The sequence below is a fragment of the Paracoccus sp. (in: a-proteobacteria) genome, assembly GCF_035556475.1.
In the GTDB taxonomy this organism is placed as follows: Bacteria; Pseudomonadota; Alphaproteobacteria; order Rhodobacterales; family Rhodobacteraceae; genus Paracoccus.
This window is the reverse complement of sequence record NZ_DATMFA010000100.1, coordinates 55146-110169: the sequence shown is the minus strand read 5'-3', so window position 1 is coordinate 110169 and position 55024 is coordinate 55146. Positions and strand designations below refer to the sequence as shown.

Here is a 55024-nt window from a genome sequence, read left to right as displayed (position 1 = left end):
GGTGTCCAGCCGGACTGCAACCGATCGATCACCGCCGCACGCAACTTCGGATGCTGGATCAGCTTGCGCTGGTTGGCGCGGCGCTCGGCCGCCAGGTTCTGCGCATTCAGCGCGTAATAGCCGGACAGATAGCGCAGTTCGGCATCGACGAAGCGATTACGGCTGAGCTCACGGAAGATTGTTGAGCGATGCCGGCCGAGACGGGCCGCGATCTCGGTTGCCGGGACTTTCGCCTCATGCCAGCGCGCGATCTTGCGCCGTTCTTCGAGGTCGAGATGCAGATAAGGCTTGGACATCGACAGTGCTCCTTGATGCAATCTACTGATTTTACATCAAAGTCGCAGTTCCAACTTGAATCCACCCTTCTACAAGAAGATTTATGGATAATCAGATTTATGTTAATAATTAATTCATAAATCTCACGAACACCGTCGCAGAGCGTACTGGTCTTGAAGAACCGTCCCACACAGCAGCGCCGATCGCGCAGCCAACCCTATCCGCCCGAAAATCCGATCAACTCATATGCTTAGCCCCCCGTGGGACAAGAGCGCACATGACCAGTCCGCTGCGCCCCGGGGATCCGGGGCGCAGGCTGTTCTCAGTTCGCGCCCGCGATATCGCGCGCAACGAGATATGCCATCGCGAGTCCGCGGCCGAGGGCGATGCCGCTGTTATATCCCGTGCCCGTCACGGTCTGGGCGGTGCAGGAACCTACCGCGTGCAGCCGGGGGATTACCGCGCCTGCCTCGTCCAGCACGCGTCCCTCGCCATCGACATGGACGCCGCTGTTCCCCACCGCCGCCGCAACGAAGCGCAACTGCATGCCGTGGAATGGCGCCTCGGCGACCGAGCCGAGCACCGGATTGGGCTGGTTGGCCGGGTCGCCATAGAAGCGGCGGACGAAATCGCGGGTGCCGCGACCGAAATCCTCGTCTTCCCCGGCGGCGGCAAACTGGTTGAACCGCGCGGCTGTCGTCTCCAGGCCGTCCGGGTCAATTCCCAGCTTCCCGGCCAGTTCACGCAGCGTCGATGCGGATGTCACCAGCCCTTCGGGGTAGTCCGCGCCGGGCGGTGTCATGCCGAGGCCGTATTTGCGGTGATGTTGTTCGTCGAAGATCAGGAAGAAGGGAAGGTTCTCTGCCGCATCATCCATGGTTCTCTGAGCGATATCCACCCAATAGGAATCGTCGCAGTAGCGCTGGCCGTGGCGATTGACGATCATCGTGTGGGGCATGGCCGTGTCCGGCCCGTAGGAAAAGCCTTCATTGTAGTCGGATTTCCAGCCGGGCTGCATGGTCTGTGCGCTGGCAGGCAGCTTGATGACCGCGCCGCCAACGGATCGGGCCAGTTTGATGGCGTCGCCGCGCAGGGTTTTCGGCCCGACACTGCCCCATTGATCGGGGTCCAGTCCGACGATCTCGCGCACGAGGTCGGGATCGTTGTCGAAGGTGCTGGTGGCGAGGATCACAATGCCCTCGAACTCCACCTGTCCCTCGCCGGTCCCCGCGATCACGCCGGTGACATGGCCATCGGGGTCGCGCTTCAGTTCAGTGACGCGGTGATCGGTCAGGATCGTGATCTTCGGATCGCGAAGCGCCCTCGCAAGGAAACTGCCCACCACGCCGGGACCGAAGGTCAGGGTCTCGGGCCCATTAGCCGCTCCGTCGCGCCGTTCGGATTGGCCAAATCCCTGCACCTGGGCGCCTTCCTCTTCCTCGCCATCCTCGACCACGCTTTGGCGGCGCCCCCGCTGGAACAGCTCGTCATAGGTGGTTCCGACCGGAAAATACGGGCTGATCAGCAACCTGTCGCGCCAGTCACCCAGTTCCTCGCGCGCAATCGGAACATTGGTCAGGTAACGGCCGGCGGGCATCGCGCCATCCGCTTCGTTGTGGTAATCGGCAAGTCCCGGGATAACGGTCCAGCGGATCGCGCCGATCTCCTCCCAATAGCGCATCGCGTCGGGGGCGGTATCAATCCATCGCTCCATCGCGGCCTCGTCGAGATATTCGGGGGACCGATGTGCGATGGCACGGATGTATCGCGCCGCACGCTCCTTGCTGTCGCCCTCGATGCCTTCACGCGTCGCGACGTGGTTTGCCCCGACCCAGACTTGTCCGCCGGAATAGGCCGCGGCGCCCCCAACCTTTGTCCCCGCCTCGAGGACCGTTACGTGTCGGCCGCGATCGGCCAGTGCAATCGCGCTGGCAAGGCCGCTGAGCCCGCCCCCGACCACAACGATTTGTTCCGCGCTGACAGATTTCGAGTTGATCATCTGCTCCTCCCCTTTCGTTCATGTTGTCGCCGGTATCCGCTACCCCTCCCGATACGCGGCGCACTGTTTCTCAGGCTGCTTACAAAAATATACAAAGATTATTCGAGACCTACACGTCGCCCCGGTCAAAGACCGGGCTTCCGTCTAGAATAGGCCCGTTTCCCGAAGATTTGTGGCAAAACAGGCAGAATAGCTTCCTCTTTTGTATATTTACGTAGACAATATTAGTAATAAATTATACCCAGAATCAAATAATAAATACAATGATGCGTTTTCCGGTGCTCGACAGCACCATCTCTGGGAGGAGAGAATGAGAACAGTCAGACCATGGACGGCAGCGATGCTGCTGTCGGCGATCCTTGCGTCGCCGATCTCGGCGCAGGAACAGACCGTCGTGGCGCTTCAATCCCTGACCGGAGGCGCGGCCTTCGTGGGTGTCCCGATCGTGGAGGGCATGAAGCAGGCAGTTCGGGAATCGAACGCCGCCCACGAACTCGGCAAGGACAGGAGCATCAACCTCGTCGTTGCCGATGACACGACGGACAGGACGCAGACCACCACGCTTGTGACGCGCTACGGCCGGGATCCGTCCGTGCTTGCCATTCTTGGTCCGACCAGCGGGTCTGTGGCGCAGCTTGGGGCGCAGGTCGGCAACGAACTCGAGGTGCCGATCCTCACCACCTCCAACAACCCCAAGATCCTCGATTACGGCCCATGGTCATTCATCATGACCCAGACGCCCGGCGACACGATCACCCATCTTGCCGAACACGCGGCAGACCAGTTGAAGCTGAAGAACTGCGCCCTGATCGGCATCCAGAATATCGAAGTCTACGTGCAATTGCTGCGGGAATTCGAACAGGGTGTGACGGCGCGGGGCGTCAAGATCGCGGCAACCGAGATGGTGCAGAGCACCGATACCGACTTCAACTCGATTTCCACCAAGATCGCCTATTCCGATGTGGACTGCGTCTTTATCGCGTCCTACGCGGCGCAGGGCGCGGGGATCGTGACGCAGCTTCGGCAGGCGGGGCTTGACCCCAGTGTCACGGTGATGGGCCTGAATATCTTTTCCTCGCCCGAATTCGTCACCATCGCCGGGGCCGCTGCCGAAGGCGTGCGTTTCTATGGTGAGTGGGTTCCCGGCGGGTTCGATGAGCAAAGCCGCGCCTTCATCGACCGATACAAGTCCGAGACGGGCGACGTGCCTGACAGCTGGGCGGCGGTGGGCTATTCGATCATGCGCGTGCTGATCGAAGGATTGAAGAAGGCCGGTCCAGAGGCCACCCGCGACAGTCTGCGCCTCGCGCTGACCGAGACGAAGGATGTCCCCGTCCCGATCGGTTTCGGCAGTTTCTCATTCACCGATGACAGGCGGCCGTCCTATGGCACCTATGTGCTGAAGATCGAGGATGGAAGTTACGTCGCCGTGACGAACTGATCCCTTTCAACCGGGCCGCTGCGGCGAGGCAAGATAGCGCCGAAGCGGCCTTTCGCCTCCCCTGCTCGGGGCAAGGATCTGCCTGCCGCGCCTAGGCTTGCAGGAACTCATGCCAGCGCCGGACCAGGTAATTGTGTTCGGGCATGATCGTGCTCCAGACGGTGACATTGGAAAGGCGCTGCCGATAGTCACCGCCAGCGCGGCGTTCGCCCTTCTGGACGACGATCGTTCCGGTCATGTCAGGCAGATCGGTCGCCGCCGGAAGGCCGCCATACCAATAGTCCCATTCCTGATCCGTCAGGGTGCCCGACAGCGGCCCCGGAACCGAGATGTAATATCCCTGCCGCGCCATGATCGCGCCCGGCGCGCCCCCGAGCCACCAGTTCAGATAGCGATAGGCCATCTCGAGCCGCCTGCCCTTCACGGCGGCCGAAATGCACATGCCGGAATGCCAGCCGCGATAGCCTTCGATCGGGGCGGCATAGGTCAGGTCGTGGCCCAGCCTGCGCATCCCGTAATAGGCAGGCGACCACAGCGAAGAAACGACACAGCCCGAGGTGGAGAGAAGCCGGATCGAATCCTCGGCCGAACTCCAGAAGCGGCTGAAATGTCCGCTGCGCTTGCGCGCCATGAGATGCCCGAACATTTCGTCGATCTCTTCGACGGTCAGATCGCCGGGATCGCCTATCCGCATCAGACCCGCAGCCTGAATGGCCATCGCAAGCTCGACCGCACTCGCCGCCGGGTCGAGGCTCAGCGCACAGCGGCCATGCCAGCGTCCGTCCAGAAGCCAGGCCCAACTTTCCACCTCGTCCCGCTGCTGTCGCGCGGCCAGCTCCGGCGTATAGGCAAAGCTGTCCACGTTATAGGAGGTCGGCAGCATCGAGATGAGCGGCGTGGCAGAAGCCGGCGTGGCCGCGAGCGAACGGTCGGCCTGCACGTAAAGCACATCCGCCGGGCGCGTCCCAAAGCCCTTCCCGGCGCCGGCAAAGACATCCGATGCGCGGACATGGTCCCAATGCGTGATCCGCCCGGTGTCGATCGGCTGTATCGAGCCCGCCGTCCAGAGCAGGTCGACCGAATGGAACCACTGGTCATAGACGTCATAGCTTTCCGGCGACAGCACGCCGCGGCTTTGGCAGGACAACCCGTCCAGCACCTCGAACTCGACCGGAAAATCCAGATCCGCATGGGCGCGGCGACGCAGCGCCTCGGTCAGCGTGGCCGATGTGCCTATGACCTTCAGCGCCTCAGCCATCATGCCCCCGGTAAACCGGTGTCATATAGGGCGTCATGCCGGGCGCTTCGAGCAGCGACAGGACACGCAGCCGCGCAAGGGCCAGCGCCTCGATCCGGCTCAGATGATCGCGTAGCACGTCCTGCGCCTGCCGGACCTGCCCTTGCTGCAGATGCCGCAGGATTTCGGCATATTCCTTCAGGGCCTGCAGGTCGTCGATGATCGGAAAATGCCGCCTGAAGAGACGCGGGACCAGAAGGAACAGCTGATTGCGGCGGATCGAACCCAGCAGGCGGGAATTGCGCACGCCCGCGAACATGTCCACGAACATCGCGTCATCCAGCCGGTCCAAGACCGCGGCACCGCAGGCAGGGAAGCCCTCGATTACCGCCTCGATCTTCGCCAGCAGCGGGCCCAGCTCTCTGTGGCTGCGATCGGCCGCGACCAGCGCAAGCGCCTCGGGTTCCAGAAGGCGGCGCATCTGCAAGGTGTCCCGCAGGTCGCGGGCCGTCATCTGCCCGACGATCCAATGGGATTTCCGGTTCTTTTCGATCAGCCGCCGGTCCATCAGGCGCCACAGCACCTCGCGCGCGACGGTGCGGCTGACGCTGTAGTAATCGCCCAGCTCGGCTTCCTGAATGCGGAAGGTTCCGAAAGGCATGCAGCCCGTGACCACATCGGCCACCTGCGTAAAGATCCGCTCCCATGAGGCGGTGCGCTCGATGCCCTGGGTTTCGGAGGTCAGGATTTCCTGCAAGCGTCTGGAGGACAGGCGCAGGGGGGCGCCGGATCGCCCGGCGACATAGCCCTGCCCCGAGGCGGGCGTGACAAGCCCCTCCGCCGCCAGCATGGCCAGCGCCCGGCGCACGGGCGCCCTGCTCATCCCGAGCTGGCTGGAAATCGGCGCTTCCTTCAGCACCGCGCCTTCGGGAAGCTGGCCTGCCCGGATCTTGGCCGCAAGCAGGTCGCGGACCGAGGCATAGAGGAATGCGTTGCCCGCATCCCTTTCCCGCCCCTCCTGCCCGTCGCTGTCCGAAGCCATGCCGAAATTCGCCCAATGCCCAAAAATCGCGCAGGCTCCGGGGCAAGTCGCACAAGCTTTCCCAGAAACCCCGCATTGGTTTCATTCTATACATTCCTGAGCCTTGGATGGAAATGTGCATTGCATCCTAAAGACAGTTTGCTACCGTATCCCCATCGCCGCCGAGTCTGAGAAGGTCGTAAAAACTGGCCCGGACCCGGCATCATCCGTGGCGCGGGCCACGGGAACCCACAGGGAGAGGTGGCATGACTCAATCTAACGGCAAGGATTGCGCGGGGCTGACGCGTCGCGGCTTTCTCAAGACCTCGGCTGCGACGGCCGGGGTGACGGTCGGCTCGGGGATCATCGGCGCTCCGATGATCTGGGCGCAGAACATCAAGGACGTGACCCTCAATCAGGTCGGGCCGTCCTATTCGGTCATCGCCGATATCGCCGAAAAGGCCAGCGCCGATCTGGGCTTCAAGATCGTGCCGCAAACCGCCGACAGCACCGCCCTGATGGCCAAGGTCGTCAACCAGCCCGAGACCATCGACATCGCCGACCTCGAATTCTGGGCGATGCAGAAGGTCTGGCGTTCGGGTAAGCTGCAGCCGGTCGAAGTGGCCAAGATCGCGAACTGGTCCAAGATGACGCCGCTGATGAAGGACGGCAAGAATTTCGACGGCTCCGAGCTTTCGCGCCAGGGCACCATGCCGTTCGAGGTGATGTTCACCGGCGGCCCCGGCGATACCAGCTTTGCGGCCGAGGCGACCGACTACGCCACCACCATGCCCACGATCTTCAATGCCGACACGGTCGGCATCCGCTCGGACCTGATCGGGCGGCCGGTCGAAAGCTGGGCCGAGCTGTTCAACCCCGAGTTCAAGGGAAAGACCGCGCTGGTGAACATCCCGCAGATCGGGATCATGGATGCGGCCATGGCGCTCGAGGCGATGGGCGAACTGACCTATGGCGACAAGGGCAACATGACCCGCGAGGAGATCGACCACACCATCAACCGGTTGATCGAACTGAAGAAGGCCGGCCAGTTCCGTGCCTTCTGGAGCACATTCGACGAATCCGTGAACCTGATGGCCGGGGGCGAGGTGGTGATCCAGTCGATGTGGTCGCCCGCCGTCACCGCCGTCAAGTCGCGGGGCATCGGCTGCGTCTATCAGGGGCTGAAGGAAGGCTATCGCGGCTGGGGCCTCGGGATGGGGCTGATGGGCCATCTGGAAGGGCTGAAGCTGGAAGCCGCCTATGAATACATGAACTGGTATCTGACGGGCTGGCAGGGCGCGTTCATCGCGCGGCAGGGCTATTACTCCTCGGTCCCCGAGACCGCCAAGGCCAACCTGACCCCGAATGAAATCGGCTATTGGTATGAGGGCAAGCCGGCGAGCGAGGATATCCTCGACCCCTATGGGGCGGTGATGGACAAGGCCGGTGCCGTGCGCGACGGCGGCTCGTTCGAGGATCGCATGGGCAATGTCGCCTGCTGGAACACGGTGATGGACGAAGAACGCTATATGGTCCAGCGCTGGAACGAGTTCATCTCGGCCTGATCGCGCGGGGCAGGCCCGCCGCCTGCCCTGGCATTTCCTTCGGAACGGCATCCGCCCGGAGAATTCCTGACATGTCCGCAAGATCGCCCGGCAGCGGGTCGCAACTGACCCCGTATCTACAGGTCGCCCCGCTTGCCCTTCTCATTCTGGCGCTGGTCGGCATCCCGATCGGCACCGTCTTCATGCTGAGTTTCTGGGAATCGGACGGGATTTCTGTCTATCCCGCCTTCACATGGCAGAATTACCATGACGTGCTGACCGCCAGCGTCACGCTGTCCCTGTTTGCCAACACATTGAAATATGCGGCGATCGTGCTGGTGGCGACGGTGCTGATCGGCTTCACCTGCTCGTATTTTCTGGTCTTTCATGTGCGCAATCTGAAATGGCAGATCGGGCTTTTCCTGCTCTGCACGATTCCGTTCTGGACCTCGAACGTCATTCGCATGGTCAGCTGGATCCCCTTTCTGGGCCGCGAGGGGCTGTTCAACCAGATGCTGATGCAGGCCGGACTGATCAACCAGCCATTGGACATCCTGCTTTATTCCGATTTCGCGGTGGTGCTGACCTATATCCATCTGTTCACGCTGTTCATGATCGTCCCGATCTTCAACAGCATGGCCAAGATCAACCCCAACCTGATCGAGGCTGCGCGCGACGCCGGCGCCAATCCCTTCCAGATCCTGACGGGCATCATCATTCCGCTGTCGAAGACCGGGATCGCGCTTGGCTCCATCTTTGTCGTGACGCTGGTGATGGGGGATTTCTTCGTCGTCCGGGTCATGAGCGGGGGGCAAAGCGCCTCGGTCGTGTCGGCGATGAAGAACGAGATCGACCAGCTTTTCTATCCGCAGGCCTCGGCGATGGCGGTGCTGCTGGTTCTGGTGGTCGTCCTGATGGTCTCGGCCATCCTGCGCGTGGTGGATATCCGCGCCGAGCTTGCAAGGTAGGGGGCGGTCATGTCGCAAAGCACATCCGCGCGCCGGGGCGTCTCTTTCTATATCCTCGCCGCCTTCTTCGGCCTTTTCGTGCTGTTCCTCTATGGGCCGATGCTGATGATCTTCATCCTCAGCTTTCAGGGGCCGACGGGCGGGCTGACCTTTCCGATGCGGGGCGTCTCGACGCATTGGTTCCATGACCTCTGGTCGTCGAGCCGCTATGGCGACCTTGGCGGAGCCCTCCGCCGCTCGCTGATCCTTGGCGTCATGGCCATGCTGATCACGGCGACGGTGTGCCTGTTTGCGGCGCTCGGCTTTCGCCGCAGGTTCTGGGGCGCCGGCCCGATCTTCTATCTGTCGATCATCAGCCTGATCGTTCCCGGCATCCTGCTGGGGCTGGGTATCAGCCAGCTTTTCCAGCTGCTCGGCCTTCGGCTGAGCTGGTGGCTTTCGGGCCTGGGCGCGCATCTCAGCTGGACGCTGCCCTTCGGGCTTCTGATCATGTTCGCCGTGCTGAACCGCTTCGACGGCTCGTGGGAGGAAGCCGCCCGCGATGCCGGCGCGCGCCCCTGGCAGGTCTTGCGTCTTGTCACCGTGCCGATCCTGTTCCCCGGCCTGATCGCGGTCGCCCTGTTCGGCTTCACCCTCTCCTATGACGAGATGCCGCGCTCGCTTCTGACCGTCGGGGGCAAGAACACCCTTCCCATCGAAATCTCGAACATGACAACCAATGTCACGACGCCGGCGCTTTACGCGATCGGGACCGTGACCTCAGCCGTCAGCTTTCTGGTGATCGCGCTCGCCTTCGCGGGCATTGCCGTCATCCAGAGGCAGCGGTCGCGCGCCAAGCGGGGAAAGAACTGAATGACCGAACAAAGCCGCATCGACATCCGCAACGTCACCAAGCTTTACGGGCGAGCGAAGGCTGTCAACAATGTCGACCTGACCATCGACGGCGGGGCCTATTGCTGCATGATCGGCCCGTCGGGTTGTGGCAAGACCACGCTGCTCAGGATGATCGCCGGGCATGAGACGCCGACCTCTGGCACCATCTCGATCGGCGGGACCGATGTGACGACGACCCGCACCGGCAGCCGTGGAACGGCGCTGATGTTTCAGAACTACGCGCTGTTTCCGCATCTGTCGCTGACCGACAACGTGGCCTTCAGCCTGCGCGTCAAGGGCGTTCGCGGCGATGAGCGACGGCAGGCGGCGCGCGAGATGCTGGAGCGGGTGCAGCTTCTGCATCTGGCGGACCGGGTGCCGTCGGAACTGTCCGGTGGCCAGCAACAGCGGGTCGCGCTGGCCCGCGCCTTGATCAACAAGCCCAAGGTTCTGCTTCTGGACGAGCCGCTATCGGCACTGGACGAGTTCCTGCGTCTGAAGATGCGGGTCGAATTGAAGCGGCTTCAGAACGATCTGGGCATCACCTTCATCCATGTCACCCATACCCAGCCCGAGGCGATCGCTCTGGCGGATCAGGTCGTGGTGATGGATCACGGGTTGATCGAGCAGGCCGCCAGCCCGCGCGAGATCTACAACCGCCCGCACAGCCCCTATGTCGCGCGGTTCATGGGCGGTCAGAACGTGCTGAGCGGCCGGGTCGAAAGCACCGATGGCGCCATGGCGGTCGTGACGGGGCCGAACGGCCTGACCTATGACCTTTCGGTCGGCCCCGAGATCCAGAGCGGGCAGGAATTGCGTTTTTCGGTGCGGCGGGACCGGATCGGGACGACGACCGGGGCCGTCCCGCGCAACGGCCTTTCAGGAACGGTCACGAATATCGAGTATCAGGGGACATTCGTGAAAGTCGCCCTCGACACCGGGCTGGGCGAGGAGTTCATCATCTACATGGATGACGACGCCTATTTCGCCCATCCCCGCGACGTGGGCGAGGTCGTTCATGCCGAGTGGAACCCGGTACTGAACCATCACCTGCCCGGCGCAAACAACTCGGCCGGCACGCCGCACGAGGATTAGGATGAAACCCGCGGTCCAGATCATCGCCCTTGGCGGCACGATCGCCTGCATGCCCGATACCGGCGTCTGCGGCGTGACGCCCGGCCTGACCGGAGCCGATCTGGTGGCGGCGGTTCCGCAGCTTGCCGGTCTGGCCGAGGTCTCGGCCCGCAATCTTTCGAACCTGCCCTCGACCGAGATCGGCGTTCCGCTGGTGATCGAACTGGCCCGCGCGATACGGGCGCATGAGGCAGAGGGCGTCGCCGGCATCGTGGTGACGCAGGGCACCGATACGATCGAGGAGACGGCGTTCCTGCTGAACCTGCTGCATCGGGGTCCGGTCCCCGTCGTGGTCACGGGCGCCATGCGCAACCCGTCGCTTCCGGGGGCCGACGGGGCGGCGAACCTGTTCAATGCCGTCGCCTGCGCGGCGGACCCGCAATGCCGGGATCTGGGGGTGATGGTCGCCTTCGACGACATGATCCATTCGGCCGCCTGGGTGCAGAAGCGCGATACCTCGTCGACGGGCGCCTTCTGGTCGCCGGCCCCGCTGGGCTGGATGGCCGAGGGGCGGCCTGCCCTTTATGCGCGGCCCCGGCGAGGCGCGGCCTTCGACCCGCCCCGCGATGCGACCCTGCCCTTCGTGCCGATCCTGAAGCCGGGCCTCTCCGATCCGCCGCTGCTGGTCGAGGCCTGTGTTGCCGCCGGCGCGAAGGGAATCGTCCTCGATCTTGCGGGCGGAGGGCATGTGCATTCCGCATGGCTCGATCCCCTGACAAGGGCCGCGCGGGATATTCCCGTCGTCTTTTCCAGCCGCACCCGCGGCGGGCGCGTGCTGTCAAAAACCTATGGCCAGATCGGGGGCGAGATTGACCTGCTGGCCCGCGGGCTGCATGGCAGCGGCGATCTGGACGTGCTGAAGGCGCGGCTGGTCCTGATGCTGACCCTGATGACGGGCGCATTCGAACGCTTCCACGAATTTACTGATCTGGGGTGGCGTAAGGACTGAGATCCGGCGCCGTTTCTGCCGGAAGACCCATGAAACATTCAACTGGGAGACCACTATGGCAAAGAAGATATACTGCGCGTTCGGCACCGACATCGACTCGGTCGCGGGCTGGATCGGCTCCTATGGGGGTGGTGACAGCCCCTCCGATATCCAGCGGGGCATCTTTGCGACCGAGGTGGGCATTCCGCGCCTTTTGCGCCTGTTCAAGAAATACGACCTGCGCACCAGCTTCTTCATTCCCGGCCATTCGCTGGAGACCTTTCCCGACCAGATGCGGATGATCGTCGATGCCGGCCACGAAGTCGGCGCGCATGGCTATCTGCACGAGAACCCGATCGCGATGACCCCCCAGCAGGAGGAGGACGTCCTGGTCAGGTCCATCGAGCTGATCGAGGGCCTGACCGGACGCGCGCCGCGCGGCTATGTCGCGCCCTGGTGGGAGATGTCGAACTCGACCGCCGCGCTGCTGCAGAAATACAATTTCAGCTATGACCACTCGCAGGGCTATCGCGACTTCCAGCCGTTCTATGCCCGTGTCGGCGATCAATGGAATGTCATCGACTATACCAAGCAGGCCAAGGACTGGATGCATCCGCTGAAGCACGGCAACGAGATCGACCTGGTCGATATCGCGGCCAACTGGTATGTGGATGACCTGCCGCCGATGATGTTCATGAAGAAGTCGCCGAACAGCCACGGCTTCGTCAATCCGCGCGATATCGAGGAGCTGTGGCGCGACCAGTTCGATTGGGTCTATCGCGAGATGGACTATGCCGTCTTCGCCTTTACCATCCACCCCGATGTTTCCGGTCGCCCGCAGGTGCTTTTGATGCTGGAGCGCCTGATCGAATACATCAATGGCCATGATGGCGTCGAATGGGCAACCTTCGAGGAGATTGCCGACGACTTCCGCCAGCGCTATCCCTTTGCCTCGGCCAAGCGGCCCGAAGTGATCTGAACGAAGAAAGGACGCGTCATGTGCAGTGCTTGCGGTTATCCCGCCGCGCCGGGTCACTGGACGGATGCGGGCGCACAGACGCCCGGAGACAGGCTGCGTCTGCGCTTTGCCAGGCTGGAGGCGGTTAACCGCCTTCTCGCCGCCTATGGGCTGAAGGCCTGGGATGATGGCGTGACCCCCGGCCTTCAGCTTTTCGCGCCGGGCGGACAGCGCGAGCTGGTGCCGGATCTGGCATCGCTGTGGAGCGTGGCCGAGCGGATGGCGGGCCAGCCCGTCGACCCGCTCTCGGACCGTGCCCTTGCAGTTGGCTGAGGCCACGCGGTCGGATGGCTGCCTGCCCGTAATCATCCTTGGTGGCTTTCTCGGGGCCGGGAAAAGCACCTGGCTGCGCCACCAGCTGCATGAAGGCCGCTTCGCCGGGTATCATGTCCTCGTGAACGAGGCTGCCGAAACCCCGGTCGACAACCTGCTGCTGGCCGGAGCGCGCAAGATCAGCGTTCTGGCCGGCGGCTGCGCCTGTTGCGCCGGGCTGCCGCATCTGCTGGCGGCCCTGCGCGCGCTTTGTGACGCCGCAAGCGGCAAGGAGGCGGGGCGCATCGCGGGTGTTCTGCTGGAAACCAGCGGCCTTGCCGATCCCGGCCGTATCGCGGCGGCCATGGCCGAGGACCCGGTCCTGTCGCGCCGCCTCGTCCTCGATCAGACGCTGGTTCTGGTCGACAGCCTGCACGGGGCACAGCAATTGACCGCCGAGGATCTGGCGCGCATGCAGATTGAGGCCGCGGATGAGCTGATCCTGACCAAGCCCGCCGGGGCCGATCCGGTGGCGCTGGCCCGGCTTGCCCTGTCCCTGAGCATACTCAATCCCGGCGCGGTGCTTTCCGCCGCTGAACAGGGCGTGGCCGTGCCGCCGCCAGAGTCGGTCCCCGGACTTGCCCCCTTTGATTTGCCGGCCCTCGGCCGATCCGAACCGATCCTGCCCTACCGTCTTGATGTCGGCCGCGATGGCGGATGGGTGGCGCTCTCGACCTGGCTCTCGGCCCTGCTTCACGCGCGGGGCGATGACATCGTGCGGATCAAGGGCGTCGTTCGCACCCCCGCCGGGCGGCTCTTGCTGCAATCCGTGCGGCGGGTGGTCCAGTCGCCCGAAATCCTGCCCGACGACGACACGGCCCTTGCCGGACCCGCGCCCGAGGAGGGCGTCATCGTGCTGATTGGTCGCGGCATCGACGCCGAAAGGCTGGCCCTGTCATGGCGGCGATTTGGCACATGACGGGACCATAAGCCCTAGTTCATCGGCGCGCCCGCACCGCGGGTGGCCATGGGCGAGAGCGCGCGGGGCAGGAACTTTCCGCCTTCCTTCGCCCCGAGGATCTCGCCCTCCTGCATCACCACCTCGCCCCGCAGGATCGTGGCATGCGGCCAGCCCGTGACCTCGAACCCTTCCCAAGGCGTATAGTCCGAGCCGTGATGCATCAGCGACTGGCTGATCGTCACCCTGCGCGCGGGATCCCACAGCACGATGTCGGCGTCATAGCCCGGCGCGATCGACCCTTTCGAGGTCAGCCCATAGATCCGCGCATGATTGGTCGAGGTCAGGGCGACGAACTCGTTTTCGGTGATCCGGCCCTTGGCCACGCCTTCCGACCACAGGATCGGCATACGCACCGCGACCCCCGGAATGCCGTTCGGAACCCATTTGAAGGCGGTTCGGGCCTTGGGGTTCTTCTTGCCCATCTCGCCCTCGAAATAGAACGGGCAATGGTCCGAGGAAAAGGTCTGGAACACCCCGGTCTGGATCCCGTTCCAGATGGCTTCCCAGCTTTTGTGATCGCGTGGCGGTGGCGAGCAGACATATTTGCTGCCGGTCTCGTCCATGTTCAGCCCCTTGAGGTCATCCGCCGTCAGCGAGACATATTGGGTGCAGGTCTCGCCCATGATCTTCAGCCCGCGATTGCGCGCCCATCTGATCTGCTCCATCGCCTCGCCGCCCGAGACATGGACGATCATGATCGGAACGCCCGTCAGTTCCGCATGGCTGATGGCACGGTGGGCGGCCTCGCGCTCGACCGACTGGGGGCGGGAGACGGCATGATAATAGGGCGCGACCTTACCCGCCTTCTCAAGCTTTTCGGTCATGAAGCGGATGGCGTCATAGCCCTCGCAATGAACCATGACGAGGGCGCCATGCTCGCCCGCGGCATCGAACACCTCGAGCAATTCGCGATCGTTCAGCACCATGTCCTCATAGGTCATGAAGACCTTGAGCGAGGTATAGCCAGCCGCCACGAGCGCGGGCAGTTCCTGCCCCAGCACGGCGGGGGTCGGATCGGTCAGGATCAGGTGAAAGCCATAGTCGCAATAGGACTGGCCCTCGGCCTCCTTGTGGTAATCCTCGACCGCCTTGCGCAGGGACATGCCGCGCGATTGCAGCGCAAAGGGAAGAACGGTCGTGTTCCCGCCCGCGATGGCGGAACGGGTGCCGCTTTCAAAGCCGTCGGCCATCGCCGGCCCGCCAAAGGCGGGTTGGGCCAGATGCACATGGCTGTCGATGCCTCCCGGCATGACCCGAAGCCCGGTGGCGTCAATCTCGCGCTTGCCCCTTGCCAATTCCAGACCGACCGCGACGATTTTGCCGTTGCGAATGCCCACATCCGCCTCTGCGGTGTCTGCGGCAGTGACCACGGTGCCGCCACGGATGACCAGATCATATTCCTGCATGATGCCCCTCCTCACACCATCACGTCGCCGCCGTTCGGCGACAGCGTTTGCCCGCAATAGAACGCCCCGCCCTTTTCCGAGGCGAGCAGCAACGCGGTCGGCGCGATCTCATCCGGCTGGCCGAAACGCTCGACCGGCAACTGGCCCTTCTTCATCGCAAGCCATGCATCGCTATGGCCCATCAGCAGCGGCGTTTCGACCGGGCCGGGGGCAATGCCGTTCACCATGACATTATGCGCCGCCCCCTCGTAGGAAAGCGCGCGGGTCAGGCCCACGACACCCGCCTTGGCGGCGACATAGGCTGCAAGGCCCGGCGCCCCCTTATAGGCCAGTTGCGAGGCGATGTTGACGATCCGGCCGTAGCGCCGCTCGAGCATTCCGGGAAAGAAGGCGTGGGTGACCAGAAAGACCCCGCGCAGGTTCACGCCCAGCATCCGGTCCCATTCGGCAACCGACACCTCGCCGAAGGGCTTGTCCTTGCCGCCGATGCCCGCGCAGTTGACCAGAATGTCGGGCTCGCCGATCGCGTCCCTGGTCCAGTCCGCCAGTGCCGAGACCCGCGCCTCATCGGCGACGTCGCATTCCATCGTGGCAAGCCTGTGCGACCGGGCGGTGAACTGTTCGTCCAGCGCCTGTGCCCCGGATGCATCGCCGAAATGGCAGATCGCCACGCTGGCCCCCGCATCCGCGAACAGGTTGGCGATGGCCGCCCCGATGCCCCGGCTGCCGCCGGTGATCAGGGCCTTGCGCCCCTGCAGGGAAAATGGTGTCGCGATGGCGTTCATTTTGTGCCTTCCTGAAGTCGAAGCCAGTCCAGATAGCTGCGTATGCCCTGTTCCAGGGTCATGCGGGGGCGATAGTCCAGGTCGCGCTCGGCCGCGGAAATGTCAAAGCGTTCCTGGCGCATGTCGCCTGGATCATCGCCGGGCGCGACCTCGATCCTTGCCTCGGGGATGACCCTCTTCACCGTCTTGGCGACTTCCGCCAGTGTCAGCCACGATCCCCCGGTGATGTTATAGGCTTGCTGGGGCAGCGCCTCCCGGTCGAGGGCCGCGATCATCGCGTCGCGCGCGTCGTCGATATGCAGATACTGGCGCGGGAAATCGCGGCCATAGGGGATATGCGTCGCCCGCCCGGCCATGGCATCGACCAGCATCTGGCGGATCAGGCAGGCGGTGCTGCGGCGCGGGCCATAGACCCAGCCGATGCGCAGGTTCACCGTGTCCACGCCGAATTGCAGCTTGTAGGCGTTCATCACATGCTCGGCCGCGGCCTTCGACGCCCCATACATCGTATCCGGGACCATGACGGTATTTTCGGAAACAGGGGCCGGTGGCGTCACGCCATAGGCGGTCGCGGTCGAGGCGAAGACCACGCGCACGCCCCCGATGATCCGGGCAAGTTCACCGATATTCGCGGCGCCGCCAATATTGACCTGCACCATCTGGATCGGGTGGTCAGGCGACACCATCGGCCCCGAAAACGCCCCGCAATGGAGGATCTTTCCGATGTCATGCGCCCTTGCAATGGCATGAAGGCCGTGGATGTCCGTCACATCGCATTCGCGGACCTCGCACCCGTCCACCTCGGCCGCCACGCGGTCGATGGCGATAACCCGGGTTCCGCGATCCTCAAGCTTGCGTCGCACCGCATTGCCGATCAGGCCGGCGGCACCGGTGACCAGAACATATTTCTCGCTCATTGGGATTCCTTCCCGGTCAGGCCGCATAGCGTTCGATCGGCAGTTCCGCGCCGAGAAGCATGCGGGTATAATCGTGCTGCGGATTGGCAAAGATGCGTTCGGTTTCCCCCGTCTCGACGATCTTGCCGTGACGCATCACTGCCACGTTATGCGCCAGCGAGCGGACCGAGTTCAGGTCGTGGGTAATGAACAGCGTCGCCAGATGCATCTCGCGCTGCAACTCGCGCACCAGGTCGATGATCTGCGCGCGCACGCGAATGTCGAGCGCCGTCGTTGGCTCGTCAAAGACCACGAAATCCGGACGGGTCGCCAGGGCCCGCGCCATCCCGACCCGCTTCTGTTCGCCCGCCGTCAGCGCGTGGGGATAGGTCTCGGCCAGACGCGCGGGCAGGCGGACAAGGTCAAGCATCTCCAGCACCCGCGCTTTCCGGGCGGTCCGGCTGGACATCGTCGGATCAAGCGCAAGCGGTTCGGCGATCAGCCGCGCCACCGTCCAGCGCGGGTTCAGCGCGACGTAGGGCTCCTGAAACACCATCTGGATATTGCGGCGCAACGGGCGGAAATCCCGATCAGGCAATGTCAGGATGTCGCGCTCGTCGAACTGCACCCTCCCGCTGTCCGAGCCGAGCAGCCTGACAAGGCACTGGCCCACGGTCGTCTTTCCCGAGCCGCTCTCGCCGACCAGCGCCAGCGTCTCGCCCCGTGGCACGGCAAATGAAACGTCATCCACCGCCTTGACCACATGCCCCGAGGAGGTCGGGAAATGCTTGACCAGATTGACCACCTCCAGCAGCGCGGGCGCCTTGGCCGGCTGCTGCGCGCGCCCCGAGCGGACCATCGGGGCCGGGCGCGCCCGCGCCGAGGCCAGCAGTTCCGCGCCATAGGCCGTCGCGGGGTGATTGAGGAAACCCGCCGTCGCGCCCTCCTCGACAATGCGACCCTCGCGCATGATTGCCACCCGGTCGCAATAGCGTGCGACGATGCCAAGGTCGTGCGTGATGATGATCGCGCCCATTCCCGCCTCGCGGCAGCGCGTCACCAGCAGGTCGAGCACCTGGACCTGAATGGTGGCGTCCAGTCCCAGCGTCGCATCGTCGGCAAGGATCACCCGAGGCTCTGCGATCAGGGCCATCGCGATGATCACCCGCTGGGCCATGCCGCCCGAAAGCTGATGCGGATAGGCCTGCGCGCGTTTTTCGGGATCGACGATGCCTACCTTGGCGAAAAGCGAAACAGCGGCGTCATGGGCGGCACCCGCGCTGAGTCCTTTATGGGCGCGCAGCACGTCCGCGACCTGCTCTCCCACCGGGCGGACCGGGTCCAGAAGCGACTTGGCATCCGTCCCGATCAGGGCCACGCCCCCGCCGCGCAACTGGCGCAGCTCACCGGCGGACATCTGCCGCAACTCGTGGCCGCCAATCTGCACAGTGCCGCCGCTGATGCGCCCCTTGCCGGGCAATAGGTCGATCAGCGCCCGGGCCAGAACGGATTTCCCGGCGCCGGTCTCGCCCACGATGCCCAGCACTTCGTCGGGGCGAAGCTGCAGGCTGACACCGTGCAGCACGGTCTTGTCCCCGAAGGCAACCGACAGATCGCGGGTTTCAAGCAATGGTTTTCTGTCGTGCATTTCCATCAGGCTCTCTCCCTGCGCGGATCAACATAGTCGCGCAGGGCATCCGCCATCAGGGCGAAGCTCAGCACGGAAAAGACGATGGCCAGTCCGGGGAATAGCGCGACCCACCAGACGCCAAGGATCATCTGCTGCGATCCGACCGAGACCATGAGCCCCCATTCCGGCAAGGGCATCCGCACCCCCGCGCCGATGAAGGACAGGCCCGCTGTCAGCAGGATTGCCATCCCGATCGAGATCGAGATCTGCACGATCGCCGGCGTCAGCGCATTGGGCAGGATATGGCGGAACATGATCTGGCCATCCGTCGCGCCTGAGCAGCGCGCGGCGGCGATAAAGGGCCGGTCGCGCAGCGACAGCGCCTCGGCCCGGATCAGGCGGGCAAAGATCGGGACGAAAAGCACCGCAAGGACGATGGCGACGTTCCAGATCTCCTGCCCCATCACCGATACCAGCGCCATGCCCAGGACAAAGACCGGAAAGGATTGGATGAAGTCGAAGACGCGCATGACGAAGGTGCTGGCCCAGCCACGGTAATATCCGACGACAAGGCCTACGGGCACGCCGATGACAAAGGCCACCGCGACCGCGACGATGGAGATCAGCAGGTTGACGCGCGTTGCATAGATGATGCGCGAATAGATATCCATGCCAGACACATCCGTGCCCAGCCAATGCGCGCCCGACGGCGGCTGAAGCGAGGCCAGCGGGTCCGCCTCGGTCGGGGCATGGGTGGCCAGAAGCGGCGCGAAGACGATCGCAACCACCTGGAGGAGCAGCAGCGCAAGCCCGAAGGCCGCACCAGGTCGGCTGAGGATGAAGGTAATGAAGTTCCTGATCTGCGACATGGCTGTTCCCTCAGACCTGAATCCGCGGGTCGGCCAGCTCGTAGAGAATATCCACGATCAGATAGACCACCAGGATGAAGACGGCCGCAACCAGCACGAAGCCCTGCAGCGCGGGATAATCGGAATAGGTCACGGCCTGCACCGCGTATTGGCCAAGGCCGCCCCATGAGAAGATCGTCTCGACCAGAACCGCGGCGCCCAGCAGGAAGCCGACAAGGAAGCCGATCAGCGTGATGATGGGCGGCAGGCTGTTACGCAGCGCGTTTCGGACGATGCGGCTTTGGCTCAGTCCGCTGGCGCGCTGGTGCCGGATGAAGTCCGCGCGCCAGATCTCGGCGAAGGTTGTCTTGGTCATCTTCATCAAGGCGCCGGCATTCACAATGGTCAGCGTCAGCACCGGCAGAAGCAGGCGTCCCGCCGCCGATCTCAGCGCCGCGAAATCTCCGGCGATCACGGCGTCGAACGTATAGAAGCCGGTCACGGTCGGCGGCGCCGCGATCATCGGGTCGATCCTGCCAAAGGGCGCCGCCGCGATTCCGAGGGTGCTGAACAGGAAGAAGATCAGCAAAAGCCCGACCCAGAAATCCGGGATCGCTCCGGCGGCCATGCCATAGAAGCGGCTGATGTAATCGGCAATCCCACCGGGGCGGACGACTGCCAGGACTGCGATGGCGACCGCAATCAGGATGGTCAGGATCATCGCATAGAAGATCAGCTCCAGCGTCGCCGGCGCGCGTTCCATCAGGTCGACGGCCACCGGGTTCGAAGTGAACAGCGATACCCCCAGATCCCCCTGCAGGACGCCACCCAGGTAATGTACGAATTGCTGCCAGGGGCTTCCGTCAAGTCCCAGTTGCTCGCGCAGGTTGGCGATGCTCTCCGGGGTCGCCATGTTGCCCAGCATCAGCAATGCCGGGTCGCCGGGCAGCAGCCGGACCAGCATGAAGGTCACGAAGATGACGCCCAGCATTTGCGGCACCACCATCGGAAGCCGCGTCAGGACGATGCGCAGCGTGCGCGGCAGACGCCGCCAGGTCGTCGAAAAAGTCATGTCGGTCATTCCATCAGGGAAGGATGCCCGCCGGATGGCCCGGCGGGCGACATCTCGGGTCAGAGATCATTCCTTGTAGAAGTCGAACCACGCATTGCCGTTGGGCGTGTACCAGGAATAGCCCTTGACGTTCTGGCGCGTCGCGAGCTGGTAGCCGGGGTTGAACAGGAAGATCCAGGGCGCGTTTTCCATGGTGATCTGCTGCACACGCTTCATGTCCGACAGCCGCTTCTCTTCCTCGGTTGAGGTGAGCGCGCTGTTGATCAACTCGTTCACCTCGTCGCTGTGGAAGCGCGAATAGTCGATCAGCGAATTGCTGTTCAGCCACAGGTTCGCCACATAGGCCGCATCGGGAACAATCGCCATGTCGCGGAAGAAATACATCGGGATCTGGCCCTTCGTATAACGCTCGACCAGGGTGGATGCCGGCAGCTTGGACAGGGTGACATCCACGCCCGCCTTGGCGAATGCGGTCTTCAGGATGACCGCAAGCTCTTCCTCAAGCTGGTCGCCGGTCCGATAGCCAAGCTCGGTCTTGAAGCCGTCCGGCAATCCTGCCTCGGCCAGCAAAGCCTTGGCCTTCTCCACATCGTTGCCGAAATTGTAGTATTCTTCGGTAAAGGCCGGATAGATCTCGGAAATCGGGCTTTTGGTGGGTCGGGCAGTGTCGAAATAGACGGCCTTTGCGATCTCGTCCCGCGGTACGAGGTAGTTCAGCGCAAGGCGAACCTTGGGATTGTCGAAGGGCGGCGTTTCGTTCTGCATCTCGACCCGGTGGACGAAGTTGCCGAACACCTTGTTGATCGTCACGCCCGGCATCTGCCCCAGCATCGAGAGTTCGCGCGGCGACAGGTATTCGGCTACGTCCACCGCCCCGGCCTGCAATGCCGCAAGGCGGTTCGCGCTGGTCGGCATCTCGCGGAAGATGACCTTCTTCAGCTTCGGCGCGCCGCGGTAATAATCCGGGTTGGCCTCATAGATGATTTCCTGCCCCGGCGCATATTTGGTCACCTTGTAAGGCCCGAAGGATGCCGAATTGGTGGCAAGCCAGCGCTGTCCCCAGGGATCCGCGTCGGTCAGGTGCTCCTTCATCGTGTCCGAGTCGAGAATGCCCAGATCGCTGTTGATCCACAGCTTCTCCAGTAAGGGCGAGGCGTTGGGGATGCTGACCTTGACGGTCATGTCATCAATCTTGTCAAAGGCCGCATCGAAATCCTCGATCTTGAGGATCTGGGTCATATACCAGTGAAAGTTCGACTTCAGGTTCCAGCCGCGCTCGAACGACCACATGACGTCATCGGCATCCAGCGGATGCCCCGTGCCGCTGACCACACCGGGGCGCAGGTGGAAGGTGATCGATTTGAAGTCGGGCGCCACCTCCCAAGATTCGGCCAATGCGCCGGCGACCTTCGAGAAATCCTCGTAGAAAATGCCGTCCTCGCCCTTCTTCATCTCATAGGTCAGCAACCGCTCGTTCACGTTGCGGCGCAATTCGTGGGCGGCCTCGGTGGGCGGATATTCCTGATCGAGGGATTCCGGGGTGCGCGGGCCGGCGACGATCAGGGTTTCCTCCGCGCTTTGCGCCCAGGCCGGCTGACCGGCGAAAGGTGCGGCGAGGGCTAGCGCTCCCAGCGCGGTCTGCATCAGCAAGCGTCGGCTGGAGAAAAGAAGTGTCTTGAGTTCCAAGTCATTAACTCCCTGCGATGAAGCTGTTGACCTGTTCCGTCTTCGCGAAACTTGGGGCGTACAGCTGGTTTACTTGATTGGATACAATGAAAAGGACAATGTTGGACTGTGTCAATTGAAATTGCCGGGGCGACATGCAATATCAGCTGAAAGCACGGAGATCCGCGCGGAGCAAAAAGGAATGCTCAGGTTTTAGGCTGACATTGAACGGCACGGGGGCATTTCGGAAAGCGCATGAACAGCAAGGAAAATTCAGCGGACGGCCCCTCTCAGAAGCGCCGTCACGGCTATACCGAGCAGGAGATCACGCGCCGCCTGATCGAGGCGATCTTCGAGCAGCGCCTGCCACCGGGGGAAAGGATCACCGAGGCGAAGCTTGCCGAAATCTTCGGCGTCAGCCGGACCGTCGTGCGCGCCTCGATGGGCAAGCTCTCGGAGATCGGGGTTTTCAAGAAGACGCCGAACCTTGGCTATACGATCGCCGCCCCCTCGCGCGCGGAAGCCAGAATGATGCTGGACGTGCGGAAAATGATCGAGCCGGGCATGGTCCATTCGATCGCGCTGGCCCGCTCGGCCGAGGATCTGGAGCGCCTGAACCATCATATCGCGACTGAGGAAGCGGCGCGGAATGCTGGCGACCGCTCGACCCTCGTGCGCCTGACCGGAGAGTTTCACCTGAAGCTGGCCGAGATCAGCGGCAACGTCTACCTGGTTCACATGCTGACGCAATTGCAGGTGCTGACCTGTCTTGCGATCCTGGTGCACGCGGAATCCGAGACGGGCTGCCCGAGGGATGAGCATAGCAGCATCGTCCGCGCGATTGCCCTCGGCGATGGGGAAAAGGCCGCGGCCGAGATGGCGCATCATCTTTCCCATATCGCGGATGAGCTGCAACTCGACAGGCCCCGGCCGGAGCCAAGTCTGGAAAGCGCCCTTCAATGGCTGGGCGGGTTGGGCCGGGCAAGCTAGGCTGCCCGAAACCTGAAGGGCTGCCCGGTCGCAGGCCCTCCCCCTTCTCCTCATGGACACGCCACCAAGCCGCAGCGGCTCCGGTGGCAGATATGCCCCTGCTGTCTTGGACAGGGGGCTTTTTCGTGTCGTGAGTTCCCAGTCGGACGACCTGATGCAAATGTCGCGAAATCTTCACGTGGCTGTCGGGCAACCGAGACACTGCGCATCTATCAGCCCTCGCAGATGACGAAAGGATAGCCAGTGCTGCAGGTCAGGAACGTCACGCGGATCTTTGGTCAGCGGGCCGCGGTGAACGATATCAGCTTCTCGGTGGACGGGCCCGCCTTCGTCGGCATCATCGGCCGCTCGGGCGCGGGGAAATCGACCTTTCTCAGGATGATGAACCGGCTGACCGACGCGACGGAGGGCCAGATCCTGGTCGAGGGGCGTGACATCCTGGCCCTGCGCGGCGCGGCGCGGCGGCAATGGCAAAGCGATTGCGCGATGATCTTCCAGCAGTTCAATCTGGTGCCGCGCATGGATGTGGCGTCGAACGTCCTGCATGGCATCCTGAACCGCCGTTCGACCCTGCAGACCATGTTCAACCTGTGGTCGCGCGACGACATCCTGCGCGCCCTCTCGATCCTTGACCGGCTGGGCATCGTCGAGCAGGCATCGAAACGCGCCGAAGCCCTGTCGGGCGGTCAGCAGCAACGCGTGGCGATTGCCCGCGCGCTGATGCAGGATCCGCGGATCGTTCTGGCGGACGAACCCATCGCAAGCCTCGATCCGATGAATGCGCAGGTCGTGATGGACACGCTGAAGCGCATCAACGTGGAGGACGGGCGCATGGTCATCGCCAACCTGCACACGCTGGACACCGCGCGCCGCTATTGCGACCGGGTGATCGGCATGCGCGACGGGCGTATCGTCTTCGACGGCACGCCCGACCAGCTTTCCTCGGGTGTGGCCCGCGACATCTATGGCGCGGACGCCAGTTTCAACGAGGCGGCGACCTCGACCGCGATCCCCTCCGACAAGGCCCCCGACGACGTCTATGCGGCGCGGATGCTGGCCTGAACCCCATCCCGGCCAACCGGCCGCGGCCTTCAACCCATGGAGACACCATGAAGATCCTTCCTCTGGCGCTTGCCGCCGCTACCGCGCTTTCGCCCTTCGCCGCTTCCGCGCAGGAGATCACCCAGTTCAATATCGGCATCCTCGGTGGCGAGAACGCGCAGGACCGCATGAACTCGAACGAGTGCTACCGCGCCGCCATCGAGGAAGCCCTTGGCGTCCCGGTCAAGATCTTCACGCCCGCCGACTATGACGGCGTGATTCAGGGCCTGCTAGGCGGGACGCTGGACATGGCGTGGATGGGCGCCTCGGGCTATGCCAAGATCTACCTGACCAATCCCGACGCCGTGACCCCGGTTCTGACCAAGCAGAATGTCGACGGCTCGACCGGCTATTATTCGTTCGCCTTCGCGCGCAAGGACAGCGGCATCGCCTCGATCGAGGATGCCAAGGGCAAGACCTTCGTGTTCGCCGACCCGAACTCGACTTCGGGCTATCTGGTGCCGGGCGCGGAACTGACCGAGGCCTATGGCCCGCTGGACGAGTTCTTCAGCGAAGTGCGCTTCTCGGGCGGTCATGAGCAGTCGATCGTCGCCGTCGCCAATGGCGATGCTGCGGCCGGTGTCAGCTGGGCCGACGGCTTGGGCGACTGGGAAGATGGCTACAATTCGGGCGCTTTCCGCAAAGCTGCCGATGCCGGTCTGGTCGACATGAACGACATCGTCGAAATCTGGAAATCCAAGCTGATCCCCGAGGGTCCGATGGTCCTTCGCAACGCATTGCCGCAGGACGTGAAGGACAAGGTCACGCAGCTGACCGCCGACCTGCACGAGACGAACAAGGAATGCGCCTATGGCGTTGCCGCCGGCGACGCGATGGACTTCGTTCCGGTCGATCACAGCGCCTATGAGGGCGTCGTCGCCGCCCGCAAGCTGGAAGAATCGAACAGCTGATCTCTGCAGAACCAAGGCCGCGCCCCCGTCCGGGCGCGGCCATCTTTTTTGAGGGTCGAGGGTTCGATGGCCGACACCGCCTATCAGGACAGATACATCGCGCTGCAGCAGGTCCAATCCTCCTATCTGGATCTGGTCCGCCGTCGGCGGATGTATGGCGGCATCCTGCTGATCTTTTTCGTCGCCATGATGGCCTCGGGCTTCGATCTGGCGCAATCGCGCAATGCGGGCGGCTTTATCGACGGGCTGCCGATGGTGTTCTCTTTCCCGGCCGAGGTTCTGTCCGAGGCATGGGAGAAGCGCGCCAATATCCCCGGCATGTTCGCCACGCATTTCCCCTCGCTGATCGAGACCATCAATATCGCCGCGGTATCCACTCTGCTCGGCGGGCTCGCTGCGATGGTTCTGGCGCTGCTCTCCACGCGCGGACTTTCCCGCTGGCCGGCCCTGACGCCGGTGTTCCGCCGCCTGATGGATGCCTGCCGCGCGATCCCCGAGATCGTCATCGCGCTGATGCTGATCTATATCCTCGGGGGCGGTCCGGTGCCCGCCGTCGCCGCCATCGCGCTGCACACTGCGGGCGCGCTTGGCAAGTTGTTCTCGGAAGTGGCTGAAAATGCTGATCTGAAGCCCGTCGAGGGGCTTGCTTCGGTTGGGGCCAGCTGGGGCCAGCGCATGTTCCTCGGCATCATTCCGCAGGTTGCACCCAACTGGCTCTCCTATGCGCTCATGCGGTTCGAGATCAATGTCCGCGCCAGTGCAATCCTCGGCTTCGTCGGTTCGGGCGGGATCGGCTACGATCTCAAGATCGCGATGCAATGGGGTCAGGGGCGCTATGACGAGGTCGTGGCGATCTTCCTGCTGCTGTTCGTCACCATCGTCGCGATCGACCGCCTGTCCGACTACGCCCGCGCCCGTCTCGTGAAAGGCCGCCCAGCATGACCGACGCCACGATGTTTCCGCAGGACGAGAGTGCCCGCCCCGTTTTGGCCAGCTTCGGTCGCCGCCGGGTGATCAGCTTCGCGTTGCCGCTGGCGATCCTGGCCTATCTGCTCTACGCCGCGATTTCCTTCGACATTGCGGGTCTGGCGCAGCGGGCGCGGATGGACAATGCGGCGCTGCTCCTTTCCGATTTCTGGCAGCACAAGACCCATGTGACCCGCGACAACCGCAGCGGTGCGCTGAGTGTCGCGGTCGAGGGCGAGGCCAAGGGCCGCTACCCCGAAGGCCGCCTGCCCGATTTCGTCACGGTCAGCGACGACACGACCACCATCGATCTGGGTCAGGGCCACATCGTCACCTATTCGCCGGAGGGCGCGCGTTATCTGCATCCCGGCTACGGCGCCATCGACATTCGCCCCGACGGCGGCCGCCTGATCCTGACCGCGCCCGAACCGCGCCCCGATTGGATCAACGCATCCGACACCCGCGTCAGCATCACGACCGAGCGCGGGCGCTTTGCCTATACGCGCTCGAAGGTCGAGACGTTCCGCTATTCCGCGGGCTGGCCGCTGTTCTTCTTCACGCTGGACAGCCCCTTCGCCTATCTCAGCTGGCCGGAGCTGGCCAAAGCCGCCCTGTGGGGCGAGCGCATCAATCCCGACATGCCGAACATTGCCGCGATGGCCCATGATTTCTGGACCAACTCGATGTGGCGGCATGGCGACGTCTTCTGGGCGATGGGCGAAACGGTCCTGATGGCCTTTCTGGGCACGATGGGTGCCGCGATCATCTCTGTGCCTCTGGCGTTCATGGCCGCGTCGAACATGAACCCGCTGGGTCCGCTGCGCTTTGCCCTGCGCCGTGTCTTCGATTTCATCCGCGGGGTGGATGCGTTGATCTGGACCATCGTTCTTGCCCGCGCCTTCGGCCCCGGCCCGATGACCGGGTCACTGGCGATCCTGCTGACCGATACTGGAAGTTTTGGCAAGTTGTTCTCGGAAGCCTTGGAAAACATCGACGAAAAGCAGGTCGAGGGCGTGCGCTCCACCGGCGCGGATGCGCTGCAGCGCGCCCGTTTCGGGGTGATCCCGCAGGTGACGCCGGTGCTGTTGTCGCAGGTGCTCTATTTCCTCGAATCCAACACCCGCGGTGCGACCGTGATCGGCGCCATCGTCGGCGGCGGCATCGGCCTTTTGCTGACGCAAGCGATCCAGACCCAGAAGGACTGGGAGGATGTCGCCTATTACATGATCCTGATCGTGCTGACCGTCATCGCCATGGACAGCCTGTCGGGCTGGCTGCGCCGCAAGCTGATCAGGGGCGAGTAATGGCGAAACTCTCTCCCGACGCGCCGCTGCTCCACCCCGGCGCCATCGTCACCAACTCGTCCTTCGGCGGCTGGTGCGAGGTCGGCGCGCAATCAAATGTGCTGAATTCGGAATTTGGCGACTATGCCTATTGCGAGCGTCTGTGCGACATCGCCAATAGCAGCATCGGCAAATTCGCGAATATCGCTGCAATGTGCCGGATCGGGCCGACCGATCACCCGATGCAGACGGCCAGCCTGCATCATTTCCTGTATCGCTCCTCCTATTACTGGGACGATGCTGCGGATGATGCCGGTTTCTTCGCCGCCCGAACCCAGCGGCGCACGGTGATCGGGCCTGACACCTGGCTGGGCCACGGCGTGATCGTGAAGCCTGACGTGACCATTGGCACTGGTGCGATCGTCGCATCCGGTGCGGTCGTGACCAAAGACGTCGCCCCCTATATGATCGTCGCGGGCGTTCCCGCGGTTCCGCTGCGCGCGCGATTTCAGCCGGCGGTCGCCGATCGTCTGATGGCGCTTGCATGGTGGGACTGGGACCATGCAAGCCTGCGCAGCGCGCTGGAGGATTTTCGCGCCCTTCCGGCAGAGGCGTTTCTGGAGAAATACGGCGGCTAATCCGGGTTCACGGTCAGCGTCACCCGGTCGCCCGCGAACCATGTCGTTCCGTATTCGACTGGCACACCCTCGGCATCGACATTGATCGAAACCGAGCGCAATACTGGCGCGCCCTGCGGCAGTTCCAACGCCAGAGCCATCGTCGCGGGCGCGATCTTGGCGGTCAGGCGCGTCTCGGCCCGCGTGTAATCCGCGACGCCGCAAGCGGACAGGGCCCGCGTGACCGATGTTTCGGCCTCGAGATGAGGCAGCAGATCCGGGAACCGCGCCGCATCGAAGACCGAGCGGAACACCCCGAGCGGCAGGCCATCCGCCATCGAGACGCCTTCCATGACGTGAACCTGCGCGCCCGGGGGCAGCTGCAGCGCCTCGGCCTCCTTCGCATCGGCGGCGCGGGTGTCCAGCAGCGTCAGGCGGCGCGAGGCCGTGCGGCCCGATGCCGCGACGTTCTGGTGGAACCGCACCCGCCGCCCCAGCGGATAATCGGTCGGAACCGATGTCACGAAAACCCCCGCCCCCCGCCGCGTCCGCAACGTGCCGGCTTCGACAAGTGCTGCGATGGCGTGGCGCACGGTATGGCGGTTGACGCCGAAACGGGCGGCAAGCTCGGCCTCGGTCGGCAGGCGGTCGCCGGGGCGATAGTGACCGTCCCCGATCTCGGCCGTCAGCGTATCGGCGATGGATTTCCAGATCGGCTGTCTCGTCATCGAAAATTCACAACTCTCGGCTTGAGCCACGCGCTGCGGCACGCTATCACTTGTATAGTTGTATAGGATACTAGACAAGCTGGCAAGATGTCGAGGCACGCCATGTCACGGACGACAAACGAATACCGCAGCGGCTGGATGTCGCTGCTGGCCAAGGCCCCGCCCGCGCGGCTGGCGGCGCTGGCTCCCGATCTTCCCGCGCATCAGGTGCTGCGCGCCCCGGAGATCGGCGCGATCATGCTGGAGGGCCGCATCGGCGGCACTGGCGGGCGCTTCAACCTGGGCGAGATGACGGTGACCCGCTGCTCGGTCCGCATCGGGGAAACGGTGGGCCATGCCTGCGTGCAGGGCCGCGACAAGGACCATGCGCGCCGCGCCGCGGTGCTGGACGCGCTGATGCAGGGCGAGGCCGCCACGCGAGTCGAGGCCGACATTCTGACCCCCCTGCGCGAGGAGGCGCAGGCCCTTCGCAATGCCCGCGCCGAAAAGGCCGCCGCCACCCGGGTCGAGTTCTTTACCATGATGCGCGGAGAAGACTGATGAACCAGCTTTCCGGCGGCTTTGCCGACCTTGCCCGCGACAGCGCCCATGCCTTCCGTAGGGTGATGGAGGCGATGGCCCGCCCCGGCTCCATCGTCACCGTAAGCGGTGCGGAAGCGCCCGGCATCTCCGTTGCCGCGGCCACGGTTCTGCTGACCCTGACCGACACCACCACCCCCCTGCATCTGGCGGGGGCCTTGGATACCGAGAGCCTGCGTCACTGGATCGCTTTCCACAGCGGCGCACCCATGGTCGCGCCCGATGCTGCGGCCTTTGCGCTCGGCACCTGGGAGGATCTGCAGCCCGTCACCCGGTTCCCGATGGGCGAGCCGTCCTATCCCGACCGTTCCGCCACCCTGATCGTCGAGGTCGCGCGGCTGACCAATGACGGCCCGCGCCTGACCGGCCCCGGAATCAGGGACGAAGCGCGTCTTTCGCTGCCGGAAACGGCCGCCTTCCAGGCAAATCGGGCGCTGTTCCCGCTGGGTTTCGACACGATCCTGACCTGCGGCAACCAGCTTGCCGCTCTGCCCCGCACCACCATCGTGGAGGATGTCTGATGTATGTCGCCGTAAAGGGGGGCGAACGCGCCATCGACGCCGCACATGCCTGGCTGGCCGAGGAACGCCGCGGCGACACCTCGATCGCCGAGCTGACCGTGCCTCAGATCCGTGAACAGCTGTCGCTTGCGGTGGACCGCGTGATGGCCGAGGGCTCGCTCTATGATCCCGACCTTGCCGCGCTGGCGATCAAGCAGGCGCGGGGCGACCTGATCGAGGCCGTGTTCCTGATCCGCGCCTATCGCACGACGCTGCCGCGCTTCGGCTCGTCCCTGCCGATGGATGCGGGAGCCATGGCGGTCGACCGCCGCGTCTCGGCAACCTTCAAGGATCTGCCCGGCGGGCAGGTGCTCGGACCGACCTTCGACTATACCCATCGCCTCCTCGACTTCGCCCTTCTGGCCGAAGGGGAGGTTCCCGTCGCACCCACCGCGCCCGCGCTGGATGAAGCTGTGGGGCATGTAACCGCGCTTCTCGATCGCGACGGGCTGATCGAACCCGAGACGCCCAGCGACGCCACGCCCACCGACCTGACGCGCACGCCGCTGGAACTGCCCGCCGACCGGGCGCTGAGGCTGCAATCTCTGGCGCGCGCGGACGAGGGCTTCACCCTGTCGCTGGCCTATTCGACGCAGCGCGGATACGGCCGCACCCATGCCTTTGTCGGTGAATTGCGCATCGGCAAGGTCGCGGTCGCGGTCGAATTGCCCGAGCTGGGCTTTGCCGTCGAGATCGGCGAAGTCGAGCTGACCGAATGCGAGACGGTCAACCAGTTCAAGGGGTCAAAGACCGAACCTCCGCAATTCACCCGCGGCTATGGGCTGGTGATGGGGCAAAGCGAACGCAAGGCCATCTCGATGAGCCTGGTCGACCGTGCCCTGCGCTGGGAGGAACTGGGCGAGGATTTCGTCGGCGCTCCGGCGCAGGATCAGGAATTCGTCCTGTCCCATTGTGACAACGTGCAGGCCACCGGGTTCCTCGAACATATCAAGCTGCCTCATTACGTCGATTTTCAGGCCGAACTGGAACTGGTGCGCCGGTTGCGGGCCGAGGCCATGGCCGCAAACCCCATGCAGGAGGCCGCGGAATGAACCTCATCGCCGGCAAGGCCGCCGTGACCGAAAGGGAACTGCCATGAGCGATTACAACTTCGCCTATCTGGACGAACAGACCAAGCGGATGATCCGCCGCGCGCTTTTGAAGGCGCTGGCGGTCCCCGGATATCAGGTTCCCTTCGCCAGCCGGGAAATGCCGATGCCCTATGGCTGGGGCACCGGCGGTGTGCAGGTGACGGCCGCCTGCCTGACCCCGGATGACCGGCTGAAGGTCATCGACCAGGGCGCGGATGACACCACCAATGCCGTGTCGATCCGCCGCTTCTTCCAGCGCACGGCCGGAATCGAAGTGACCGAACGCACGGCCGAGGCGACCGTCATCCAGACCCGCCACCGCATTCCCGAACACCCGCTGACCGAGGGGCAGATCCTCGTCTATCAGGTTCCGATCCCCGAACCCCTGCGCTTCCTCGAACCGCGCGAGACGGAAACCCGCAAGATGCACGAGCTTGAGGAATACGGCCTCATGCATGTCAAGCTTTACGAAGACATTGCCCGGCATGGCGAGATCGCGACCAGCTACGCCTATCCGGTGAAGGTCGAGGGGCGCTATGTCATGGACCCCTCGCCGATCCCGAAATTCGACAACCCGAAGCTGGCGGGCAACCCCGCGATCCAGCTGTTCGGCGCTGGCCGCGAAAGCCGCATCTATGCGCTGCCGCCCTATTCCGACGTGGTCAGCCTCGATTTCGAGGACCACCCCTTCACCGCTTCGAAGGCCGATCACCACTGCGACCTCTGCGGCGCGGCCGAGAGCTATCTGGACGAGGTCATCACCGATGACCACGGCAGCCGCATGTTCGTCTGCTCGGATACGGATTTCTGCAATGGACGGCAGGCCGAGGGGCATCGCGGCCGGCTGGCCCCCGCGAAGGAGGTGGCGTGATGGACGGCGCGAACATGGCATTGCCGCTGTTGCAGGTGCAGGGCCTGACCAAGCGATACGGTCCCCGGATCGGCTGCGAGGAGGTCGGCTTCGATCTGTGGCCGGGCGAGGTGCTGGGCATCGTCGGCGAAAGCGGCTCGGGCAAGTCGACGCTGCTGTCCTGCCTTGCCGGAATGCAGGCACCCGACGAGGGCGCGATTCTCTGGGACGGCCGCAACGTCCTTGATTTCTCCGAGGCCGAGCGTCGCCGCCTGCTGCGCGGCGATTGGGCCTATGTCCACCAGCACCCGCGCGACGGGCTGCGCATGGGCGTCAGCGCGGGCGGCAATGTGGGCGAACGGCTGATGGCCGTGGGGGCGCGCAATTACAGCGCGATCCGCGGGGCCGCGATCGACTGGCTTGGCCGGGTCGAGATCGGGCCGGACCGGATCGACGACCGCCCCTCGGCCTTTTCGGGCGGGATGCAGCAACGCCTGCAGATCGCGCGCAATCTGGTCACGGGCCCTCGGCTCGTCTTCATGGACGAGCCGACCGGCGGTCTGGATGTCAGCGTGCAGGCGCGGCTGCTGGATCTGCTGCGCGGCCTCGTGCGGGATCTCGGGCTGTCGGTGGTGATCGTCACCCACGACCTCGCCGTGGTCCGGCTGCTGGCGGATCGCCTGATGGTGATGAAGGGCGGGCGCGTGGTCGAGACCGGCCTGACCGATCAGGTTCTGGACGATCCGCAGCATGCCTATACGCAGCTTCTCGTCTCCTCTGTCCTGCAGGTGTAAGCCATGATCCATATCGAAAACCTGTCGAAAACCTTCACCCTGCACAATCAGGGCGGCACGGTATTGCAGGTCATGGCCGGGGCGACCCTGCATGTCGCGGCCGGGGAATGCGTGGGACTGACCGGACGCTCTGGCTCGGGTAAATCCACGCTGATGCGGATGATCCACGGCAACTACCTTGCCGCCTCCGGGTCGCTTGTCGTGGCGGGGCTGGACATCGTGACCGCGCAGCCGCGCCAGATCGTCGCGCTGCGCCGCGATACGCTGGGCTATGTCAGCCAGTTCCTGCGCGTCGTTCCCCGCGTGCCGACCATCGAGGTCGTGGCCGAACCCCTGCTGCGACTTGGCACGCCCGTCCCCGAGGCGCGCGAGCGCGCGGCCAGCCTTCTCGACCGGCTGAACATTCCCGAACGCCTCTGGGGCCTATCGCCCACGACCTTCTCGGGCGGAGAGCAGCAGCGCGTGAACATCGCCCGCGGCTTTGCCCATGCCTTCCCCGTGATGCTGCTGGACGAGCCGACGGCCAGCCTCGACGCCACCAACCGCGAGGTGGTGCTGACGCTGATCCAGGAGGCCAAGGCCCGTGGCGCTGCGATTCTGGGCATCTTCCACGACGAGGCGGCGCGCGACCGGCTCTGCGACCGGTTGGTCGACGTGACGCAATTCACCCCGGGACAGGCCGCATGACGCGGCTTGTCGCAGTCGTCGGGCCCTCGGGCGCGGGCAAGGACACGCTGATGGCGATGGCTGGCCGCGCCTGCCCCGACATCCGAACCGCCCGCCGCGTCATCACCCGTCCCACCGAAGCGGGCGGCGAGGATTTCGATGGCGTGACCGAGGCCGAGTTCGCGCGCCGCCTCGATCAGGGTGATTTCGCGCTGCATTGGCGCGCGCATGGCTTGGGCTACGGCATCCCGTCCGACCAGCTTTCCGGGTCGGGCACGGTCCTGCTCAACCTCTCCCGCGCGGTGCTGGCGCAGGCGATGGCGCGCTATCCCTCGCTTGTCGTGGTGCTGGTGACCGCCCCCGCCCCGATCCTTGCCGCGCGGCTAGCGGCGCGGGGACGCGAGGATGCGAGGGACCAGGCCTCGCGCCTTGAGCGGGCGAGCTTCGGCCTGCCCGCCGCCCTTCCCTTCCGCGAGGTCGTCAATGACGGCACCGCCGAGGAGGGGCTGGCGCGCTTCCTGCAGGCGCTTCAACCGGTCGGGGTCTAGGCGATGCGGCAACCGGAACAAGTCACCCTCATCGACGGCAAGGCGCGCGCGAGGGATGGCGAATGCCTCGACCCGCCGCTGTCACACCGGTGTGACACGCGGATGGCAATGGGCCCGGTCACGGACCGGACAGCAAGACAGGACTGACAGATGACCGAGACCACCCTTTCCAACGCCATGCTGGTCCTGCCCGACCGGGTCATGCGCGGCCAGATCCACCTTGCCGACGGTCGCATCGCCGAGCTGGTCGAGGGCACGGCCGTTCCCCCCGGCGCCATCGATTGCGGCGGCGATCTGGTTCTGCCGGGACTTGTCGAGTTGCACACCGACAATCTCGAGCGCCACCTTCAGCCCCGCCCGAAGGTGGAATGGCCCCATCAGGCCGCCATCGTCGCCCATGACGCCGAGCTTGCCTCGACGGGCATCACCACGGTTTTCGATGCCTTGCGGGTCGGTTCGGTCTTTACCAACACGAATGCGGGTTATGGCGAATACGCGCGGGCGCTGGCGTCCGAGATCCTCGACCTGCGGGGGCGGGGGGCGCTGCGGATCAGCCATTTCCTGCATCTGCGCGCCGAGATCTGCTCCGAAACGCTGGTCGAGGAGATGGCCAAGTTCGGTCCCGACGACCGCATCGGCATCGTGAGCCTGATGGATCACACGCCGGGCCAGCGGCAATTCCGCGACATCGACAAGCTTCGCGACTATGTCATGGGCAAACGCGGGCTGTCGGATGCCGAATTCGACGCCCATGTCGAAAGCCAGCAGGCCCTGAGCGAGCGGCTTGGCAGCCTGCACGAGACGACCGCCGTGGCCGAGGCGCGGCGCTATGGCGCGGTTCTGGCCAGCCATGACGACACGACCGCGGATCAGGTGGCCGTATCGGGCCTGCATGGCGTCCGCCTTGCCGAATTCCCGACCACCGCAGAGGCCGCGCAGGCCTGCCGCGACCGGGGGATAGCCGTGATGATGGGCGGGCCGAACCTGATCCGCGGCGGATCGCATTCGGGCAATGTCGCGGCGCATGAGCTGGCCGAAGCCGGCCTGCTCGATATCCTGTCCTCCGACTATGTGCCCTCGTCGCTGCTGACGGCGGGGCTGATGCTGGGGGATCTGTGGGATGACTTGCCGCGCGGAATAGCCACCGTCACCTCGGCCCCGGCACGGGCTGCGGGGCTGACGGATCGTGGTCAGCTCGCCCTGGGCGCGCGGGCCGATGTCATCCGCGTGGCGCGCTCGGGAAAGGCGAATATCCTGCGCGGCGTCTGGGTGCAGGGCGCGCGCGTCGCCTGAGAGGGGCGCCGGATTCCGGGGCGCCTTGGCGAAAGACGGCCCCGCATTCCTTCGGATGCGGGACCGGATGCCGTGTCAGAATGAGAAATCCATCTGACCCGTATTCGCCTTGGTCCCGATCGCCGCTTGCTCATGTGCCAGCAGCCAGCGTTTACGCTCGATCCCGCCGCCATAGCCCGTCAATGCGCCGCTTTTGCCGATCACGCGATGACAGGGCACGAAAAGGTTGATCGGGTTCAGGCCATTGGCAAGACCGACCGCCCGCGCCGCCGTCGGTTGCCCGAGCATGGTGGCAAGCTCTCCATAGCTCCGGGTCTCGCCCGGCGGGATGCTGCGCAAGGCAGTCCAGACCTGTTTCTGAAACGGAGTTCCGCCGCCATCCACAGCAATGGCGTCGAGGGCAGCAAGATCACCGGCAAGATAGGCCTCAAGGGCTATGCGGACCGGATGCCCCGCCGCGGCGCGCGTAAAGCCGAACCCATCCCCGAAGCGCCGCTTCAGCAGGCGGGACAGGCGGGCCTCGACAGGTCCGAAATCAAGGGCGACAAGCATCCCGTCGCGCGTGACTAAATGGAGCGGGTCGAGCGGCGTGCCAGTCTCGAAGTGATGCAGGACGAATTGCTGTGTCATGGTGAGGCCCGTTCAGAAACTGCCCGAAGGTCAGGAGATGCGGATCTCCACCCCCTGACGGCGCTGCGTCTTCGCTTCTGGCAACACGAGGAGATGGGCGCAATCCCCTGTCTGCTGCGGGGCTTCACCCCTCTGGGTAAAGCAGGGTGAAGGCCGCGCGCACTCCCCAGCCGTCTGCTCCGCCCTCGGGCGCATCGGCCCAATAGCGCGCCCCGATCTGGAAGCTGACGGGCTGCTTGCCAAGTTTCGTCACCTTCGAGACGAAGATATTGATCGGCACGCTCCACTCCTCGGCCTTCCAGTCATAGCTGCTTTCGGTATTCAGCCCGAAAGTCCATGCCGTCGGCGAGGTATAGGTCAGGAATGGTTGCAGGAAGGTCGAGCTGATATCGGAGCGATCATCCTCGCCCGCGACCGACCAGATGTGGTTCGCCATTGCGCCATAGGTCCAGCCCTCGCTTTGCTTCAGCACGACCGCCGTAGGGCCAAGGCCCCATTTCTCGCTGCCCAGCAATTCGTCGGTGGCGGTCGGAAGCAGAAAGATCGGCCCGACGCCCCAGATAATGCCACTCGGCCCCGGCGTTTTCGGCGAGAAGAAGAAGCTGGCCTCGATATCGCCCAGACCCGATTGGCTGCCTGATTCGCCCGCGACATCCTTCTGCCAGACCAGCGGCACGATCGTGCGCGATATGACCTCCCAGTTGCTGTTGAGCGAAATCGGAATGACGGGTTGAATGTTCAACACCGTCTTTTCGCCATCATTGGGCCCGAAACCGCTGTCATGGTTCAGCTGCAATGGCACGCTGATCAGAGAGGCGACAGGGTTTGACAGTTGTTTGGCCAGGTCGGCATCCGCCGCCCATGCCGGATTGCCAGCGACAAGGAATGCCGTGGCGGAAAGGCAAGTTATTCTGCTGATCATCCGGTTCCTCGTCGTCGCATCTGAATCTCCGCCTTCAGGCGGTGCAACTTACGATCCGAATTGTTTCACAGTGATCCCGCTGTTCCAAAATGAAATCGGACGGTCCTCTGAACATGATTGGCCGACCCTTGCTTTTCTGAAACAGCCAGGCGCGTGTCCTGATTTCGGGCCGAGAGGCATTGGCAAGGAATTGCTTTGCCCTCCGCTTTGCAGGGGCCGGATCTGACCTAACCCTGTGGCTTTGGGATCGCGCCGCCACCCAGTCTGCCCGACATGTGGAAGACGTCGACGGGGCAGGCGTCGATGCAATTCCCGCAATTCTGGCAATCGCCGGACAGGATCAGGGGGCTGCCCTTGCCCTTCAGCGCCGGGACGATGACATGCGGCTCGGGGCAGATGTTGAAGCAGGCCCCGCAATCGGTGCAGGCGTCGCGCCCTGCGGCCGAGACGCGCAGGACCGAAGCCCGCCCGATCACGCCATAGAACGCCCCGACCGGGCAAAGATGGCTGCACCACGCCCGACGGGACACGAAAAGGTCGAGGAGGAACACCGCGAGGATGATCGCCCAGCCCAGCCCGATCCCGGTGATGAAGGCGCGCTGAAGCAGGCTGACGGGGTTCACGAACTCCCACGCGACCGTCCCCGTCACCGCCGAGGCCAGCAGCGTTCCCCCGAGGATCGCCAGCCGCGTGCGGCGGTCCAGCTTGCGGTCGCGGGTCAGGCCGGTCTTTTCGCGCAGCCAGAAGGCGGTGTCGGTCACGACATTGACCGGGCAGACCCAGCCGCAATAGGCCCGGCCTCCGACCAGCAGATAGCCAAGCGCGACGATGATCGCCCCCGTCACCACCGGCAGGGCCGGAGAGGTGCCCCCGAAGATGCCCTGCAGCAGGATATAGGGATCGGCCAGCGTCACCACGCCCGCGATCCGGCTGGCGCCGAAATTCCCGCGCGCGATCCAGATCCCCGCCAGCGGGCCCAGCATGAACAGCCCTAGCACCGAGATCTGGCAGAGCCGCCGCAGCAGCCACCATTTATGCGACCTGAGCAGGCCGCGCGCCGCGACGCTTTGCCGGCGGTTATCCGAGATCAGCCGCCCGATCATGTCTCGCGCCCCGCCCGGTTGCGGCCGTCGCCGCCAAGACCCAGATCGCGCGGCAGCACCCGAATCGAGGCATGTCCGGTCACGCAATGCTTCTCGCAGGTGCCGCAGCCGGTGCAATGGCTGGAATGGACGGTCGGGACCATGATGCGCCGCCCGTTGAACTCGCCCGGCTCAAGCGAGATTGCGTCGCCCCGGATCGGACAGACGCGGACGCAGATGCTGCAATTCATGCCCTTGTAGTTCAGGCAGTCCTCATGCCCGACCAGAACGGCGACGCCCATATCCGCATCCCGGATCGAGGGGATCTCGCGGTCCAGCGCCCCGGTCGGGCAGGCCCGCGCGCAGGGCACGTCGCGGCACATATAGCAAGGCGTCTCGCGCGGGGTGAAAAAGGGCGTGCCGACCGGGGCCTCCTCGCCCCATTCCGCCAGCGACAGGGTGTGATAGGGGCAGGCCTCGACGCAGAGCCCGCAGCGCACGCAGGCGGCAAGGAAGTCATCCTCGGGCAGCGCGCCGGGCGGGCGGATGGCGCGGGCATCGGCGCGGTCGGTGGATTCGATCAGCGCGACAAGGGAAAACCCGCCCAGACAGACCGCGCCGGTGCCCCGCGCGATCTCGGTCATGGCAGTGCGGCGGTTCATCTTGCGCTTGCTGGATGCCATCCCCTTCCCCCTTCGCGTTGCGGTTCGTTCACTTCCCTTCCGCGGCAGCGGCCGCGCGTTTCTGTTCGGCCAGAAGCGGTTCATAGCGGCGGTCGGTCAGCGTCTCGAGAAAGGCGACCAGCGCATCGACCCGCGCATCGTTCAGCGCCAGCCCCGATTTCAACTCGGGCAGGGAGAGGTTCTCCTCGACCTCGGGCGCGCCCCAGTCCTCGCCGGTTTCGGGGTTGATCTGCGCTTCGGGCAGGCGGCTGGTATATTTGTTGTAGAATACCACGGCCGTCCGCAGGTCGGAAAACGCGCCGTTATGCATATAGGGGCCGGTCACGGCCACGTTGCGCAGCGTCGGAACCTTCATGCGCCCGTCCTGCGCCGGATCCTCGATCCCCGGCCGGTCCCGCAGGCCAAGGTCGCGATGCCCCTGCCCCAACCCGTTCGCCTGACGCGCCGCGGCGTTGACCGGAATGCCGATATTGTGGAACTCGAAGCTGGAGAAGGTCTCGCGCTCGACAATGCCCTGTTTTTGCAACTGGTGGCACAAGCGGCAGTTCCAGGTGATGAAGACGGTATGGCCGAACTCCTCCTGCGCGGTCAGCTTCACCTCGCCGCGCAGATAGCGGTCATATTTGGAATCGAAGGGCAGGAAATCCGGGCCGCGCTGATAGGCGGCAAGGGCCTCGGCCGCATGGTCAAAGGCGGCGTCCACATCATCGAGCGCGCCCGGCCCGAAGAGCGCGGCGAAACCTTCGACATAGCCTTTGTCGGCGCGCAGGCGCTCGACGACGGCGATCTTGTCGGGCATCCCCATTTCGGCCGGGTTCAGCATCGGCTGGCCCGCCTGATCGGCAAGATCGTCGGCGCGCCCGTCCCAGAACTGGCCGCCCTTGTATCGGCCCTTGTCGTCCAGATGGAAGTTCGGACTCAGCGCAGCATAGCTGAGCGTGGGCGTATTGCGGTCGCCATAGGACTGCCCGTCATCGCCCAGCGAGACAGCGCGCCCCGCCGCGCCCTCACGCGGGTCGGTAAAGGCATGGTCGGGGTCGTGGCAGGTCGCGCAGGACTGCGTGCCCTCGCGCGAAAGCCCGGTGTCATGGAACAGCCTTTGCCCAAGCGCGGCCAGCCCGGCCGGTTCGGACAGCGGCTCCTGCCGGCCCGCGGCAGCACCGACGACGACCGCGCCGGTCAGCGGGATTGCGAAAAACAGCAGCGGAAGCAGGCGGAGGCGCGGCATGACTCAGGCCCCGGCGGCGCCCTGGGGCGCGCGGGCTTCCACGCGCCGGGCGCGAAGCTCGGCGAGGATCAGGCGATGCGCGGCCAGATCGGCAAGATTCGCCAGCAGCGCCAGCCGTCTTTGCCCAGCAAGATCGTCCAGCATCGGGGCCAGCACCCCGCCCGGCCCGACCAGCCGGTCGTGATGCGGGCGCAGATGGGCGAGGAGCGCGCCAAGATCCATGCCCTCCAGTGCCTCGGGACCGGCAAGGGCGCCGGAATGGATCAGCATATCCTGCGTCACCCGGAAGCCCGCCGCATCGGCGCGCGCGAGCGCAGGATGACTGGCGGCGAGATGCAGGACCGCAAAGGCGGCCAGCAGGCGGCTTGCGGCATCGGGCGCATTGCGCGCGCGCTGGAAAAGTTCGACCACCGGGGCAAGATCGGCCGGAACCGGCGCCAGCGGGATATGATCCGCCCGCATGGCGCTGGGGCGAAAGGGCGTGCAGCGCCAGCGCGCACCATGCGCAGGATCGGCGATGCGCCAGCCAGCAATCGCCATGCCGCGCCCGATCTCGGCCAGCCAGCGCAGCAACCGGCGCTGGACATCGCCATGCGCCCGCGCCAGCGCCTCTTCATGGGACGCGGCCTCCAGCCGATAGATGACCTCGGCCAGCTTGCCCGCCTCGTTGCCGTGAAAGCTGACACGGGCGCCCGGCAGGTCCGGCCCGGCCGAAAGCTCGGTCGGGGCGCCGTCGACGGAAATATCCGCCTCCCAGATCTGGGTGACGGGATTTCTCAGGAAGAAGCCGACCAGAAACTCGCGCCCGGCCGCATCGGCAAGCGACTGCCTGACCGTCTCGGGCGGGCTTTCCGCCTTGAGCGAGGCGCGGATGTCATAGGGGATCCACATGGCCGGCTCCTGCCTTTGCTGGGTTACTCGACGATCACCTTGCCGCGCATGAAGGGATGGGGCGTGCAGGTATAGTCGTAGGTTCCAGCCTCATCGAACGTGATCGCGAAGGCCTCGCCCTTTTTCAGCATCGCGCCCTTGAAGGCGTCCTCGCCCACCACGCCCTTCTTGAAGGCGACGTTATGGGGCATGGCTTCCTGGTTCACCCAGACGACGGTATCGCCGGCCTTCACCGTGACCTCGGGCGTGTCGTATTTCATCTTGTTGATATGGACGACCACGACAGCCTCGGGGGCGTCGGCCTCGGCCACCGGCTTTTCGTTCGGCACCGAAATCTTGTCGGCGGCAAAGGCACCGGTCGCGGTCAGCGCGCTCAACATGAGGGCGGCAAGAAGGGACCGGGGTTTCATGGGGACGTTCATCGAATGCTCCTGTCGGGGGGTGGACCCGGACGCGGGATTGGCCGCGCCCGGTCCGGTGTCAGCTGGCTTTGCCGACGATGGGAGAAATGGTGCAGTGATAGGTCATGGCGTCATCCTCGGCCCCGAAGCACCAGATGATGTCATTGGCAAATTCGGGGCGATAGACCGGCAGTTCGCCCTCGGTATTGAGGCAGGCGCAGCGCCCCGAGACGTTCTGGCCGCAGCAATCGCGATAGGCGATCAGATAGCTTTGCCCGTCGGTCGGGTTGTAGCAGCTTGCCACCCACGAGGCCGAGGCCAGCTTGGTGCCCGGCGGGCAGTTGGTCAGCGAGCCGCCCGAGCAGTCGCAGATATTGCCGTCGATCGAGCAGTGCCGCCAATAGTCGCAGGCCTGCACGTCATTGTCCTGCGGCACGAATTTCGCCCGCGGATCGGCGCCCTCGGGCGCGCCCGCCGCATTGGCGCGGCTGACGCGGCCGCGCCGGTCCACCGGCAGCAGCGGCACGATCGCCGCCCCCATCAGGACCGTGCCGAGCCTGCCGATGGCGCCCCGGCGGCTGGTGCGTCCCGCCACGCGGCGCGACATCTTCTCGACCATGTTGTCGAAACTGAAATTCCCCAGCATCGTTTATCCTCCCTCTGCTTGGGGTTGAGGCCGGACGGCCGGGTCAGGCCGCGTTCTTCTTGCGGCTGGTCATGAACTGCTGAAGCGAGGCGAAGCCGGTCTTGTCGGCCTCCAGCAGGCTTTCCAGATGTTCGCGGGTGTTGGTCAGGCCCTTGGCGCGGATCACGCCCTCGCTGTCCAGAAGCACGCCATAGGGGATCTTCCCGACCTGGAAGGCCATGCCGATCTCGGCCGAGACGACATAGCGGATCTGGCCAAGGTCATGGGTTTCGAGGAAGCGGGCATGTTCCTCGGGCGCGCCGTCGCTGATCATCACGACGCCGATCTTCTCGGCCCGCGCGATCGACTTGATGATCGGGAACAGCTTGTCGCAGACCGGACAGGTTGGCGCGGTGAACATCAGCAGCGTCGGGCGTCCATCGGCCGAGCCACCGCCGATCCGCGCGCTGCGTCCGAAATAGTCCGGCAGCTCGAATTCCGGGGCCTTGTCGCCGATATCGGGGCCATGATCGGTGATCATCGCCCCCATGGGCGAGGAGCGCTCATGCAGCAGGCCCACCTGCCGCATCAGGCCGAGCATCACCAGGACAAGGCCGAGGACAGCGACCCAGAGCAGGATGTTCGAAGCAATAAGGAAAGTCATGTCAGCGGCCTTTCATCGAGAGAGCCCGGTTGTTCATGGCGACAAGGCCGCCAAGCATTTCTGCGCCAAGGTAAAGCAGGGTCAGGGACAGCCCGGCGACCAGTCCCAGGGCGACCTCGCCCGGACCCGCCGCCCGCCCCGTCGCGAGCAGTGCGCCCGCGCCAAGAGCCAGCGCGGTCAGGACCACGTTGCGCCCCACGGTCGCCCAGCTGATGCGCTGCTTCATCCCGTTGCGAAAGCAGCCGCAATCAATCTGGCTGCGGCCGCGCAGCACGTTGATGGCAATGGCCAGTCCGAAAACTGCCAGCAGCCCCGCCGCGACCAGCGCCGCCGGACGGGCCAGCGGGCCGATCATCAGGCTGGCCGCGACGGCAAGCTCGACCACCGGCAGAACCATCGCGACGGGACGGGCCAGCGCATCGGGCAGCAGACGAAAGTTGCGGACGACGCCGTGAAACTCGTCAATGGCTGTCAGCTTCGAGAGGGCGGCGCTGGCGAACAGCACCGCAAGGAAGCTGCGCAGCGTCCATGCCACCACGGGTTCCTGCACGATCTCCAGCATGTCAGGACCCCATGTCATGGGTGGTCAGGATCTGCGGGCCACGGCCCAGATGCGTCACGTTGCGCAGCTCCTTGCCCGAGGCGGCGTCAAGGATATGCAGGGTCTGCGTGCCGGCCGAGAGGGCGTAGAGCAGCGGCTCGGCATCCTGGCTCACGTTGATCGAGTCGATCTCGTGGCCCAGTTCGAACTTGCTGATCCGCTCGCCCGTGGCGGCGTTCAGCACGATCACGAAGCGGCTTGCCGTCTTGTGGCGCCATTGGTCGCGCTGGTCGACCAGCAGGAAGATGCGGTCCGAGGCGCGGTGATAGGCCGTCTGCTGCCAGCCGCCCGGACGCCAGTTATCGGCGCGCTCCGCCTCGGTCAGGGCCTCGATCGGCTCGCGGAAGCTCGCCTTTTCGCCGGTCAGATCGACCTGGAAGATCTTGCCGGTATAGGTCGGCCAGACCAGCCGGCCCGCCCGCATCGAATAGGCGGGGTGGTTGATCAGCAGCTCATCCTCGCCGTGGAAGACCTCGGTATTCGTGATCTTGGGTTCCGCGCCCGAGATGTCCACGCGCGCCAGGCTGCCATCGCGGCAGTTCATGTAGAAGACGTCCGGAGTGGCCGGGAAGATGTGATAGCAGTCGGGCACATCGACCATGCGGTCGAACTTCTTCCCCTCCAGATCGACGATGCCGACCGCCGGCGCGGGCGAGAACTGATAGAAGAGCAGCTTCTTCTTGTCCGGCGTCAGCGCGTTCATCCACTGATAGGTGCCGACCAGAAAACGCGCGTCCTGCGGCAGCTCAATATCCGCGGTAGGCTCAAAGGTTTCGGGGTCGAAGACCTCGACGTAATCGGTCCGGGTGCCGCGCGCGATGCGTGAAAAGACCGTGCTGGCCTGGGCGATGAAGGATCCGTCCTCGGCCGCCAGAGGCTGGGGTAGGAAGCCGCCATCCGTCATGCCAACGACCCGGCCGGTCTCCCCGTCAATGGCGAATTGCTGGGTGATCGCGGCGAAATGCGCAGGATCCTGGACATAGACGCGGCGGTCGTCCGGCTTTGGCGCGTTCAGCACGATGGGCTCGTCCGCCTCGCCGGCGGCAAGCTGGCGCGCGGCCTCGGCGGCGTCGCGCTGGCCCTGGGTCTGGGCCGCCGCATCTTGTGCCGCGGCCGCGCCGATCGCCATGGCCGAAGCCATCGCGCAGGCGCCGGCAAGGGTCAGGTATCTGGGAATGGGTCTGCTGCTGGAAACCATGGTATCCTCCCTGTGATGGCTCCCGGGCCCCGGCGACGGATCGCGGGCCGAGTGTGAAGATTTCGGTAGGGGTCGGGGTCCGTCAGGCCAGCGCGAGTACCGCGAAGGCTGCACCAAGCGCCGTCAGGATCGCCCCGTCGAGGATCGCCGCGCGTTCCTGATTGCGGCCGAGCCATGCCTGGATCTGGTAATCCGTGACCGGGAACAGGTTCACCGCGACCGGCAGATAGCGGCCGAGGTTGAAGACGGCGATGATCGCGATGGCGGCGGCAAGATTGCCGGTCAGGATCGCGGCGGCGGTCATCATGTAAAGCAGCGGCGTCTGCACATAGGTCAGGTAATCCAGCCCCAGCGACAACCCGTAAAGGCCGCCGACCACCCATTTCGGGAAACGCTGGCGCGCGTCATGGGGCACCTGCGCCCGGCGCTGCGGATAGGGAACGCGCAGGAAGTCCAGCTGATGTGCGCCGTAGACCAGCCCGATCAGCGCGAGAACCGCCAGCCCGAAGCCGGTCGAGAAGCCGTGGAACCCCGCCAGCGCCCCGATTGCGCCCAGAAGCGTCCCGAGGATCAGCGCGCCCGCGGCATAGCCCAGCCCGTGCATGGCGAATGTCGGGAGCCAGTCCCGAACCGCGCGCATCCCCCGCCCCGTCGGTCGCAAAAGCGAGATCGACGAATAGCCGCAGGGCGACCAGGTCGAGAGCAAGCCGCCCGCGAAGGCGGCACCCAGAACGACGCTCCACAGCATGGCCCCGTCCGGCTGGGTCTTCAGAGCAATCCCGCCCAATCCGCCGGCGATCAGGCTGCCGCCCAAACAGGCAACTCGCCCTATGCGCGAAAAACTGGCCGGAAAGACGGTGCAATCCTGCACGCCGACAGTCTCACCTTGAGAAACTGAAGTCACCTCACGCCTCCTCTCGTTCGGTAGCTTCGAGAAATCACCCCTGCGATATGCCCTCGTTAACCCCATAAAAACGGCAATTTCTCATTCAGACGAAACCTGCTCCCGGTTGCAGCGGGGTGGAACCCGGAATTTCGGCAGGAGGGGCTGCAAAAATGCAGGAGAGCGATTTCGGGTGTTGGAGTGCCAAGCAATCGCTGGGGATTTTGTCGGGGGCCTGAAGGAAATACCTGCCCTGAAAATAGTCAGGAAAAGTCGTTCTTTGGTGGTAGAGGTGCTGATTCTTCCCGCATCGCGAACAGGGTCGGCAGCCAGGCGGACAGCTCGCGGGCCGCCGGATCGTCGCGCAGATAGGGTTGCGACAGCAGCCAGATATCGCGCGTGCCCGTGATCGGCGTGACCGACAGATCGGGCCGCGCCGCAAGCGTGCTCGCCATCATCTCGGGCAAGACGCCAATGGCGCGGCCGCTGGTCAGGATCGCGCGGATCAGGTTCAGGTCCGAGGTCTCGACCCTCGGGTTCCGGTTGCCGACCGTGTCCAACATCTCGGCCATCTCGGGCATGTCGATCAGCGACTCGGGATAGGCGACCAGCAGCGGCTCGTCCGGCGCAGCCGCGGCGGGCCCTACCAGCACGAAATTGATCTGCCCGATCCGCCGCATCAGGAACGAACCCTGCTTGGGGCGCCCCAGCCGCAGGGCGAAATCCGCCTCCCAGCGCGACATGTCGACATTCTGGTCCGAGGTGTCGATGGTCAGGGACAGCTCGGGCAGCGCGGCAAGAAGCTGCGGCAATTGCGGGGCCAGCCAATGCTCGGCGATGGCGGCGATGGTGGCCAGGCGAAAGCGGCGCTGCATGTGATCGTGGCCGCGCAGGGTGTGCCGGATCTCGTCCGCAGATGCCTCCATCTCGCGCAGGTTGCGCATGATCGCGGCACAGGCCTGGGTCGGACGGCGCATCCCGTCCACCGCATCGAAGAGGGTCAGCCCCATCTCGGTTTCCAGCCGGCTGACGCGCCGGCCGACGGTGGTTTCGTTGATCTGCAGGATGCGCCCGGCGCGCGTGAACGAGCCGGTCTTGCAGACGGCGGAAACGATCCTGAAATCATCCCAGTTCATTCGCGCTGCCTCTTCTTGCCTCCGGCTGCGGGCCACAAGGGCGGTCCGGTGAAAGCAGCGCCGTGGATAGACCAGCGGGAGGGGCCGGGCAAGCCGATCTCACGGGTGACGGCGCCGAACTGCCGGGGGGAATCGCGGGCCTTGCCCGGGCGTCCCCCCGAAGCGCCCGCCTGCTCATGCGCGGCGCTCCTCCTCGACATGGATTGATGCGGGACTCGATCCGTTTCGGGCTTTGCTATCAGGTCACTCTTGCCAATTGTCACGATTTCCGTGATCGTAATATCATGTCAATCTGGCGCCCCAACCCCGCATTCCTGCAACGCCCGGCCTATATGTCGCTGGCGGACCAATTCGCGCGCGCCATTGGCGAGGGCGTGCTGCCCGCCGGCACGCGGCTTGCCCCCCAGCGCAAGCTCGCCGATGAGCTGGGACTGTCCGTCCAGACCGTCTCGCGCGCCTATGAGGAGCTGATCCGTCGCGGCCTTGTCCTGGGCGAGGTCGGGCGCGGCTCGTTCGTGCTGCCTGCCGGGGCCGAGAACGCGCCGCCCTATCTTTCCGAGCGACCGGGCGAGCTGATCGACCTCTCGATCCTGAAGCCCGTCACCGAGCGTATGCATGTCGACCGCTTCCGCGAGGGGTTGCACTGGGTCGCGGATAACCTGACCGCCGCCGCCGCGCTGTCCTTCCGGCCGAATTCGGTTCTTCCCCGGCACCGGCAGGTCGCCGTCGATTGGCTGCGGCGCGGCGGCATTGATACTGCGCCCGAGAATGTCACCATTACCGACGGCGCGACCTCGGCCATCACCTCGGCGGTGATGAGCGCGGTGCCCCCCGGAGGCACGCTTGCCGCCGCCGCGCTGACCCATCATCTGCTGATGCCGCTGTGCAAATATCTGGGCCTGCATCTCGAGGCGCTGCCCATCGACGATGATGGCATTATCCCTGCCGCGCTGGACGCAATGGCGCGAAAAGGCAGCCTCCGCGCGGTCTATATGCAGCCTGCGGCGATCAATCCGATGGCCATTATGACAAGCGCCGAACGCAGGCGCGAACTGGCCGAGATTGCCCGGCGCCACGACATCCTGATCATCGAGAACGACATGCTGAACACGATGATCGTCGATCGTCCACCGCCCATGGCCGTCCTCGCGCCCGAGCGGACGCTGCATATCAACGGCTTTACCAAGACCACCCTGCCCGGCCTGCGGATTGCATGGCTGGTGTCGCCGGGGCGGATGGCCGCCGGGACTGCCAACCGCCACCTCGTGACCAACTGGATGGCGACGCCCGCCATGGTCGAGTTGCTGAGCCACTGGGTCACCGACGGCACGGTCGAGGCGCTGATCGGCTGGCAGCGCGATGCCCTGAGCGTCCGCCACCGCATCGCGCGCGAGGTGCTGGGCGGAGCCGCCTTTCGCGCACATCCCCAAGGGTTGCATCTGTGGCTGGAACTTCCTGCGGGCCGGGACGAGGAGGAGTTCGTCGCACAGGCGCGCCAGCGCGGCGTCGCAATCGCCTCGGGCCGCGCCTTCCGCCTGGGCGAGCGCGATCGGCGCGACGCGGTGCGCATCGCCCTTGGATCGACCGGGACCGAGGAGCTGCGCCGGGGCCTGACTCTGGTTGCCGAAACCTTGGGAAGCGCGTCCGAGCCGCTGCTGCCGCTGGTTTGATAGGCATCATTTGACATTAAATTGTTATGATATTATTTTATGATTGACCTGATTTGATGTGATTGCCAAGTTCGCCCCATGCCGCAAGGGGAACCGCGCTTGGAACAGCCGATCATCCGCATCGAGAACCTGCAGAAGTCCTTCGGGAAGCTCACCGTCATCGACGGGCTGAACTTCGAGGTGAGGAAGGGCGAAAAGCTGGCGCTGATCGGGCCGTCCGGCTCGGGCAAGACGACGATCCTGAGGATCCTGATGACGCTCGAAGATCTCTCGGGCGGACGGATCGAGGTCTGCGGCGAGCCGCTTTATCATATGTCGAAGAATGGAACAGAGGTGCCGGCGGACGAGGCGCATCTGCACAAGATGCGCCGCCATATCGGCATGGTCTTTCAGCACTTCAACCTGTTTCCGCACAAGTCGGTGCTGCAGAACATCACGCTTGCCCCGATACTGACCAAGGGCGAGGCGCGGGCCGTTGCCGAAAAGCGCGCCCGCGAGTTGCTGGAGATGGTTGGCCTGTCGGACAAGGCCGATTACATGCCCGCGCAACTCTCGGGCGGGCAGAAGCAGCGCGTCGCCATCGCCCGCGCGCTGGCCTTGCAGCCGCAGATCATGCTCTTCGACGAAGTGACCTCGGCGCTCGACCCAGAACTGGTCGAGGAGGTGCTGGAGGTGATGAAGCGCCTCGCCGCCGAGACCGACATGACCATGCTGCTGGTCACGCATGAGATGGGCTTTGCCCATGACTTCGCCGACCGCGTCCTGTTCTTTGACCGGGGCCGGATCGTCGAGCAGGGCCCGCCCGCACAGATCTTCACCGCGCCGCAAGAGGACCGCACGAAGTCCTTCCTGCGCAAGATCATCGCCGCCGGACAGCGCGTGTGATGCCACCCCGACAGGAGAGAATGATGAAGAAATGCCTGATTGCCGCGCTGCTTCTGACAGTGCCCCTGCCCGCCTTGGCCGAAAAGCTGGACGACCTGAAGGAGCAGGGCTTCGTCCGCATCGCCATCGGCAACGAGCCGCCCTATACCGCCGTCGCCTCGGACGGCAAGGTTTCGGGCGCAGCGCCCGATGTGGCGCGCGCGGTCTTCGAAAAGCTCGGGATCAAGGATCTGGAGGCCTCGATCGCCGAATATGGCGCCATGATCCCCAGCCTTCAGGCCGGGCGCGTCGACGCGATCACCGCCGGGCTTTTCATGAAGCCCGAGCGTTGCCAGGCCGTCGCCTATTCCGAGCCGATCCTGTGCGATGCCGAGGCGCTGCTGGTTCCCAAGGGCAACCCCAAGGGCTTCAAGTCCTATGCCGACATTGCGAATGACGCGGCCGCCAAGCTTGGCGCGCCCGGCGGCGGAACCGAGGAGAAGCTGGCGCTGGACGCGGGCGTACCGCGCGACCGGCTGATCGTGGTCCCCGACCCGCAATCGGGGCTGAAGATGGTTCAGGACGGCCGCATCGACGCCTATTCGCTGCCCGTTCTGTCGCTGAACGACTTGCTGGCGAAATCCGCCGACGCCAATCTGGAAGTCTTCGCCCCGGTCGAGGGCGCGCCGGTCTATTGCGACGGCGCGGCCTTCAACAAGAAGGACACCGCGCTACGCGACGCCTTCGATGTCGAGCTGGCGAAGATGAAGGAATCCGGCGAATTCGCCAAGATCATCGAGCCCTACGGTTTCTCGGCGGACGCGGCGAAATCCACGACGCGCGCGGCGCTCTGCGGCGAATGAACCCGGGCGGCGGGGCCTGACCCCCGCCCCTTTCCAATCAGGACGGAAGGCAGGCATCAGCGCATGGGCGACTGGGCAGGATATCTTCTACTCATCCTTCAGGGGACATGGATCACGGTCAAGCTGACCCTGATGGGCTCGGCGCTGGCGCTGGTCGTGGCCTTCGTTGCCGGTCTTGGCCGGGTCTCGCGCCATGCGCCGCTGCGCTGGCTTTCGACCGTCTATATCGAGTTTTTCCGCGGCACCTCGATCTTCGTCCAGCTGTTCTGGATCTATTTCGTGCTGCCGATGACGGGGATTCACCTGTCGCCCATGCAGGCCGGGGTGATGGCGCTGGGGCTGAATGTCGGGGCCTACGGGGCCGAGGTGGTGCGGGGCGCGATCCTTGCCGTGCCGCGCGACCAGTTCGAGGCCTGCGTCGCCGTCAACCTGACCCGCTTTCAGCGCATGAGGCACGTGATCCTGCCCCAGGCCTTGCCGCTGATGCTGCCGACCTTCTGCAACAATGCGATCGAGCTTTTGAAGGCCACCTCGGTCGTGTCGCTGATCTCGCTTTCGGACATGACCTTTCAGGCGCAGGTGGTGCGGTCGCAGACCGGCAGCACGCTGCTGCCCTTCGTGACGATCCTTCTGCTCTATTTCGCAATGTCCTCGGCGATCTCCTTCGGGATGCGGCGGCTGGAGCGTCGCGTGACCCGCGGTCTGGACGGGGTGCGCTAGGATGGAATGGGACTGGAACTTCGCGCTTTCGATCCTGCCCGTGCTGCTGCAGGGGTTCAAGATCACGCTGCTTGCCACCTTCCTCGGCGCGATCGTCGCGGCGGTGCTGGGCCTCGTCTTTGCGATCCTGCGCCGGTCCCCGAACCGGATCGTCGCGCGGGTGACGGGATTTATCGTCGAGTTCATCCGCGGCACGCCGCTGCTCGTGCAGCTTTACTTCATCTTCTACGTGCTTCCCGATATCGGGATCAGCCTTCCGGCCCTGACCGCCGGGGTGATCGGGATGGGCCTGCATTACGCGACCTACACGGCCGAGGTCTATCGCGGCGGGATCGAGGCCGTGCCGCGCGGCCAATGGGAGGCGGCGAAGGCCACGAACCTGACCACGCGCCAGACCTGGCTGCATGTGGTCCTGCCGCAGGCGGTGCCGCCGATGATCCCGGCCATGGCGAACTATCTGCTCGCCATGTTCAAGGAGACGCCGCTGCTCTCCGCGATCACCGTGGTCGAGTTGATGAATCAGGCGAAATCGGTCGCGAACTCGTCCTATCGCTATGTCGAGCCGATGACGCTGGTGGGCGCGATGTTCCTGATCGTCAGCGTCCTCTCGGTCATCGCGCTGCGCTGGCTGGAACGCCGTTACGGAAGGATTTCGCGGTGAACATCCTGAACCTGCCCATCGAACTGGACGACCGCCCTCTGCCCCGGCGCATCGGGCTGGTGACGCTGGCGACCGACCACACGACCGAGGTTGATTTCGCGGTCCTGCCCTCGCGCGGCATCGGCGTCTATGCGACCCGCATCCCCTTCGCGAACCCGGTGACGCCCGAGACGCTGGCGGCGATGGCCAAGGACGTGACCGCCGCCGCGGCGCTGATCCTGCCGGGCGAGGATCTGGATGCGGTGGTCTATAGCTGCACCTCGGCTTCGGTGGTGATCGGGGACGAGGCGGTGCGGGACGCGATCAAGCGGGGCAAGCCGGGGGCCGAGGCGATCACGCCGATCTCGGCCGGCTTCGCCGCTTTGCGCGCGCTTGGCGCGGGACGCATCACGCTGATGACGCCCTATACCCCCCGGACCACCGCGCCGATGGCCGAATGTTTCGAGGCGGGCGGCTTCGGGCTGCAAGGCGTTTCCTGCCTGAACATGACCGACGACCGGGAGATGGCCCGGATCTCGCCCGCGACGATCATCGAGGCGGCGCGCGCCGCCCTCGTCCCCGGCAGCGAGGCCATGTTCATCGCCTGCACCGCCGTCCGCGCCTCGGGCATCATCGACCGGATCGAGGAGGCGGTGGGCGTCCCGGTGGTTTCCGCAAATTCCGCGACGCTCTGGGCCGCGCTGCGGGCCTGCGGCGATACCGGCGCGGCGGCGCCCGGCCAGTTGACGAGGCTGCCATGACCGTGACGCTCGACCATGTGCGGGACGCAGCGCGGCGCATCGCGGGCCATATCATCCGCACCCCGATGCTGCGGGATGAAAGCCTCACGGTGCGGTTGGGCCAGCCGGTCTGGATGAAATGCGAATATCGCCAGACCACCGGCGCCTTCAAGCTGCGGGGCGCGACGAACGCCCTGCTGTCCCTGCCGCCCGAGGCGCTGGCGCGGGGTGTCGTCACCGCTTCGACCGGCAATCATGGCCGGGCGCTGGCCCATGCCGCCCGCGCCCTTGGCGTGCCAGCGACGGTCTGCCTGTCCCGGCTGGTGCCGGCGAACAAGGTCAAGGCCATCCGCGATCTGGGAGCCGAACTCCGCATCATCGGCGCGAGCCAGGACGAGGCGATGGAGGAGGTCGCGCGCGCGGTCGAGAACGAGGGGCTGACAGAAATCCCGCCATTCGACCACCCCGACGTGGTAGCGGGACAGGGCACGCTGGGGCTTGAGATCCTCGAAGAAATCCCTGCCCTCGGGACGCTCCTGATCCCGCTGTCTGGTGGCGGCCTTGCCGGTGGCATCGCGGTCGCGGCCAAGGCGCTCGACCCGCGGGTCAGGGTGATCGGGGTCAGCATGGAAAGGGGCGCGGCCATGGCCGCCAGCCTGAAGGCCGGTCACCCCGTCGATGTGGTCGAGGAGGCGACGCTCGCTGACTCGCTGGGTGGCGGCATCGGGCTAAGGAACCGCGTCACCTTCGATCTGTACCGCGCGCTCCTCGATCAGACCATCCTTGTGACCGAGGCCGAGATTGCCGAGGCCATGCGCCATCTGGCCCGCGCGGGCCATGTCGTCGAGGGCGCGGCGGCTGTGGGTCACGCCGCCCTCCTCTCCGGCAAGGTGCGCCCGGAGGGTCCGGTCGTCACGCTGCTGTCGGGCGGGAATATCGACCCCGCCCTCCATGCCCGGATCATGGCGGGCGCGAATAGGGTGGAGCCGGCATGAGAAACCCCGTCACCATCCTGACCGAGGCCGAACTGCGCCAGCTCGTGCCGCTGGACCTCGACGCGGTCGATTGCATCGAGGATGCCTTCCGCGCGCTGGCGACGAAGCCGGTCGCCATGCCCGACATCCTGCGCCTCGACATCCCCGAGCATCGCGGAGAGGTGGATGTGAAGACCGCCTATATCCCCGGCCTCGACCATTTCGCGATCAAGATCAGCCCCGGCTTCTTCGACAATCCGAAGCTGGGTCTGCCCTCGACCAACGGGATGATGGTGGTGCTGTCGGCGCGCACCGGACTGGTCGAGGCCCTGCTGCTCGACAATGGCTATCTGACCGATATCCGCACCGCCGCCGCGGGCGCCGTCGCCGCCCGGCATCTGGCGCGCGAGGACGCGCAAACGGCGGCGGTGCTGGGCGCCGGGATGCAGGCCCGGATGCAGTTGCAGGCGCTGGCGCTGGTCCGACCGATCCGCGCCGCGCGGGTCTGGGCGCGGAATGCCGCGAATGCCGATCGCTTCGCCGTCGAAATGGCCGCGCTGCTGGGCTTCCCGGTCGCACCTGCCGAAACCGTGGCCGAGGCGACGCGGGATGCGGACGCGATCATCACCACGACCCCTGCCGAGACGCCGATCCTAACCGCCGCCGATATCCGCCCCGGCACCCATGTGACCGCCATGGGATCGGATGCCGAGCACAAGAACGAGATCGCCCCCGACCTGATCGAGGCCGCCTATTACGTCGCCGACCGCCTCTCGCAGACGCGCCGGCTGGGCGAGCTGCATCATTCGCCATTGGTTCAGCGCGATTTCCGCGAACTCGGACAGATCATCGCAGGCCTCGCCCCCGGACGCAGCAACCCGGACCAGATCACGCTGGCCGATCTGACCGGCACCGGCATTCAGGACACCGCCATCGCCGCCCTTGCCCTGTCGCGCGCGCACAGCACAGGGACCGGCGCCAAATTTTCCCTTTGAGAGCATCATCATGACAGACGTCTCATTGAAATTCACCCGCGACGAATATGCCGCCCGGCTGGCCAAAACCCGAAAGGCGATGGAGGCGAAGGGGGTCGATCTGCTGATCGTCACCGATCCCTCGAACATGAACTGGCTGACCGGCTATGACGGCTGGTCCTTCTATGTCCACCAATGCGTCGTCGTCCCGCCGGAGGGCGAGCCGATCTGGTTCGGACGCGGGCAGGATGCGAATGGCGCGAAGCTGACCGCCTATCTGCGACACGAGAATATCGTCGGTTATCCAGATGATTACGTCCAGAACCCCGAAAAGCACCCGATGGATTACCTCTCGGGCATCCTGCGGGACAAGGGCTGGGGGGCAAAGCGCATCGGCGTCGAGATGGACAATTACTGGTTCACCGCCGCCGCCTTCGCCAGCCTGACGAAGCACCTCGCCGATGCGCGCTTCAGCGATTGCACCGCGCTGGTCAACTGGCAGCGCGCGGTGAAATCGCCGCAGGAAATAGCCTATATGCGCAATGCCGCCCGCATCGTCGAGGCGATGCATGCCCGCATCACCGACAAGATCGAGGTGGGCATGCGCAAATGCGACCTCGTGGCCGAGATCTATGACGCGGGCACGCGGGGCGTCGACGGGATCGGCGGCGACTATCCGGCAATCGTGCCGCTGCTGCCTTCGGGACGCGACGCCTCGGCCCCGCATCTGACATGGGACGACAAGCCGATGAAATCCGGCGAGGGGACGTTCTTCGAGATCGCGGGCTGCTATAACCGCTATCACTGCCCGCTGTCGCGCACGGTCTTTCTGGGCAAGCCGACGCAGGCCTTCCTCGACGCGGAAAAGGCGACGCTGGAGGGGATGGAGGCGGGGCTTGCCGCCGCAAAGCCCGGCAATACCTGCGAAGACATCGCCAAGGGCTTCTTCGGCGTGCTGGCGAAATACGGCATCAAGAAGGACAACCGCACCGGCTATCCGATCGGCCTCAGCTATCCGCCCGACTGGGGCGAGCGCACCATGTCGCTGCGCCCCGGCGACAAGACCGTGCTGGAGCCGGGCATGACCTTCCACTTCATGACCGGCCTCTGGCTCGAGGACATGGGGTTGGAAATCACCGAGTCGATCCTCATTACCGAAACCGGCGTCGAATGCCTGGCCAATGTGCCGCGCAAGCTGTTCGTGAAGGACTGAGGCGATGCTTCAGATGCAGATGGCTCCCTCGCCCGTCACCTCGACAGTCGATTTCGACGCGCCGGGGGTCAGCCACGGCTTCCTGCGCCTGCCCTATTCCCGCGACGATGCCGCATGGGGATCGGTCATGATCCCGCTGAGCGTGGTCAAGAATGGCGAGGGGCCGACGGCGCTGCTGACAGGGGCGAACCATGGCGATGAATATGAGGGGCCGATCGCGCTTTTCGACCTCGCCTCGACCCTGCGCCCCGAGGAGGTCACGGGCCGGGTCATCATCATTCCCGCGATGAATTATCCGGCCTTTCTGGCGGGGACGCGCACCTCGCCTATCGACCGGGGCAACCTGAACCGCAGCTTTCCGGGCCGCCCGGATGGTTCGGTCACGCAGAAGATCGCGGATTATTTTCAGCGTGTGCTGCTGCCGATGGCGG

The 55024-nt window shown here is 64.9% G+C and carries 59 protein-coding genes (1 of these 59 running past the window's edge); 34 read left to right on the top strand and 25 right to left on the bottom strand.

Annotation, left to right across the window (positions count from 1 at the left end; genetic code table 11):
- Together VNQ78_RS13745 and VNQ78_RS13740 are read right to left on the bottom strand one after the other, a co-directional pair.
- Positions 1 to 296 (bottom strand): helix-turn-helix domain-containing protein (locus tag VNQ78_RS13745; RefSeq protein ID WP_325690691.1); only part of this gene is annotated, 296 nt, incomplete at its 3' end.
- A 302-nt stretch (positions 297 to 598) separates the two neighbouring features.
- On the bottom strand, positions 599 to 2275 hold the full coding sequence (locus tag VNQ78_RS13740; protein WP_325690689.1) for an FAD-dependent oxidoreductase: 1677 nt from the start codon (positions 2273 to 2275) through the stop codon (positions 599 to 601).
- Between the two features lie 310 nt (positions 2276 to 2585).
- Between VNQ78_RS13740 and VNQ78_RS13735 the strand changes: the two genes are divergently transcribed.
- Entirely contained in the window at positions 2586 to 3716 is a 1131-nt protein-coding gene (locus tag VNQ78_RS13735) for an ABC transporter substrate-binding protein (RefSeq protein WP_325690686.1), read from the top strand.
- A gap of 91 nt (positions 3717 to 3807) precedes the next feature.
- Here VNQ78_RS13735 and VNQ78_RS13730 read toward each other — a convergent pair whose 3' ends face one another.
- Positions 3808 to 4974 (bottom strand): extracellular solute-binding protein, encoded by a 1167-nt coding sequence (locus VNQ78_RS13730; RefSeq protein ID WP_325690684.1) that lies wholly within the window; start codon positions 4972 to 4974, stop codon positions 3808 to 3810.
- A complete protein-coding gene (locus VNQ78_RS13725; RefSeq protein ID WP_325690682.1) occupies positions 4967 to 5995 on the bottom strand; it encodes a GntR family transcriptional regulator in 1029 nt (342 codons plus the stop codon). Before VNQ78_RS13725 ends, VNQ78_RS13730 begins: the two co-directional genes overlap by 8 nt.
- A 245-nt stretch (positions 5996 to 6240) precedes the next feature.
- Between VNQ78_RS13725 and VNQ78_RS13720 the strand changes: the two genes are divergently transcribed.
- From VNQ78_RS13720 to VNQ78_RS13685, 8 genes are all read left to right on the top strand, one after another.
- Complete coding sequence (locus VNQ78_RS13720) at positions 6241 to 7539, top strand: PotD/PotF family extracellular solute-binding protein (RefSeq protein ID WP_325690680.1); 1299 nt, start codon at positions 6241 to 6243, stop codon at positions 7537 to 7539.
- Between the two features lie 71 nt (positions 7540 to 7610).
- Complete coding sequence (locus tag VNQ78_RS13715; protein WP_325690678.1) at positions 7611 to 8486, top strand: ABC transporter permease; 876 nt, start codon at positions 7611 to 7613, stop codon at positions 8484 to 8486.
- A gap of 9 nt (positions 8487 to 8495) precedes the next feature.
- Positions 8496 to 9338 carry an ABC transporter permease gene (locus tag VNQ78_RS13710; RefSeq protein ID WP_325690676.1) on the top strand — a complete coding sequence of 281 codons (843 nt, stop codon included), beginning with the start codon at positions 8496 to 8498 and terminating at the stop codon, positions 9336 to 9338.
- The gene (locus VNQ78_RS13705; RefSeq protein ID WP_325690674.1) at positions 9339 to 10454 is read left to right on the top strand and encodes an ABC transporter ATP-binding protein; all 1116 of its coding nucleotides are present in this window, start codon (positions 9339 to 9341) and stop codon (positions 10452 to 10454) included.
- A gap of 1 nt (position 10455) precedes the next feature.
- Positions 10456 to 11442 carry an asparaginase gene (locus tag VNQ78_RS13700; protein WP_325690672.1) on the top strand — a complete coding sequence of 329 codons (987 nt, stop codon included), beginning with the start codon at positions 10456 to 10458 and terminating at the stop codon, positions 11440 to 11442.
- Between the two features lie 55 nt (positions 11443 to 11497).
- Positions 11498 to 12400, top strand: coding sequence for a polysaccharide deacetylase (locus tag VNQ78_RS13695; protein ID WP_325690670.1), 903 nt, complete (start codon positions 11498 to 11500; stop codon positions 12398 to 12400).
- Positions 12401 to 12418: 18 nt separating this feature from the next.
- Positions 12419 to 12712, top strand: coding sequence for a hypothetical protein (locus VNQ78_RS13690; RefSeq protein WP_325690668.1), 294 nt, complete (start codon positions 12419 to 12421; stop codon positions 12710 to 12712).
- A complete protein-coding gene (locus VNQ78_RS13685) occupies positions 12699 to 13670 on the top strand; it encodes a CobW family GTP-binding protein (RefSeq protein WP_325690666.1) in 972 nt (323 codons plus the stop codon). The genes VNQ78_RS13690 and VNQ78_RS13685 overlap by 14 nt, the downstream gene beginning before the upstream one ends.
- Before the next feature lie 14 nt (positions 13671 to 13684).
- On the opposite strand, the gene hydA is transcribed toward VNQ78_RS13685, so the two are convergent.
- From hydA to VNQ78_RS13650, 7 genes are all read right to left on the bottom strand, one after another.
- Complete coding sequence (gene hydA, locus VNQ78_RS13680) at positions 13685 to 15118, bottom strand: dihydropyrimidinase (RefSeq protein WP_325690663.1); 1434 nt, start codon at positions 15116 to 15118, stop codon at positions 13685 to 13687.
- Between the two features lie 11 nt (positions 15119 to 15129).
- Positions 15130 to 15903, bottom strand: coding sequence for a 3-oxoacyl-ACP reductase FabG (locus tag VNQ78_RS13675; protein WP_325690661.1), 774 nt, complete (start codon positions 15901 to 15903; stop codon positions 15130 to 15132).
- On the bottom strand, positions 15900 to 16820 hold the full coding sequence (locus VNQ78_RS13670) for an NAD(P)-dependent oxidoreductase (RefSeq protein WP_325690659.1): 921 nt from the start codon (positions 16818 to 16820) through the stop codon (positions 15900 to 15902). The genes VNQ78_RS13675 and VNQ78_RS13670 overlap by 4 nt, the downstream gene beginning before the upstream one ends.
- Positions 16821 to 16836: 16 nt before the next feature.
- A complete protein-coding gene (locus VNQ78_RS13665) occupies positions 16837 to 18453 on the bottom strand; it encodes an ABC transporter ATP-binding protein (RefSeq protein WP_325690657.1) in 1617 nt (538 codons plus the stop codon).
- Positions 18453 to 19298 (bottom strand): ABC transporter permease, encoded by an 846-nt coding sequence (locus VNQ78_RS13660; protein ID WP_325690655.1) that lies wholly within the window; start codon positions 19296 to 19298, stop codon positions 18453 to 18455. The genes VNQ78_RS13665 and VNQ78_RS13660 overlap by 1 nt, the downstream gene beginning before the upstream one ends.
- Before the next feature lie 10 nt (positions 19299 to 19308).
- Positions 19309 to 20349, bottom strand: a complete 1041-nt coding sequence (locus tag VNQ78_RS13655) for an ABC transporter permease (protein ID WP_325690653.1) — start codon at positions 20347 to 20349, stop codon at positions 19309 to 19311.
- A gap of 66 nt (positions 20350 to 20415) precedes the next feature.
- On the bottom strand, positions 20416 to 22035 hold the full coding sequence (locus VNQ78_RS13650; RefSeq protein WP_325690651.1) for an ABC transporter substrate-binding protein: 1620 nt from the start codon (positions 22033 to 22035) through the stop codon (positions 20416 to 20418).
- A 234-nt stretch (positions 22036 to 22269) separates the two neighbouring features.
- On the opposite strand from VNQ78_RS13650, the gene VNQ78_RS13645 reads away from it, so the two are divergent.
- The 6 genes from VNQ78_RS13645 (at position 22270) to VNQ78_RS13620 (ending at position 27903) form a co-directional block, all read left to right on the top strand.
- Positions 22270 to 23004 carry a GntR family transcriptional regulator gene (locus VNQ78_RS13645; protein ID WP_325690649.1) on the top strand — a complete coding sequence of 245 codons (735 nt, stop codon included), beginning with the start codon at positions 22270 to 22272 and terminating at the stop codon, positions 23002 to 23004.
- 243 nt (positions 23005 to 23247) lie between these two features.
- Positions 23248 to 24066, top strand: a complete 819-nt coding sequence (gene phnC, locus VNQ78_RS13640; RefSeq protein WP_325690647.1) for a phosphonate ABC transporter ATP-binding protein — start codon at positions 23248 to 23250, stop codon at positions 24064 to 24066.
- 47 nt (positions 24067 to 24113) lie between these two features.
- A complete protein-coding gene (phnD, locus tag VNQ78_RS13635) occupies positions 24114 to 25016 on the top strand; it encodes a phosphonate ABC transporter substrate-binding protein (RefSeq protein WP_325690645.1) in 903 nt (300 codons plus the stop codon).
- Positions 25017 to 25082: 66 nt separating this feature from the next.
- Entirely contained in the window at positions 25083 to 25958 is an 876-nt protein-coding gene (gene phnE, locus VNQ78_RS13630) for a phosphonate ABC transporter, permease protein PhnE (protein ID WP_325690643.1), read from the top strand.
- Positions 25955 to 27286 (top strand): phosphonate ABC transporter, permease protein PhnE, encoded by a 1332-nt coding sequence (gene phnE / locus VNQ78_RS13625; protein ID WP_325690641.1) that lies wholly within the window; start codon positions 25955 to 25957, stop codon positions 27284 to 27286. Before phnE (VNQ78_RS13630) ends, phnE (VNQ78_RS13625) begins: the two co-directional genes overlap by 4 nt.
- The gene (locus tag VNQ78_RS13620; protein WP_325690639.1) at positions 27286 to 27903 is read left to right on the top strand and encodes a chloramphenicol acetyltransferase; all 618 of its coding nucleotides are present in this window, start codon (positions 27286 to 27288) and stop codon (positions 27901 to 27903) included. The genes phnE (VNQ78_RS13625) and VNQ78_RS13620 overlap by 1 nt, the downstream gene beginning before the upstream one ends.
- On the opposite strand, the gene phnF is transcribed toward VNQ78_RS13620, so the two are convergent.
- The gene (phnF, locus tag VNQ78_RS13615; RefSeq protein WP_325690637.1) at positions 27900 to 28610 is read right to left on the bottom strand and encodes a phosphonate metabolism transcriptional regulator PhnF; all 711 of its coding nucleotides are present in this window, start codon (positions 28608 to 28610) and stop codon (positions 27900 to 27902) included. The genes VNQ78_RS13620 and phnF overlap by 4 nt on opposite strands.
- Before the next feature lie 102 nt (positions 28611 to 28712).
- On the opposite strand from phnF, the gene phnG reads away from it, so the two are divergent.
- From phnG to VNQ78_RS13575, 8 genes are all read left to right on the top strand, one after another.
- The gene (phnG, locus tag VNQ78_RS13610; RefSeq protein WP_325690635.1) at positions 28713 to 29150 is read left to right on the top strand and encodes a phosphonate C-P lyase system protein PhnG; all 438 of its coding nucleotides are present in this window, start codon (positions 28713 to 28715) and stop codon (positions 29148 to 29150) included.
- Positions 29150 to 29710 (top strand): phosphonate C-P lyase system protein PhnH, encoded by a 561-nt coding sequence (phnH, locus tag VNQ78_RS13605; protein WP_325690633.1) that lies wholly within the window; start codon positions 29150 to 29152, stop codon positions 29708 to 29710. The genes phnG and phnH overlap by 1 nt, the downstream gene beginning before the upstream one ends.
- Positions 29710 to 30801: a carbon-phosphorus lyase complex subunit PhnI gene (locus tag VNQ78_RS13600; RefSeq protein WP_325690631.1), complete on the top strand. Its 1092-nt coding sequence runs from the start codon at positions 29710 to 29712 to the stop codon at positions 30799 to 30801. The genes phnH and VNQ78_RS13600 overlap by 1 nt, the downstream gene beginning before the upstream one ends.
- Before the next feature lie 43 nt (positions 30802 to 30844).
- Complete coding sequence (locus VNQ78_RS13595; protein WP_325690629.1) at positions 30845 to 31711, top strand: alpha-D-ribose 1-methylphosphonate 5-phosphate C-P-lyase PhnJ; 867 nt, start codon at positions 30845 to 30847, stop codon at positions 31709 to 31711.
- Positions 31711 to 32484: a phosphonate C-P lyase system protein PhnK gene (phnK, locus tag VNQ78_RS13590; RefSeq protein WP_325690627.1), complete on the top strand. Its 774-nt coding sequence runs from the start codon at positions 31711 to 31713 to the stop codon at positions 32482 to 32484. The genes VNQ78_RS13595 and phnK overlap by 1 nt, the downstream gene beginning before the upstream one ends.
- A gap of 3 nt (positions 32485 to 32487) precedes the next feature.
- Positions 32488 to 33171: a phosphonate C-P lyase system protein PhnL gene (gene phnL, locus VNQ78_RS13585; RefSeq protein ID WP_325690625.1), complete on the top strand. Its 684-nt coding sequence runs from the start codon at positions 32488 to 32490 to the stop codon at positions 33169 to 33171.
- The gene (gene phnN, locus VNQ78_RS13580; protein WP_325690622.1) at positions 33168 to 33698 is read left to right on the top strand and encodes a phosphonate metabolism protein/1,5-bisphosphokinase (PRPP-forming) PhnN; all 531 of its coding nucleotides are present in this window, start codon (positions 33168 to 33170) and stop codon (positions 33696 to 33698) included. The genes phnL and phnN overlap by 4 nt, the downstream gene beginning before the upstream one ends.
- Before the next feature lie 150 nt (positions 33699 to 33848).
- Entirely contained in the window at positions 33849 to 34991 is a 1143-nt protein-coding gene (locus VNQ78_RS13575) for an alpha-D-ribose 1-methylphosphonate 5-triphosphate diphosphatase (RefSeq protein ID WP_325690620.1), read from the top strand.
- Between the two features lie 75 nt (positions 34992 to 35066).
- Here the strand turns inward: VNQ78_RS13575 and VNQ78_RS13570 are convergent, their stop codons facing one another.
- On the bottom strand, positions 35067 to 35621 hold the full coding sequence (locus VNQ78_RS13570; RefSeq protein WP_325690618.1) for a methylated-DNA--[protein]-cysteine S-methyltransferase: 555 nt from the start codon (positions 35619 to 35621) through the stop codon (positions 35067 to 35069).
- Positions 35622 to 35745: 124 nt separating this feature from the next.
- Complete coding sequence (locus tag VNQ78_RS13565; protein ID WP_325690616.1) at positions 35746 to 36363, bottom strand: transporter; 618 nt, start codon at positions 36361 to 36363, stop codon at positions 35746 to 35748.
- Between VNQ78_RS13565 and VNQ78_RS13560 the strand changes: the two genes are divergently transcribed.
- Positions 36356 to 36769 (top strand): hypothetical protein, encoded by a 414-nt coding sequence (locus tag VNQ78_RS13560; RefSeq protein WP_325690614.1) that lies wholly within the window; start codon positions 36356 to 36358, stop codon positions 36767 to 36769. The two genes, VNQ78_RS13565 and VNQ78_RS13560, sit on opposite strands and share 8 nt — an antisense overlap.
- Before the next feature lies 1 nt (position 36770).
- Here VNQ78_RS13560 and napH read toward each other — a convergent pair whose 3' ends face one another.
- The 11 genes from napH to VNQ78_RS13505 all read right to left on the bottom strand — a co-directional run bounded on the left by napH (position 36771) and on the right by VNQ78_RS13505 (position 45935).
- Positions 36771 to 37646, bottom strand: a complete 876-nt coding sequence (gene napH, locus VNQ78_RS13555) for a quinol dehydrogenase ferredoxin subunit NapH (RefSeq protein ID WP_325690612.1) — start codon at positions 37644 to 37646, stop codon at positions 36771 to 36773.
- Complete coding sequence (napG, locus tag VNQ78_RS13550; protein WP_325690610.1) at positions 37643 to 38308, bottom strand: ferredoxin-type protein NapG; 666 nt, start codon at positions 38306 to 38308, stop codon at positions 37643 to 37645. The genes napH and napG overlap by 4 nt, the downstream gene beginning before the upstream one ends.
- Before the next feature lie 28 nt (positions 38309 to 38336).
- Entirely contained in the window at positions 38337 to 39536 is a 1200-nt protein-coding gene (locus VNQ78_RS13545) for a cytochrome-c peroxidase (RefSeq protein WP_325690608.1), read from the bottom strand.
- A gap of 3 nt (positions 39537 to 39539) precedes the next feature.
- Positions 39540 to 40427 carry a methylamine utilization protein MauJ gene (gene mauJ / locus VNQ78_RS13540; RefSeq protein ID WP_325690606.1) on the bottom strand — a complete coding sequence of 296 codons (888 nt, stop codon included), beginning with the start codon at positions 40425 to 40427 and terminating at the stop codon, positions 39540 to 39542.
- Positions 40428 to 40450: 23 nt separating this feature from the next.
- Entirely contained in the window at positions 40451 to 40849 is a 399-nt protein-coding gene (locus tag VNQ78_RS13535; RefSeq protein WP_325690604.1) for an amicyanin, read from the bottom strand.
- 58 nt (positions 40850 to 40907) lie between these two features.
- On the bottom strand, positions 40908 to 41474 hold the full coding sequence (gene mauA / locus VNQ78_RS13530; protein WP_325690602.1) for a methylamine dehydrogenase (amicyanin) small subunit: 567 nt from the start codon (positions 41472 to 41474) through the stop codon (positions 40908 to 40910).
- Positions 41475 to 41517: 43 nt separating this feature from the next.
- On the bottom strand, positions 41518 to 42117 hold the full coding sequence (mauD, locus tag VNQ78_RS13525; protein WP_325690600.1) for a methylamine dehydrogenase accessory protein MauD: 600 nt from the start codon (positions 42115 to 42117) through the stop codon (positions 41518 to 41520).
- A 1-nt stretch (position 42118) separates the two neighbouring features.
- Entirely contained in the window at positions 42119 to 42679 is a 561-nt protein-coding gene (locus VNQ78_RS13520; protein ID WP_325690598.1) for a MauE/DoxX family redox-associated membrane protein, read from the bottom strand.
- A 1-nt stretch (position 42680) separates the two neighbouring features.
- Positions 42681 to 43916 (bottom strand): methylamine dehydrogenase (amicyanin) large subunit, encoded by a 1236-nt coding sequence (gene mauB, locus VNQ78_RS13515; protein ID WP_325690596.1) that lies wholly within the window; start codon positions 43914 to 43916, stop codon positions 42681 to 42683.
- 82 nt (positions 43917 to 43998) lie between these two features.
- Complete coding sequence (locus VNQ78_RS13510) at positions 43999 to 44664, bottom strand: methylamine utilization protein MauF (RefSeq protein WP_325690594.1); 666 nt, start codon at positions 44662 to 44664, stop codon at positions 43999 to 44001.
- Between the two features lie 398 nt (positions 44665 to 45062).
- The gene (locus VNQ78_RS13505; RefSeq protein WP_325690592.1) at positions 45063 to 45935 is read right to left on the bottom strand and encodes a LysR family transcriptional regulator; all 873 of its coding nucleotides are present in this window, start codon (positions 45933 to 45935) and stop codon (positions 45063 to 45065) included.
- A 284-nt stretch (positions 45936 to 46219) separates the two neighbouring features.
- On the opposite strand from VNQ78_RS13505, the gene VNQ78_RS13500 reads away from it, so the two are divergent.
- The 10 genes from VNQ78_RS13500 to doeB all read left to right on the top strand — a co-directional run.
- Positions 46220 to 47605 carry a PLP-dependent aminotransferase family protein gene (locus tag VNQ78_RS13500; protein WP_325690590.1) on the top strand — a complete coding sequence of 462 codons (1386 nt, stop codon included), beginning with the start codon at positions 46220 to 46222 and terminating at the stop codon, positions 47603 to 47605.
- Between the two features lie 99 nt (positions 47606 to 47704).
- Positions 47705 to 48490, top strand: a complete 786-nt coding sequence (gene ehuA, locus VNQ78_RS13495) for an ectoine/hydroxyectoine ABC transporter ATP-binding protein EhuA (protein WP_325690588.1) — start codon at positions 47705 to 47707, stop codon at positions 48488 to 48490.
- A 23-nt stretch (positions 48491 to 48513) separates the two neighbouring features.
- Complete coding sequence (ehuB, locus tag VNQ78_RS13490; RefSeq protein WP_325690586.1) at positions 48514 to 49332, top strand: ectoine/hydroxyectoine ABC transporter substrate-binding protein EhuB; 819 nt, start codon at positions 48514 to 48516, stop codon at positions 49330 to 49332.
- A 63-nt stretch (positions 49333 to 49395) separates the two neighbouring features.
- Positions 49396 to 50052, top strand: coding sequence for an ectoine/hydroxyectoine ABC transporter permease subunit EhuC (ehuC, locus tag VNQ78_RS13485; RefSeq protein WP_325690584.1), 657 nt, complete (start codon positions 49396 to 49398; stop codon positions 50050 to 50052).
- A 1-nt stretch (position 50053) separates the two neighbouring features.
- The gene (ehuD, locus tag VNQ78_RS13480; protein ID WP_325690582.1) at positions 50054 to 50713 is read left to right on the top strand and encodes an ectoine/hydroxyectoine ABC transporter permease subunit EhuD; all 660 of its coding nucleotides are present in this window, start codon (positions 50054 to 50056) and stop codon (positions 50711 to 50713) included.
- Positions 50710 to 51453 (top strand): ectoine utilization protein EutA, encoded by a 744-nt coding sequence (locus VNQ78_RS13475; RefSeq protein WP_325690580.1) that lies wholly within the window; start codon positions 50710 to 50712, stop codon positions 51451 to 51453. Before ehuD ends, VNQ78_RS13475 begins: the two co-directional genes overlap by 4 nt.
- Entirely contained in the window at positions 51450 to 52427 is a 978-nt protein-coding gene (eutB, locus tag VNQ78_RS13470) for a hydroxyectoine utilization dehydratase EutB (protein WP_325690578.1), read from the top strand. The genes VNQ78_RS13475 and eutB overlap by 4 nt, the downstream gene beginning before the upstream one ends.
- Entirely contained in the window at positions 52424 to 53401 is a 978-nt protein-coding gene (locus tag VNQ78_RS13465) for a cyclodeaminase (RefSeq protein ID WP_325690576.1), read from the top strand. Before eutB ends, VNQ78_RS13465 begins: the two co-directional genes overlap by 4 nt.
- Positions 53402 to 53411: 10 nt before the next feature.
- Complete coding sequence (doeA, locus tag VNQ78_RS13460) at positions 53412 to 54593, top strand: ectoine hydrolase DoeA (RefSeq protein ID WP_325690574.1); 1182 nt, start codon at positions 53412 to 53414, stop codon at positions 54591 to 54593.
- Between the two features lie 19 nt (positions 54594 to 54612).
- A protein-coding gene (doeB, locus tag VNQ78_RS13455) for a N(2)-acetyl-L-2,4-diaminobutanoate deacetylase DoeB (protein WP_414694071.1) crosses the window boundary here: on the top strand, positions 54613 to 55024 show its 5' portion. It continues 593 nt past the right edge of the window; only the first 412 of its 1005 coding nucleotides appear in the window; the start codon lies at positions 54613 to 54615; its stop codon lies off the right edge, out of view.

Bases quoted from the DNA above. Each gene is read 5' to 3' on its own strand.
- VNQ78_RS13740 (WP_325690689.1), bottom strand. From the start codon at position 2,275: ATGATCAACTCGAAATCTGTCAGCGCGGAACAAATCGTTGTGGTCGGG.
- VNQ78_RS13735 (WP_325690686.1), top strand. From the start codon at position 2,586: ATGAGAACAGTCAGACCATGGACGGCAGCGATGCTGCTGTCGGCGATC.
- VNQ78_RS13730 (WP_325690684.1), bottom strand. From the start codon at position 4,974: ATGGCTGAGGCGCTGAAGGTCATAGGCACATCGGCCACGCTGACCGAG.
- VNQ78_RS13725 (WP_325690682.1), bottom strand. From the start codon at position 5,995: ATGGCTTCGGACAGCGACGGGCAGGAGGGGCGGGAAAGGGATGCGGGC.
- VNQ78_RS13720 (WP_325690680.1), top strand. From the start codon at position 6,241: ATGACTCAATCTAACGGCAAGGATTGCGCGGGGCTGACGCGTCGCGGC.
- VNQ78_RS13715 (WP_325690678.1), top strand. From the start codon at position 7,611: ATGTCCGCAAGATCGCCCGGCAGCGGGTCGCAACTGACCCCGTATCTA.
- VNQ78_RS13710 (WP_325690676.1), top strand. From the start codon at position 8,496: ATGTCGCAAAGCACATCCGCGCGCCGGGGCGTCTCTTTCTATATCCTC.
- VNQ78_RS13705 (WP_325690674.1), top strand. From the start codon at position 9,339: ATGACCGAACAAAGCCGCATCGACATCCGCAACGTCACCAAGCTTTAC.
- VNQ78_RS13700 (WP_325690672.1), top strand. From the start codon at position 10,456: ATGAAACCCGCGGTCCAGATCATCGCCCTTGGCGGCACGATCGCCTGC.
- VNQ78_RS13695 (WP_325690670.1), top strand. From the start codon at position 11,498: ATGGCAAAGAAGATATACTGCGCGTTCGGCACCGACATCGACTCGGTC.
- VNQ78_RS13690 (WP_325690668.1), top strand. From the start codon at position 12,419: ATGTGCAGTGCTTGCGGTTATCCCGCCGCGCCGGGTCACTGGACGGAT.
- hydA (WP_325690663.1), bottom strand. From the start codon at position 15,118: ATGCAGGAATATGATCTGGTCATCCGTGGCGGCACCGTGGTCACTGCC.
- VNQ78_RS13675 (WP_325690661.1), bottom strand. From the start codon at position 15,903: ATGAACGCCATCGCGACACCATTTTCCCTGCAGGGGCGCAAGGCCCTG.
- VNQ78_RS13670 (WP_325690659.1), bottom strand. From the start codon at position 16,820: ATGAGCGAGAAATATGTTCTGGTCACCGGTGCCGCCGGCCTGATCGGC.
- VNQ78_RS13665 (WP_325690657.1), bottom strand. From the start codon at position 18,453: ATGGAAATGCACGACAGAAAACCATTGCTTGAAACCCGCGATCTGTCG.
- VNQ78_RS13660 (WP_325690655.1), bottom strand. From the start codon at position 19,298: ATGTCGCAGATCAGGAACTTCATTACCTTCATCCTCAGCCGACCTGGT.
- VNQ78_RS13655 (WP_325690653.1), bottom strand. From the start codon at position 20,349: ATGACTTTTTCGACGACCTGGCGGCGTCTGCCGCGCACGCTGCGCATC.
- VNQ78_RS13645 (WP_325690649.1), top strand. From the start codon at position 22,270: ATGAACAGCAAGGAAAATTCAGCGGACGGCCCCTCTCAGAAGCGCCGT.
- phnD (WP_325690645.1), top strand. From the start codon at position 24,114: ATGAAGATCCTTCCTCTGGCGCTTGCCGCCGCTACCGCGCTTTCGCCC.
- phnE (WP_325690643.1), top strand. From the start codon at position 25,083: ATGGCCGACACCGCCTATCAGGACAGATACATCGCGCTGCAGCAGGTC.
- phnE (WP_325690641.1), top strand. From the start codon at position 25,955: ATGACCGACGCCACGATGTTTCCGCAGGACGAGAGTGCCCGCCCCGTT.
- VNQ78_RS13620 (WP_325690639.1), top strand. From the start codon at position 27,286: ATGGCGAAACTCTCTCCCGACGCGCCGCTGCTCCACCCCGGCGCCATC.
- phnF (WP_325690637.1), bottom strand. From the start codon at position 28,610: ATGACGAGACAGCCGATCTGGAAATCCATCGCCGATACGCTGACGGCC.
- phnG (WP_325690635.1), top strand. From the start codon at position 28,713: ATGTCACGGACGACAAACGAATACCGCAGCGGCTGGATGTCGCTGCTG.
- phnH (WP_325690633.1), top strand. From the start codon at position 29,150: ATGAACCAGCTTTCCGGCGGCTTTGCCGACCTTGCCCGCGACAGCGCC.
- VNQ78_RS13600 (WP_325690631.1), top strand. From the start codon at position 29,710: ATGTATGTCGCCGTAAAGGGGGGCGAACGCGCCATCGACGCCGCACAT.
- VNQ78_RS13595 (WP_325690629.1), top strand. From the start codon at position 30,845: ATGAGCGATTACAACTTCGCCTATCTGGACGAACAGACCAAGCGGATG.
- phnK (WP_325690627.1), top strand. From the start codon at position 31,711: ATGGACGGCGCGAACATGGCATTGCCGCTGTTGCAGGTGCAGGGCCTG.
- phnL (WP_325690625.1), top strand. From the start codon at position 32,488: ATGATCCATATCGAAAACCTGTCGAAAACCTTCACCCTGCACAATCAG.
- phnN (WP_325690622.1), top strand. From the start codon at position 33,168: ATGACGCGGCTTGTCGCAGTCGTCGGGCCCTCGGGCGCGGGCAAGGAC.
- VNQ78_RS13575 (WP_325690620.1), top strand. From the start codon at position 33,849: ATGACCGAGACCACCCTTTCCAACGCCATGCTGGTCCTGCCCGACCGG.
- VNQ78_RS13570 (WP_325690618.1), bottom strand. From the start codon at position 35,621: ATGACACAGCAATTCGTCCTGCATCACTTCGAGACTGGCACGCCGCTC.
- VNQ78_RS13560 (WP_325690614.1), top strand. From the start codon at position 36,356: ATGTTCAACACCGTCTTTTCGCCATCATTGGGCCCGAAACCGCTGTCA.
- napH (WP_325690612.1), bottom strand. From the start codon at position 37,646: ATGATCGGGCGGCTGATCTCGGATAACCGCCGGCAAAGCGTCGCGGCG.
- napG (WP_325690610.1), bottom strand. From the start codon at position 38,308: ATGGCATCCAGCAAGCGCAAGATGAACCGCCGCACTGCCATGACCGAG.
- VNQ78_RS13545 (WP_325690608.1), bottom strand. From the start codon at position 39,536: ATGCCGCGCCTCCGCCTGCTTCCGCTGCTGTTTTTCGCAATCCCGCTG.
- mauJ (WP_325690606.1), bottom strand. From the start codon at position 40,427: ATGTGGATCCCCTATGACATCCGCGCCTCGCTCAAGGCGGAAAGCCCG.
- VNQ78_RS13535 (WP_325690604.1), bottom strand. From the start codon at position 40,849: ATGAACGTCCCCATGAAACCCCGGTCCCTTCTTGCCGCCCTCATGTTG.
- mauA (WP_325690602.1), bottom strand. From the start codon at position 41,474: ATGCTGGGGAATTTCAGTTTCGACAACATGGTCGAGAAGATGTCGCGC.
- mauD (WP_325690600.1), bottom strand. From the start codon at position 42,117: ATGACTTTCCTTATTGCTTCGAACATCCTGCTCTGGGTCGCTGTCCTC.
- VNQ78_RS13520 (WP_325690598.1), bottom strand. From the start codon at position 42,679: ATGCTGGAGATCGTGCAGGAACCCGTGGTGGCATGGACGCTGCGCAGC.
- mauB (WP_325690596.1), bottom strand. From the start codon at position 43,916: ATGGTTTCCAGCAGCAGACCCATTCCCAGATACCTGACCCTTGCCGGC.
- VNQ78_RS13510 (WP_325690594.1), bottom strand. From the start codon at position 44,664: ATGCTGTGGAGCGTCGTTCTGGGTGCCGCCTTCGCGGGCGGCTTGCTC.
- VNQ78_RS13505 (WP_325690592.1), bottom strand. From the start codon at position 45,935: ATGAACTGGGATGATTTCAGGATCGTTTCCGCCGTCTGCAAGACCGGC.
- VNQ78_RS13500 (WP_325690590.1), top strand. From the start codon at position 46,220: ATGTCAATCTGGCGCCCCAACCCCGCATTCCTGCAACGCCCGGCCTAT.
- ehuB (WP_325690586.1), top strand. From the start codon at position 48,514: ATGAAGAAATGCCTGATTGCCGCGCTGCTTCTGACAGTGCCCCTGCCC.
- ehuC (WP_325690584.1), top strand. From the start codon at position 49,396: ATGGGCGACTGGGCAGGATATCTTCTACTCATCCTTCAGGGGACATGG.
- ehuD (WP_325690582.1), top strand. From the start codon at position 50,054: ATGGAATGGGACTGGAACTTCGCGCTTTCGATCCTGCCCGTGCTGCTG.
- eutB (WP_325690578.1), top strand. From the start codon at position 51,450: ATGACCGTGACGCTCGACCATGTGCGGGACGCAGCGCGGCGCATCGCG.
- VNQ78_RS13465 (WP_325690576.1), top strand. From the start codon at position 52,424: ATGAGAAACCCCGTCACCATCCTGACCGAGGCCGAACTGCGCCAGCTC.
- doeA (WP_325690574.1), top strand. From the start codon at position 53,412: ATGACAGACGTCTCATTGAAATTCACCCGCGACGAATATGCCGCCCGG.